Consider the following 57,671-nt stretch of genomic DNA (forward strand, 5'->3'; position numbering starts at 1 on the left):
CGGGTCTGGCGGCGTTTACTGGAAAACTCACTGTCGGCAAAAGTCAGTTGCTGGCTCATCCGGTTACTCATTCTGGGTTCAGGTTACAACACGATGATCTCACATCTCGGACTTATTCGCACCTTCCCTAACTCTTCTAAAGTTGTAACAATATCATTTTCATCTTTATGATCATCTTCTTCGAGAGGCTGTGTTTCGATTGGAGGTTCGATGGGGGTTGGAGCAATACCAGTAATAGCTGATTTAAGCCTCTCATTAACTTGATCATTTATGTACTGGCTTGCGGCCTTTTTCGTAAGATTTAGAAAAGATTCTCTTACTTTTTGGGTTAGCATCCCGTCATAAACTCTGGATGCAAAGAATTTAACGAAGTCGTCCTCAGGATTGTTAAGTTGTGAATGTAGTATTCTTTTAATCTGACTGACGTATTTCAATTCTCCAGCAGCATTAATAATTGACTCAAGATCAAATGATGATTTTGTCAATTTTTTTAATTCAGGGACAACATTTTCATCAATATCAAGTAGGTCGACTTCCAAAAATGGTTTCTCATCCATCTTATTAGGTGCATCAAGATCGGTATAAAATCTATATATTTGCCCGTTTGTTAAGATTGATATCCGTGCGTTTGTAACGTGAAAGTATCTAAAAAGCTGCGATGCATGGTTTATATTTAACGGCTCACCAATTTTTTTACATTCAATAAGTATCTGTACATCATTGTTTTTCATTATTGCATAGTCAATTTTCTCGCCCTTTTTAGTGCCTATATCACATACAAATTCGGGTGTGACTTCAGAGGGATCAAAAACATCGTAACCTAAAACATTATGAATAAAAGGCATCACAAACGCAGTTTTTGTTGCTTCTTCGGTATTGATTACTTCAATTTGTTGTCTGATTTTAGTAGATAATGCATTTAATCTTTCTGTAAATTCCATTGGATACCCTTATTTTTCTACTGTGTGTCTTGATGGAATAGCATTAAAATGCATGTCATTCAATGCTAGCCAGAATTAATTAGCAGCAAAAAAATATTTCCGAGGTTTAGATCACAGACTCGTTAAACTGAAAACAGATAAATAAGGCCGATGCTGTCGAGATTATTAAGTATATTATATATATCGTTATGTTTTATTTTTCTTGTTTATGCTTTATTTCCACCAGGTCCACATTGCCTCTTCTCCACGATTTGCCCAACTCCGGTAGGCCTTTTCAAACAAACGTGGCTAACACCCGCCGTCTGGAAACGGCGGTACTGTAAAAAGCATATCAACTCCGGCCGATCACTGGCCGTAATAGGCATTCACCCCATGCTTGCGCAGATAGTGCTTGTCGAGCAGCTCCTGCTGCATAACCGGAAGCTGTGGCGCGAGCTGGCGAGAGAACAGGCCCATATAGGCGCACTCTTCCAGCACCACGGCATTGTGAACCGCATCGGCCGCGTCTTTACCCCAGGCGAACGGGCCGTGGGAGTGGACCAGCACCGCCGGGATCTGCATCGGGCTGAGATCGCGCTCCTCGAAAGTTTTGATGATCACTTCACCCGTCTGGTATTCGTATTCCCCGGCAATTTCTGCCGAGGTCATCAGGCGCGTGCAGGGAATGGTTCCGTAGAAATAGTCCGCGTGTGTGGTACCCCAGGCCGGTAAATCCAGCCCCGCCTGGGACCAGATAGTGGCGTGTCGCGAATGGGTATGCACGATGCCGCCAATCTCCGGGTAACGACGATACAGCGCAAGATGGGTAGGCGTGTCTGAAGAGGGTTTTTTATTACCCTCGACGACCTGACCCGTGGCGATATCCACCACCACCATATCCTCCGCCGTCATCACGTCGTATTCCACACCGGACGGTTTAATGATCATCATGCCGCTTTCGCGGTCAACCGCGCTGACGTTGCCCCAGGTAAAGGTCACCAGCTGGTGGGCGGGCAACGCCAGGTTTGCTGCCAGTACCTCGGCTTTAAGTTCGTCTAGCATGTCATGCCTCCTTCCTGCATACGGGCTTCAATCCAGCGGCGCGCCTGGATAATCTCCAGCACCGGCTCTTTTGCTTTTTCGGTCCACATTTCAATCAGAAATGCGCCGCGATAGTTCAGTTGATGCAGCGTGTTAAACACGCCAACGAAATCGACGCAGCCCTCGCCAAACGGCACGTCGCGGAACTGTCCGGGGCTTTGTGCGGTGACGGGTTGGGTATCTTTCAGGTGAATAGCCGCAATGCGGTCAATGCCCAGCGTCAGCTCGGCGGTGACGTCGTTACCCCACGCGCTCAGGTTGCCAACGTCCGGATAAACGCTGAACCACGGTGAGGCGAGCATGTCGTCCCACTTTTTCCATTTGCTGATGGAGTTCATAAACGCGGTGTCCATGATCTCCACCGCCAGCATCACCTGTGCGGCGGCGGCCTGATCCACGGCCCACGCCAGCCCGTCGGCAAAGCGCTGTTGCGTCCCCTCGTCATGCGCTTCGTAATAGACGTCATACCCGGCAAGCTGGATGGTGCGAATGCCTAAATCACGCGCCAGCCTGATGGCTTTGCTCATGATCTCACGGGCGCGTTCGCGCACGGTTTCATCGCGGCTGCCAAACGGGAAGCGACGGTGTGCAGACAAGCACATAGAGGGGATCGCCACGCCGGTTTCCAGCATCGCTTCCACCAGAGAGGCGCGCTGCGTGGTGCTCCAGTCGAGGCGTGATAATCGCTCATCGGTTTCATCGACAGACATCTCGACAAAATCGAACCCGCAGCTTTTCGCCAGTACCAGCCGCTCGGGCCAGGAGAGATCTTTTGGCAGCGCTTTTTCGTAAATACCTAACGGATGCTGACGCATGATTACGCTCCCCAGATGTCGCGAATGTGCGAATGGAATGCCTGTGCCACCTGCGGCGGATTGGCGGCGCCTGCCAGCGCGCGTCCGGCAATAAAGGCTTTGACGTTGATTTGCTTAAACAGCGGCAGGTCGGCGGGGGTGATACCGCCGGTAATAGAAAGCTGCAAACCGATATCGGAGAGCGCTTTCATTTTTACGAGATCCTCCTCACCCCACTGCTGGCCGCTCGCCTGTGCGTCACGTCCGCGGTGATAAATGGCCTGCTTCACGCCGATGCGATGCCATGCGCGAGCATCGTCCAGCGTCCAGTGACCAAAGAGCTCCATCTGGATTTCTCCCCCGCGGCGCAGGGCCACCTCGTGGCCGCGTTCAACGGTGGCCAGCGGGGCGGCGCAGATGATGGTCATCCAGTTTGCACCCGCGCCAAATGCCTGCTCTGCCAGGGTTTCTCCGGCATCGGCCACTTTCCAGTCCGCAACGATGATTTTATCCGGGCACTGCTCGCGCAGGGCGCGCACGGCGTTTAGCCCTTCGGTCAGGCACAAAATGGTGCCCGCTTCGACGATATCAACGTGATCGGCAAGCAACGCGACATCACGCTGCGCGGCCTGAAGAGAGGTATGGTCGAGCGCCAGCTGCAGTAATGGTCGGCTCATAGGTTGTTCTCCTTAACTCGGGCGTGATAGCCCTGTAGTGCTGAAATCAGTAGCTGATAGCGCTGATACTTGCGCTGATAGGCCTCATGGGCGCGCATGTCAGGCTCAATGACACGAATGTCGTGTCGGAGGGCGCATTGCGCCGCATGGAAATCGGGATACACGCCGGTGCCGACCAGGGCGGCCAGGGCGGCGCCGGAACAGCCGGTCTCTTCCAATTGCGGCAGTTCAATCGCCAGTCCGCTGACGTCCGCGAGCATTTGCATCCATACGTCCGAATGGGTTGGGCCACCCGTCACGCGCAGGGCATGTACGTGGGTAAAGCGCTCGAGCATGCGGTTGAGGTGGGTCATGTGGCAGAACACCACGCCCTCATAAACCGCCTGCAGCAGGTGCGCGCGTGTGTGTAGCGCCTGCATTCCGTAGAAACCGCTGGTCATCTCCAGCCCGGCGTTGCTGCCATAGAGGAACGGCAGGAAATACACATCGCTTTCGGCTTTCGGCAGGCTGGCGACGGCGTGGTTGATCTCGCTGAACGACATGTCGCCCCACTGCGCGGTGAGCCACTCAAGGTTGCCGGACGAGGTCGGGCAGGCTTCGTGAACGATGTACTGCTGCGGATGCACGTAGCGGCCATAAACGTAGGGGAAGGGTTCGTTGCTGCGAAGCGCACTGGCGATCCCGCTGGTGACGGCCCAGGTCCCCATCACGGCGTTAAGCGTGTGCTCGTCCTGCAGTCCGGCGCAGAGCGCGGTGGAAACCACATCAAACAGTCCCCCCACGACGGGCGTGCCCGCCGCAAGACCGGTCAGGGTGGCTGCCTGAGCGGTGATTTCCCCGCAGATTTCTGCTGAACCGACAATCGGCGGTAGGGCGCCGTCAATCTCGCTGATCCCGAGCCAGCGCGTAAGCTGCGGGTCATACTGCCCGGTATTCATGTTGTAGAGATTGGACTCGGAGATGTTGCTCTCTTCACCGCCCTTCATGCCGGTCAGGCACCAGCGCAGATAGTCGTGCGCCATCATCACGCAGCCAATTTGCTGATACCGCTGCGGCTCGTTCTCTTTGACCCAGCGCAGAAGCGAGGCCGGATGCCCGGTCCACAGCGTCTGGCGCGTATGCGGGTAGAGTTTTTCGGGAATGCCGTCCTGCTGCCAGCGCTGCACAATCTCCAGTGCCCGGCGATCGGAGGAGAGGATGGCGTTGCCCAACGGTTGGTCTTGTTTATCGAGCAGAAACAGCCCCTTACCCTGCGCAGAAATGCCGACCCCATTGATCTGGTTGCCGTTTACGCCTGCATTCTTGAGCAACGCGGCGATGGTGGCGTGGCAGTGCTGCCAGAGCTGATGCATATCCCGCTCGGCGTAGCCCGCTCGCGGGCTGAGCGTGGCAACGGAGCGGCGTTCGATACAAACTTCTTTGCCCTGGCGGGTGTATAAACCGGCTTTTAGATAAGTACCGCCACAATCGATACCCAGCCAGAAGGGCTCTTTTTCACTCATCTTCATCTCGCTTAATTGCCGGGTGGCGCTTCGCTTACCCGGCCTACTGTTCGGTTTTCTCCCTCTCCCCGTGGGAGAGGGCTGTGGTGGGGGCATCAGGCCGCACGCTTATGGGGATTTACCGTGGGATTGGGCTCTGCCCCGGCATCGCATTTCGCCGGCAACAGCAGGGCCAGCAGCGACGCCAGCGCGAGTGAAACGGCCAGGCAGTAGACGCCTGCATCTTTGCTGTACAGGGTGATCAGCACGCCAACGGCATACGGGCCGCAGAAGCCACCGAGGTTACCCAGGGCGTTGATCACGCCGCGCGCGCCACCTGCCATTTCGGCGCTAAACAGTCTTGCCGGTATCGTCCAGAACACCCCCGCGGCGGATTGCAGGAAGAAACCACAGCCCACCAGTGCGGCATAGGCCAGCCAGATGTTTGCTTTCACGGCAACGGAGAGGAACATGCAGAGCGCGAAGCCAATCAACGGCAGGGAGACAAACAGCTTGCGCTTGCCGGTGCGGTCAGAAAGCGAGGAGAACAGGAACATGCCCGCAATGGCGCCGATGTAGGGCAGGATGGCGAGCATCCCCACCTGACCAATGCTGGTGTGCGTCAGCTCCTTCAGAATGGTCGGCAACCAGAGGGTGTAACCGTAAATCCCGGTCTGATAGAAGAAATTCAGGGCGATCAGCTGCCACATGGTTTTGTCAGACAGCACCGCGCTGAGCGAGGCATTTTTCACCTCTTTTCCGGCGATGGCCTGCTGTTCAGCCGCCAGCGTTTGTACCAGATAGTTTTTCTCGGCCGCTGAGATCCAGCGGGCTTCCTGCGGACGGTCGTACACGGTGAACGCCCACAGCACCAGCACAACGACGGACATCAGACCTTCAATGATGAACAGCCAGCGCCAGTCAAGTGCGGTAATAATCCATCCCGACAGCGGGGCGGTGATTATCCCGGCGATGGGTACGAACATGATCACAATTGCGTTGGCGCGACCGCGTTCGGCATCCGGGAACCAGTTGCTGATCATGGTGAGCACAACGGGTAGCATCCCGCCTTCCGCCACGCCGAGTAAGAAGCGCAGCACCAGCAGCTGGTACTGATTCGTCACGAGACCCGTGAGCACCGAGATCACCGCCCAGGCGACCAGTGACCAGCCGATAAATTTCTTGCCGCTACCGTGCACCGCAATCTTGCCGCCGGGTACCTGCAGGAACAGATAGCCGATAAAAAATATGCCGCCCGCGAGGCCTGCCATGGTGGCGGTAATACCTAATTCTTCGTCCATACCTCCCGGCATTGCAAACGCGATATTCACGCGGTCCATATATGAAATAATACAGGCGATAAGAATAGGAGGAATGATTCTTAGCCAGCGCTGGCGCGGAATGTCCGTATGTAGAGCATGAGTAGAAATATTCATAGTTAATCTCTCAGTAGGTAACCGGAATAAACTTTTCTTATTGTTATTGCGTTGCTTTATTCATTGCGCTGATACCGTCGCGCAAAATGGCGATGCGATGGCTGACATCAGCATTAGCATTTATTTCCAGTAATTTAATACCGGAGAATTTCAACGTTGCGGCGCTCGCCGCAGTAAAGAGTGCTTTTGCACGTTCAGTGGACATCAAACTATCGGCACAGAAGGAAGAAAATGGCGCGTGCAGATCCTGCCATTCACCGTACTCGCCGCTGGTGGTCGTACCCGAGAACATCAAGGCCCCCAGTTTCCCGGCATTAAGCGCGGCCTGAACGTGGTCAAGCGGAAGGGTGGTGTTACGGCCTTCGATGGCCGACCGCGCCCAGTTGATGCAGACGCTGATATCCGTGTCTTTCACCACCTCCAGCACCTGCTCTAAGGGCAGGAAGCCTTTACGGGGTGCGACGCCGGTCATGGCATCGCAGTGTTCCAGCACCAGGTCGCAGCCCCAGTCCCAGCTTGTTATTTCACGGACGGAGCGGGAAAACGCGTCGGTGGCTTGTTCGACCGAGGCATTGCCCGCCTGCGGGGCCGCCTGCATCTCAAGAGCAATCACTTTCCCCGGGAAGCGGGTATTCACGGCGTTAATTTTTTTGTGCAAATGTCGGTAAAAGTCCACGCACGCTTTACGCTGCGCGTCGTCAGCCGAGGCCAGGCCAAATGCGCCGTTGATGCCGCGGCGCCGCATGGTTTCCATAACTGCCGTGACCACGATTTGCCAGTCCCCCGGGGTATGGCGGAACAGCCATTCGTCACCAAGGGGATGAAGATTTTCAAGGCAAGGCTGTTCCAGCCCGCGAATATTCGGCGTGTCGGAAAGTTCCCGCCAGAAGGTTTGTTCTTCTTGTTCCCCTTTCTGGTGAAACGAGGGTGCGCAGGGGTACGCACCAATAATAAAACCGGTATTAGTCATTTCGCGTTCCTGTATTTATACCCGTCATACTTCAAGTTGCATGTGCGTTGGCTGCGCTCGTTCACCCCAGTCACTTACTTATGTAAGCTCCTGGGAATTCACTCTCTTGCCGCCTTCCTGCAACTCGAATTATTTAGGGTATATCAGAAAATTAATCTAATTCGCTGATTGCCACTTTCACCACAATCTTACGAATTGTGGTTTCCTTGTTTTTAATACAGGCAGGACGGTGCATATCCTGCGGAAAAAATATGGCATAGCTGCCGGGTATCATTTCGATAAACGACTCATTTTCACTGTTGTGATAAAAAATAATATCGCGCTGTTCCAGCAATGATTCGCTTATTTCGTTATTACCAGTATCAATCGCGATACCGATTTTCTCTTCACCCCAGGCCAGGAATTGGATATCCAGATAGCGGCGATGCACTTCCGGGCGATTCTCGTGCAGATCCTTTGTTGTCAGGTCGAGAACCTGGGCAAAAATGTTGCGACCTTCAATTTCTACTACGCCTGGCTCCAGGGTGGTGAAATCCGTCGTGCGCAGAAAATGAAGGGCTTTTTCAATCGCCCGCGGCAGGCGACACGGATTTGGCTGGGAAATATGTCCGAATATCATGGCCCACTCCTTACAGAGACTGGATTTTCGCCCACACGCTGTCGTCAACCGTGATGCCGTTGCGGCGGTTCTCTTCAAGCAAACGGGTAAATTCATGCCCTGGCAGACGGATGGCGACATTCTCATCTGCGCGTTCGGCAGTGGTGATGAAGTCCATAATGCGCTGCAGTTTGGCATCGCGGGTTGGGCCATCGATCAGGCGATCCACCTCAATGGCGATGAAGATCTGCGATACGCCGTACTCGTCGCTGTTGTCCTGGGTCACTTCCGCGACGGAAGATCCGTTTGAGAGCAGGGTGGCGATCATATCGAGCACGATGGATAAGCCGGACCCTTTCCAGTAGCCCATGGGCAGAATACGGCGGTTTTTCTCGATCACGCCCGGCTCTCTGGTGAGGTGACCTTCGTCGTCAAAGCCGCCATCTACCGGCAACACGCGCCCGGCCAGGCGGTTCACCTCCAGCATGCCGTAGGAGAACATCGACATCGACATGTCGACCATGGTGATCGGGGTCGACGGAATGGCAACGATCAGCGGGTTTGTGCCGATGCAGCACTCTTTTGATCCCCACGCGGGCATCACGGCAATCGAGTTGGTCCAGCAAATGCCGATATAGCCCTTCTCCGCCGCCTGCCAGCCGTAGCTGCCGCCGCGCATCCAGTGGTTCGCGTTACGCAGTGCCACCAGACCAATGCCGTGATCGGACGCCAGCTCGGTGGCGCGATCCATCATCTTCTTCGCCGTCAGGTTGCCAATGGAGCGCTGCGCATCCCACTGTTCGATGGCGCCTAATGTCATCACCCGTTTGGGCTGGGCGTCAGGAATGATATCCCCTGCATCAAGCTGCTGAATAAAACGCGGGAAACGGTTTACACCATGCGAATAGACGCCGGATTCCGTGGTGCGGGCAAACATCTCGGCGCAGGCGTCTGCGGTTTCCGCTTTCACGCCGCGGTCGAGCAGAACCCGATTGAACGCCGCTTTCAACTCTTCGAAAGTCACTTTCATCCCTGTTCTCCTGTTCTTTTAAGGGCAAGTGTGAGTGCTTTTTTATCGCTAAATTCCACTATGCGAAATCTGATTTCAAATATAGCGATCAAATTTTGTCAGATCAACGACATTCATGTTTTTCAAAATCGATTAAAATCAATTGGTTGTTTTTTTTCTGTTGAGATCGTGAACTGACCCACACTTTGCGCTACCATCAGGACGCGCTAAACAGGAGCCATGTAATGAGCATGAAAGAGAGCGAAATGACGCAAGAGAAAGAGAGGCCAGCAGGCAGCCAGAGCTTGTTTCGCGGCCTGATGCTGATTGAGATCCTCAGCAACTATCCGAACGGGTGTCCGCTTGCACATTTATCGGAACTGGCGGGGCTGAATAAGAGCACCGTGCACCGCTTGCTGCAGGGGCTACAGTCGTGCGGGTACGTGACCCCGGCACCCGCCGCGGGCAGCTATCGCCTGACCACCAAATTTATCGCCGTCGGGCAAAAGGCGCTGTCGTCGCTGAATATCATTCACGTGGCCGCTCCGCACCTCGAAGCGCTGAACATTGCGACCGGCGAGACGGTGAACTTCTCCAGCCGGGAAGACGACCACGCGATCCTGATTTACAAGCTCGAACCGACAACCGGTATGCTGCGCACGCGCGCCTATATCGGCCAGCATATGCCGCTCTACTGCTCTGCGATGGGCAAGATTTACATGGCGTTTGGCCATCAAGATTACGTGGCGAGCTACTGGGAAAGCCATCAGGAACAGATCCAACCTTTGACGCGCAACACCATCACTGAACTGAGCGCCATGTATGATGAGCTGGCGGAAATTCGCGATCGCAGCATGGCGATGGACAAAGAAGAGAACGAGCTGGGCGTCTCCTGTATTGCCGTGCCGGTGTTTGATATTCACGGCCGCGTTCCGTATGCGATCTCTATCTCGCTATCGACGTCGCGCATGAAGCAGGTGGGCGAGAAGAACCTGCTCAAGCCGCTGCGCGAAACGGCAGAGGCTATCTCAAAAGAGCTGGGTTTTAACGTACGCGAGGCGTAACAGATGAACCGATTTATCATGGCGGATGCGGAAAAATGCATCGGGTGCCGCACCTGTGAAGTGGCCTGTGCGGTCGCGCATCAGGATGACTTCACCGCAGAGGCTTTTACCTCTCGCCTGCGGGTGGTAAAGGGGGATGCCTACACTACGGCGGTGGGTTGCCATCAGTGCGAGGACGCCCCCTGTGCCAATGTCTGCCCAACCCATGCCATCAGCCTTACGGCAGGCGCCTGGCTTGTTGAGCAGACGCGCTGTATTGGCTGTAAAAGCTGCATGGTCGCCTGTCCGTTTGGGGCGATGCAGCTACGGCTGGTGGGAAGCAGGGCACAAGCGCTGAAATGTGATTTATGTGTGCAGCGCGAAGGCGGACCGGCCTGCGTGGAGGCCTGTCCAACCCACGCGCTGCGCTGCGTTGATCCTGCCAGTATTCGGGCTGAAAGGCTTACTGCATTTTATTGAAATTCCACGTAAACGTCAGGCTGTAGCGCCAGTCTCTGTTGCGACTGTCTGTCGGAACATCCCCGACGGGTCTTGCCGCCTCAACCGTGATGCTATAGTGGCGGGTATCGCCTACCATCACGCCAGCCGCCACTGACCCGAGCCGCTGATGAGGCAAGCCGGAGGTGTTAAACCAGGTTTGCGCGGTATCGGCCAGGATGTAGGGCTGGATTGTGGCAAGCCATGTGCTCTCTTTTCGCATCTGGATATAGCGCAGTTCTACCTGCCCGCCATAGCCGTAATCACCGCTTGCTTCGCTGTCCTGGTATCCACGGCCAAACCGCTGGGCACCGAAGCTAACGCGTTCGGGTTCTGGCAACGTGTTATTTGACCAGTCCCCCTCCCAGGACGTTGATAGCCGCCACTTATCGGCAAACAGCCAGGCTGCGTCCAGATAGCTTTTCGTGAGCGTAAAATTAATATCGGGCCTGGGGGCCGAGACGATATCGGCTCCCATCGCATCAATACCCTGACGCACGTTGAGTCGGCCGCTGAGGCTGGCGGTTGTGAACTGATGTGCACCGTTGATGCCCACTTCCAGCGCGGGATAACGCGCGTGCTGGTTGACGGAGTCCAGGCTATAGGTTTTGCCCAGCAGTCTGGCCTGCAGGGCATAATCATCCTGGCGGTCGGTGTAATCAAAACCGCTGGTCAGATTAATTTGTGATTTTTGCGTCAGCAGCAGGGGGTAGCCAAACGTCACGCCGCCGTTGTATTGCGTTGTTTTTTGCTTCGAATCGACGCTGATATTATTCGGCAAAGAGAGCAGGGGCGAAAAATCTCGCGGATCTTCACGGTAATAGCTGCCTTTTAGCTGCATCGTCAGCCCTTCATCGTTTAAAAACTGCTGCCAGTTCAGGCCGACATAATTTTTTCGCGTGTTGCTATCTAACGGTACAAGCGTGGCCACGCCAAGCTGATCGCCATAGCTTGTCATGTTGCTGAGCGTGCCGTTCAGCATCATTAAATCTTGCCCTTTACGGGTATCGATGGTGGAAGCGATATTCCAGCTCCGCTCCTGATTACCGGTGATTTGCATCGCCGCTGCGCCATAGATATTGGTTGGCAGCTGCGCGTTAGCCGTAACCGGAACGTTCGGGGTGCGCGTCATCAGCTGGCTGTAGCGATCGAACGTATCCTGAGACAGCGGTTTTTCCGCCATGATTTTTTCGGACAAACGTTTAAGACGTTCGGCGATGTGCGGGTTATTACTGGTGATGTCGCTATGAGCGACATAGCCTTCAACCAGAACAATTTTAATATTGCCCTGCTGGAAATTATTATCGGGCAGCCAGGCATAAGAGAGTGGAAAACCGTCGGCCTTATAGCGTTCCGTAATATCGTTTACCAGCCCCGTAAGCGTTTTTAGCGGCACGGTTTTTCCAGCGTAAGGCCTGAAGGGCTGAAGTAATTCCTTCAAGGGATAACGCGTGCCGCCAATAAACTGAATGTGATGAATGGTAATAGGCGTTTCAGGCGTCAGCGTTGACTTCGGTTTTTCTATTTTGACGTTCGGCTGCGGCGCGGCCTCAGTCTGTTCGGGGGCAACGTTACGAGAAACTTGCGCCGGGTTATCGGGGTTAATAATAGAGGGCAGAGTATCGGCGCGGGCCATGCTCAGCACAACCAGCCCCGTCAGCGAAAAAAGGAAGTGGTGTTTCATCGCGCTATCCCTGTTCGTCATCCCCGGTTGGGGTAAATGTCGCTGAATAAAGCGCCCCTGAACCAGGGGCGCAGACAGGCAGTAAAAGGATTACTGTTTTGGCGTCAGTAGGCTCGAGGTTAACGTGTTGAGCCCGTTAATCGGGTTTGTCGTAGATGTGTTTTGGGTTGTGCCTGCATTGGCCGTTACACCCGCAGTCAGCGTATTGAGGGTGGTATTGACCGTTGTGCTCAGGCTATTGTTCGTGGCTGTCACATTGGCATCGGCCGTCAGAGATCCTGTGCCGCTGCCTCCGGTGGTTGATGTGGGTTTCACTAGCGTACCGCTATCCGTGACCGTCTGGCCGACATTTTGAACGACCTGACCGACACCGCTAAGCCCGCTATTGCTGCTGCTAATGTTGGTCCCCACGCCGCTGACGGTGCCACCCACCTGGGTCAGCAGACCGTTAACCGGTGTGCCGAGACCCGTTGTGGTGCCTACGGTTTGCGTCACGCCTTGTACTCCGCCCAGCGTCTTGTTAGCCAGGGTCGTGGTATCGGTTGTTACCTGAGTGACAGCAGGGCTGCTTACCGTGTTGGTGAGACCCGTGCCGGTGTTACTGACCAGTTGCCCGGTACTGTTGACCACGCTGCCCGTCAGGCCGGTTACGCCGCTGACCGGGGTTCCGGAAGTGGAACTCGCCAGGCCCGTGCCTACCGTTGAAACGGTATTGCCGAGGGAGGTGACCGACGTGGTCACGCCTTTAACCGTGGTACCCACACCGTTCGGGTTGTTTGGATCGCCAACGCCAGTCGTAACGCCTGTCCCCACGGTGGACACGGCACTGCCAACGCCGCTGACGGTGGTTGAGACGGTTGACGTGACGGGATTATTTGTCGGAAGCTGGCTTCCGAGGCTATCCACAGTGGATCCGACGCTGGTCACGGTTTTACCGGCATCACCCAGTATCGTATTTACGCCTGCGGTAGTGGTTCCTCCACTGCCTCCTGAGCCTGAGCCTGAGCCTGAGCCTGAGCCTGAGCCTGAGCCTGAACCTGATCCCGACCCTGAACCAGAACCCGTTCCGCCGCCAGCGCCTGTCCCGGTACCTGAACCCGTTCCGGTGCCCGATCCGTTGCTGCCCGAACCGCCATTGCTCGCGGTTGTGCCACTTCCATCATCTGAGCCGCTGCTGCTTCCCGTCGCAGGGTTATTTTTGGCCGTTGAGTGAGATCCGCCACCGCTTCCACTACAGGCAGAAAGAGAGAACGCGAGCAGTACCGCAACAGCAATAGCGCTGATGCGACTAACATTATTAGGTAGCATATGAATACTCCACGCAAAAGAACGCCGAGCGGCGTATTAGTGAGTATATGCAGTATTTTTAAATATGCATGAAAGCGACTCAGGAAGGTATTTTGCTGCGTTGAAGAGGGTTATTTAAAATAACAATAAGTTAGCATATTTAATTTTTTCTTAATTATTGAGAGGGTGGTTAGCGAGCCTAAATTAAAGGAATATTCCTAAGAAAACTCAATGGGAATGATAAATGAAGCGCTACAGGATATATCCTTAATATAAGATTCAGATCACGGAAAAATAAGGCTCTTCATTTGAAGAGCCTTATTTTTAACAATTGCCTTCTTGCCAGGCTTTTTCGATCTCTTCGGCGAGAATTTTAACACCCGCTTCGATTTTTTCCGGGTCGGGGACGTAGTTCATGCGCATGCACTGATGGGTATGCGGCCATGGCTTATCCAGACCCGGGAAGAAATAATCGCCCGGCACCATCAGCACGCCGCGCTTTTTCAGGCGCTGGTAAAGCAGTTCGGTGGAGATAGGTAAATCCTTAAACCACAGCCACAGGAAAATCGCCCCTTCCGGTTTGTGGATAAGGCAGCGTTCTTCCGGCAAATAGCGACGAAGTGTCGCGATCGTCTCCTGAACGCGCTGGTAGTAGAAAGGCTTGATCACGTCATTCGACAGACGCAGCAGGTCCTTGCGTTTGATCATCTCGCACATCATCGCCGGGCCAATGCCGCCCGGAGAAAGGCTGATAATGCCGTTCATATTGGTGATGGCGGTGATGATTTTCTCATTGGCGATGATGATTCCGCAGCGGCTGCCCGGCAGACCCAGCTTAGAGAGGCTCATGCACAGGACAATGTTCGGGTTCCACAGCGGACGTGCTTCGCTGAAGATGATGCCCGGGAACGGCACGCCGTAGGCGTTATCGATCACCAGCGGAATACCGTGCTGATTGGCCAGCGCATCCAGCTTCATCAGTTCGTCATCGGTGATCACGTTGCCCGTTGGGTTAGTCGGGCGCGATACGCAGATCATGCCCGTCTCTTCGCCAATATGCAGGTGTTCAAAATCGACGTGATATTTGAACTGGCCTTCCGGCAGCAGCTCGATGTTCGGGCGCGCAGAGACGAACAGATCCTCTTCCAGGCCGGAATCGGCATAGCCGATATACTCCGGCGCCAGCGGGAACAGCACTTTTTTGGTGGTGCCGTCCGCGCGACGTCCTGCGAACAGGTTAAACAAGTAGAAAAACGCGCTCTGGCTGCCGTTTGTCAGTGCAATATTCTGTGGTTCGATATCCCAGCCCAGCTCGTCACGCAGCATTTCGGCGAGGAGTGCCAGCAGCTCGGTTTTCCCCTGCGGGCCGTCGTAATTGCAAAGCGCATCGGTTGCTTTGCCGCTTTCCAGCATCTGAGCGAGCAGGGTCTGGAAATAGGTATTCATCTCCGGGATTTGAGCCGGGTTTCCGCCGCCGAGCATGATTGCGCCCGGTGTGCGCAGCCCGTCGTTGAGGTCCTCCATCAGGCGAGTAATGCCTGAATGGCGGGTAAATTTGTCGCCGAAAAGTGAAAACGTCATAGCAGGTGATCTGTCGAGCTTATTTTGAAAGTGGGTAACCATAACGCTAGCACCGTGTTGGTGCAAATCGGGTGGTGTGGTCGGATTTGTGGTTTTATAGGGCGGGAGTGGATTTGTGTAGTGAATAGTTCTGGAGCTTCTCCCCTCTCCCCATGGGGAGAGGGTTAGGGTGAGGGGTATGATCTACTGATTCCCCGCCCAGACGACCATCACCTTATCGCCATCATGTTCACGTACGAATCCATACCCCTCTTTCAGCGACAGCGTGGTTTGCTTGCCTTCACCAATCGCCGGGTGGCGGGCGCGGAACTGACCCAGCGTTTGCCAGTGGGCGACGGTTAAGGCCTGCTTGCCCGTGACGTCCTGCCAGTTCATATCCGAGCGGGTGCCCTGCAGCGGGTCGGAGCCTGTCGGCCCGAACGGACGCTCGGACTCATCCCCGTAATAGATTTGCACGCTGCCTGGTGCCAGCAGGAGCAGCTCCGCCGCGCGCTGGCCCCCTTCGCGGAACAGACGCGTATCGTGTGATGAGAGGTAGCTCAGCACATTGAAGCTTTGCAGCTTCTCCGCCATCTGCTGCCAGGTGAGATCCATATCGGCCAGGCAATTTACCGCTTTCGCCGCCTGCTCCTGATAATCAAAGTTGATCATCGCGTCGAAGCCGTGGCGGTAATAATCGCTCTGCATCACTCCGTGACCCCAGGATTCGCCGGTCATCCAGAACGGTGCGTTGTCGAGCTTTTTGTCCGGGTGAGCGCCTTTCCAGGCGGCCAGCGCCTGGCTTGCCTGGTCTTTCAGCTGCTGCCAGGCCGCAAGCTCAACGTGCTTCGCGGTATCCACGCGGAAACCGTCGATGCCGTAGTCACGTACCCACTGGCTGAGCCAGTGGGTCAGGTAATCGCGCGGGGTATAGCCCGGAATAGCTTTCGCGTGGGTATCGGGTTTGTGTTGGTAGAAATTGGGTAGCCCGGAAGGGGCGGTGGATTCCGTTTTCAGGTCGGGCAGAAACGCCAGCGACATCGTTAAATCATCGAAGCCGGGGTTGTCGTAATCACCGATGTCGGTGCGGATCCACTTTTTACCCCACCATTTTTCCCATGCGGCTTTGTCGCTGAAGTTGATGTAGTCATTGAAGCTATGCCAGGTCTGGCCTGCGCCAGGCTTCCAGTCCGTCCAGTGGTCTCCCAGCGTCTTTTTCAGCTCATCACCCTGCAGGTACAGGGCGCCGAACTGATACGCCTGCATGTCCGCAAGCGTCGCGTAGCCCGTGTGGTTCATGACGATATCAAACAGGATGCGAATGCCGCGCTTATGCGCTTCATCAACAAGCTGACGCAGGTCATCCCCGGTGCCCATGTTGGCGTCGAGCGTTGTCCAGTCCTGGGTGTAGTAGCCGTGGTAGGCATAATGCGGGAAATCACCTTTGGTGCCGCCGCCTACCCAGCCGTGGATCTGCTCAAGCGGGGAGCTTATCCAGAGCGCATTCACCCCCAGCTGCTGCAGGTAATCGAGCTTGCTGGTCAGTCCCTTGAGATCCCCGCCGTGGAACGTACCAATCTCCTGCATGCCGTCTTTGTGGCGGCCGTAGCTGTTGTCGTTGCTCGGGTCACCATTCACATAGCGGTCAGTCAGTACAAAATAGACGGTGGCGTTTTGCCAGCTAAACGGCGCAGGCTTGTCGGTTTCGGCGCGCTCAAGCAGCAGCAGGCCGTTACTGTTGGCGGCTGGCTGCAGGGTGATTTTTCCACCTTGTACGGTCACCGTCTGTTTACTGTAGAAATCGCGCACGACGGAGCCTTCCGGGAAGGTATGGCTGACGTCCAGCGTCAGCGGCTTACCGTCCCACTTCGGGCACTGGCGGATAACGTTGGCCACCGGCTGTTCTGTCGCGCTCTGAACCGCCAGCAGCAGCGTGGGCGTGCCGGAGCGTGTATCGATTCGCATCTGGTATTCACCGTCGCGGAAAAGGCGCCACTGCGGCGGTGTACCGTCACAGGGCTTGAGCGACAGCATCTCATTGAGTTTTATCGCGCCTGTGGGCTGCCAGCACGTCTTGTCAAAACTGAGCGTAAGAGGACGCGTACCCTTCGCAAGCTTTGCCTGGCTGGTGAAAATCCCGGTGCCTTCGGCGCGAAATGCGTCAAACCCCGGCGATGACCAGTCGGCATGTGCCAGTGCGGGTAACATCAGAAAGGCTATTGCGGTGCGTTTCATTCCAGGTTCCTGTCGCGGCATTTTTGACCAGTTTGCCAGCAGGCGGGCGGGAAAAACTCATCCCCTGTCGCTTTCTGCCAGGAGGATGCGTGAGGATGAGTGATCTTGCGCAAAATTAGGCAGTTATCTGCGATAACGCACACATTTTTCCAGAAATGATGTTTTTATGAGCAAGTTTCAGGTGACATAGTTTCGGAATTGGACTATTTCTATACGTGCTCTTGAAGTCTATTTTTGATATGATTTGAGATTCCGCTCTCAAATTTGTGAAAAAAATAAGGTGTTGGGATGATTACATCCGACCAGGAGACCTAATGATATCGACTCCCATTCGACGATATGGGGCTGCGATACTCATGTTACTCACCACGGCATTTTCGGGTGGGGTGCTTGCGAAGACGCACACGGATACAACGAGTAAGAAAGCCCACGTAATAAAGACGACAAGTAGTAAGGTTAGCAGTAAACAAGAGTATTCTCGCAATAGTGCAAAGAGTAGTTCACTTCCTGATTTGCGAAAATACCCTTCCGGAACACCAAGGAAAAAAGCGTTTCTCCGGACGGTAATGCCTTACATCACGAGTCAAAATGCCGCGATTACTGCGGATCGTAACTGGCTGATTTCCAAACAGTACGATAGCCGCTGGTCGCCATCCGAGCGCGCGCGTCTGAAAGATATCACGAAGCGCTACAAGCTGAGCTGGAACGGGAACACGCGTCGTGTGCCGTGGAATGCTCTCCTTGAGCGTGTGGATATCATCCCGGGCAGCATGGTTGCGACCATGGCTGCAGCCGAAAGCGGCTGGGGAACGTCTAAGCTTGCGCGTAATAACAACAACCTTTTCGGCATGAAATGCGTGAAAGGTCGTTGTACGAATGCGCCTGGCAAGGTGAAAGGCTATTCGCAGTTTGAATCCGTGAAGGATTCCGTGAACGCCTATGTGGTGAATCTGAACACGCACCCGGCCTACTCATCGTTCCGTAAATCACGCGCTCAGCTGCGTAAAGCGGACCAGGAAGTGACGGCCAGTACGATGATCCACAAGCTGAAAGGGTATTCGACGAAGGGACAGAGCTATAACAACTATCTCTTCGCCATGTACCAGGATAACCAGCGCTTAATCGCCGCGCATATGTAATCTCAAAAAACGCCTTCCACTGGAAGGCGTTTTCTTTTCTATATCAGCACCTCGCTGTGGCGATCCCGATACTCCTTCGGCGTGGTGTCATACTCTTTGCGGAACACCGAGTAGAAATATTGCAGCGACGGGTAACCGCACATCTGCGAGATTTCGTTGATCGACAGCGACGTGGAGATGAGCAGGCTGCGTGCTTTCTCCAGCTTTTCAGCATGGATGACGGCATGAATGGTTTCGCCCACCTCTTCTTTAAAACGCTTCTCCAGATTCGAACGCGAAATGCCTACCGAATCCAGCACCTGATCGACCTTAATCCCTTTGCAGGCGTGGTTGCGAATATAGTGCATGGCCTGAATGACGGCCGGGTCGCTTAAGGAGCGATAATCGGTCGAGCGACGTTCCACGACGCGAACCGGTGGCACCAGCAGGCGCTGAAGCGGCAGAGATTCTTTATCCAGCAGACGGTGCAGCAGCTTCGCCGCCTGATAGCCCATTTGACGCGTGCCCTGAGCCACGGAAGAGAGCGCCACGCGGGACAGATAGCGGGTAAGCTCTTCGTTATCAATGCCAATCACGCACAGCTTTTCGGGCACCGGAATGTGTAAGTGTTCGCAGACCTGCAGCACGTGGCGGGCGCGGGCGTCCGTTACGGCAATAATCCCGGTTTGCGGCGGCAGCGTTTGCAGCCAGTCAGCGAGACGGTTCTGCGCGTGCTGCCAGTTTTCCGGGGCGGTTTCCAGCCCCTGATAGACCACGCCGCGATACTTCTCCTGCGCGACCAGCTGGCAAAATGCGTGTTCACGCTCAACGGCCCAGCGCTTGCCGCTGGTGGCGGGTAAACCATAAAACGCGAAGCGGTGGACGCCTTTCTCTTTTAAATGGAGAAACGCGGCTTCGACCAGGGCATGGTTATCGGTGGCAATATAGTGAACCGGCGGATAGTGTTCGGGCGAGTGGTAGGAGCCGCCGACGCCCACGATCGGCACGTCGACGTCGGTCAGCAGCTGCTCAATGACGGGGTCGTCATAGTCGGCGATGACGCCATCGCCCAGCCAGTCTTTAATGTTCTCCAGACGGGTGCGGAAATCTTCTTCAATAAAAATATCCCATTCGGATTGCGACGCCTGCAAATATTCACCCACGCCTTCTACCACCTGACGGTCATAGGCTTTGTTGGCATTGAATAACAACGTAATGCGGTGACGCTTTTCAAACATGGCTCACTTCCCAATTAAGTCACAATACCGTTATCAGGCCCGTCGCTTGGTGGCCGAGTCCATCCAGACTGCCAGTAAAAGAATGGCTCCCTTGACGATATACTGCCAAAACGTCGGGACGTCCATCATACTCATCCCGTTATCCAACGACGCCATGATAAATGCCCCCATGACTGCGCCCGCGACGCTACCGATACCCCCTGCGAGGCTGGTACCGCCAATAACGCAGGCGGCGATAGCATCCAGCTCGGCGATATTACCGGCGGAGGGTGAACCCGCCCCCAGACGCGAGCTGAGGATCAGCCCGGCGATGGCGACCATCAGGCCGTTAATGGCGAAGACCGCGAGTTTGGTGCGTTCGACGTTAATCCCCGACAAACGGGCAGCCTCAAGGTTGCCGCCGATGGCATAAATACGGCGGCCAAACGCGGTGCGCGTCGCCATAAACATGCCGCCCAGCAGCAAAAGCGCCAGCAGCAGCACCGGCGTCGGAACGCCGCGATAGTCGTTAAGAAGCCAGATGGCGCCCAGCACAATGACCGCCGTCAGCGCCTGACGTCCCACCACCGAGGTTGATGCTGGCGACGCCAGCCCCAGCGCCTGACGGCGCATGCGTCCACGCCACTGCCACGCGACAAACGCCAGCAACCCCGCCACGCCGATGGTAAAGCCCACGCCATCCGGGAGATAGCTTTGACCAATCTGCGACATGGCCGCGCTGGTCGGGGAGACGGTGGTACCGTTGGTGATGCCGATTAAGATCCCGCGGAAGGCCAGCATCCCCGCCAGGGTGACAATGAACGACGGCACTTTACGGTAGGCTACCCACCAGCCGTTCCAGGCCCCCAGAACCAGACCCAGCACCAGCGTGACCGCCACGGTCAGCGGCAGCGGCCAGCCGAGCCAGACGTCAAAAATGGCCGCCACGCCGCCGAGGAGCCCCATCATCGAGCCGACCGACAGATCGATTTCCGCGGAGATAATCACGAACACCATGCCCACGGCCAGAATGCCGGTGATGGCGGTCTGGCGGAGCAGGTTGGAGACGTTACGCGCGCTCAGGTATGAGCCATCGGTCATCCAGGTAAAGAAGAGCATGATGACGATAATGGCCGCGATCATCACGAACACCTGCAGGTTCAGCGCTTTTAGCCCTGCGAACGCACCGGGCGTCGGAACGGCGACTTTGATATCAGACGGATTGCTTTTCGACATGACGTTCGCTCCTTAAAGCGGCTTCCATCACCTGCTCCTGCGTCAGGTTCTGGTTAATCAGGTTGGCTTTCAGTTTTCCCTCGTGCATAACCAGCACACGGTCGCTCAGGCCGAGCACTTCGGGTAACTCAGACGAAATAACAATGACGGCAATCCCTTGCTGTACAAGCTGATTAATCAGTTTGTAGATTTCATATTTGGCGCCGATATCAATCCCGCGCGTCGGCTCATCAAGGATTAATATGCGTGGATTGAGCAGCAGGCAGCGCGCCAGAATCGCCTTCTGCTGGTTGCCGCCGCTCAGGCGGCCAATGGCCAGTTCCGGTGAGGAGGTTTTGACCTTCAGACGGGCAAGCGACTGGAGGATGCACTGCTGCTCGGCGGCATCGTCCAGGCTGCTCAGCGCGCCGGAGAAGCGATCGAGTGCCGCAAGCGTAATGTTTTTCCCCACGGCCATGACCGGCACGATGCCGTCCTTTTTGCGGTCTTCCGGCACCATAGCAATGCCGTGGGCAATCGCCTGCTGGCAGTTGTCGATTTTCACCGGCTGGCCGTCGATATAAATCGTGCCCTCCCAGGGCCCCGGCCATACGCCAAACAGACACTGTACGGCCTCCGTGCGCCCGGCGCCGACTAACCCGGCAATACCGAGAATTTCGCCGCTGTGCAGAGAAAACGAGACGTTATTGACGCGCTTGATGTGGCGGTTAACGGGGTGCCACGCGGTCAGATTTTCCACGCGCAACACTTCATCACCTTTGGTGTGAGGCTCATTCGGGTAGAGCGCCGTCAGCTCGCGCCCCACCATCATGGTGATGATGTCATCTTCGTTCATGCCCGCGGCTTCACGCGTGCCGATGTGTTGCCCATCGCGGATCACGCAGATGGTGTCCGAAATGGCTTTAACCTCGTTCAGCTTGTGCGAAATGTAGATACAGGCGATGCCGTGGTTTTGCAGATCGCGGATGATATTGAGCAGAACCGCGGTTTCCTGTTCGGTGAGCGAGGCCGTTGGCTCATCGAGGATCAGCAGCCTGACCTGCTTATTGAGCGCTTTAGCGATTTCAACCAGCTGCTGTTGCCCCAGGCCCAGGTCGCCCACGCGGGTATCCGGTGAAATGTGGAGGCTCACCTGCGCCAGCAGCTTTTCACAGCGGAGCGTCATGGTGTCGTAATCCAGCACGCCGTGGCGGGAGATTTCGGCTCCGAGGAAAATGTTCTCCAGCACGGTGAGATGCTTCACCAGCGCCAGTTCCTGGTGGATGATGGCGATACCTTTGCGTTCGGTATCGCGAATGTGAGTTGCCTGGATCACTTCGCCGGCAAAGACGATTTCGCCTTCGTAGCTGCCGTGCGGGTAGATCCCACACAGCACTTTCATCAGCGTTGACTTGCCTGAACCGTTCTCGCCACACAGCGAAACCACTTCGCCGGGATTCAACCGGAGACTGACGTTGTCGACGGCTTTCACCGTGCCGAAGCGCTTGGTGATGCTTTTCATTTCAAGTAAATAAGGCATAACTGCTCCACATAACCCGAGGAAAGAACAGTGCAACGTGATGCGCCCCCGCAGAGCAGGGGCCGCGCCGGATTACAGTTCGCTCTTCTTGTGGAAACCGTCTTTAATAACGGTGGCGTCAATGTTCTCTTTATTGACTTCAATTGGCGTGAGCAGGCGAGCCGGAACGTCTTTCAGGCCGTTATTCAGCGTTGCATCTGCTTTAGGTTGCTTACCGTTGCCCAGCTCAACGGCAATTTCCGCCGCCGTATTGGCAAGCTCAGTAATCGGTTTGTAGACCGTCATGGTCTGAGTTCCTGCAATAATGCGTTTTACGCCCGCCAGGTCGGCATCCTGACCAGAAATCGCGACTTTACCGGCCAGCCCCTGGGCGCTCAGGGCCTGAATCGCACCGCCTGCGGTGGCATCGTTGGAGGCCACAACCGCGTCAATTTTGTTGTTGTTGGCCGTCAGCGCGTTTTCCATAATCTTCAGGGCGTTTTCGGGTAACCATCCGTCGGCCCACTGATCGCCAACCACTTTTATTTTCCCGTTATCGATGTACGGCTTAAGGACCTTCATTTGCCCTTCGCGGAACAGCTTGGCGTTGTTATCTACCGGCGAGCCGCCCATCAGGAAATAATTGCCCTGAGGGACTTTGTCGATCAGGCTTTGTGCCTGTAATTCGCCGACTTTTTCATTGTCGAACGAAATATAATAATCAATGTCCGCATTATTAATCATGCGGTCATAGGCCAGCACTTTTATGCCTTCTTGTTTGGCTTCTTTCACTACGTTACTTAATACCTGGCCGTTATAGGGGATAATGACCAGCACATCGACGCCGCGGTTAATCATATTCTCGATCTGCGACATTTGTGTTTCTTCGTTGCCGTTAGCCGACTGGACAAACACGTTTGCGCCGAGTGATTCCGCTTTTTTCACAAAAATATCGCGATCTTTTTGCCAGCGCTCCAGACGCAGGTCGTCAATCGCCATGCCAATTTTGACCTCCTTGGCATGCCCTGCAAAGCTTGCAAGGAGGAGCGTAGTGCAGAGCGTTAGGGTCAGGTTCTTTATCTTCATAATTATTAGGCCTTTTTGTAGAGGTATGTGTTGCTGAGATAAAAGAAACATTCACTGCTGGGACGCAGCAAATTTTTAACGCGGAAAGGCAGGCTGGCAATTACAGATTTTTATCTTCTCATTATGATATTTGGTTTATTTCTGAATTTATGACCGCGATCGGATTTTAAAATACGTAACGTCTTAATTACATTTGATTCTGGAATCCGCGCCGAAAAATAGTTCGTCTGCGCATTATTTTGCGAGCCAGCGCACAGTTGTGCATTCTCTCAATAGCAGTGTGAAATAACGTAATTGAGCAACCCAAAATGTCTATTCACTATTACTCCTGTATCAACGACTCGCCGCATACCCTGATTATGGAGCTCAATATGCAAGCTTATTTCGACCAACTCGATCGTGTTCGTTACGAAGGCCCGAAAACGACCAATCCTTTAGCATTTCGTCACTACAACCCGGATGAGCTGGTGCTGGGTAAGCGCATGGAAGATCATCTGCGCTTTGCCGCCTGTTACTGGCATACCTTCTGCTGGAACGGCGCCGATATGTTCGGCGTGGGCTCCTTTGACCGCCCGTGGCAGCAGCCGGGTGAGGCCATCGAACTGGCAAAGCGCAAAGCCGATGTGGCGTTTGAGTTCTTCCACAAGCTGAACGTGCCGTACTACTGCTTCCATGATGTTGACGTGTCGCCGGAAGGGGCGTCGCTGAAAGAGTACCTGAACAACTTTGCGCAGATGGTGGATGTACTGGCGGCAAAACAGCAGGAAAGCGGCGTGAAGCTGCTGTGGGGCACGGCAAACTGCTTCACTAACCCACGCTACGGCGCAGGTGCGGCAACCAACCCGGATCCGGAAGTGTTTAGCTGGGCGGCCACGCAGGTGGTGACGGCAATGAATGCCACGCATCAGCTGGGCGGCGAAAACTATGTCCTGTGGGGAGGCCGTGAAGGCTATGAAACCCTGCTCAACACCGACCTGCGTCAGGAGCGCGAGCAGATTGGCCGCTTTATGCAGATGGTTGTCGACCACAAGCACAAAATCGGCTTCCGCGGCACGCTGTTGATTGAGCCAAAACCGCAGGAACCGACGAAGCACCAGTATGACTACGACGTGGCGACGGTGTATGGCTTCCTGAAGCAGTTCGGTCTGGAAAAAGAGATCAAAGTGAACATTGAAGCCAACCACGCCACGCTGGCGGGCCACTCTTTCCACCACGAGATCGCGTCGGCGATTGCGCTGGGTATCTTCGGCTCGGTCGATGCGAACCGCGGCGACCCGCAGCTGGGCTGGGATACCGACCAGTTCCCGAACAGCGTGGAAGAGAATGCGCTGGTGATGTACGAGATCGTCAAAGCGGGCGGCTTCACTACCGGCGGCCTGAACTTTGACGCCAAGGTGCGTCGCCAGAGCACCGACAAATACGATCTGTTCTACGGCCACATTGGCGCGATGGACACCATGGCGCTGGCGCTGAAGGTAGCGGCACGTATGATTGAAGACGGCGAGCTCGATAAACGCGTGGCGAAGCGTTACAGCGGCTGGAACAGTGAGCTGGGCCAGCAAATTTTGAAAGGTCAGTTATCGCTTGCGGAGATCGCGAAGTACGCTGAACACCATCAGCTGGCGCCGCAGCACCAGAGCGGGCACCAGGAGCTGCTGGAAAATCTGGTCAATCACTACCTGTTCGATAAATAACGGCATCCAGCTTGTAGGCCCGGTAAGCGCAGCGCCACCGGGCATTTTCACTTAAGGAATCCACTATATGTATATCGGGATCGATCTGGGCACATCGGGTGTGAAAGCCATCCTGTTAAGCGAGCAGGGCGACGTGTTAGCAACGCAGACTGAAAAGCTGCAGGTTTCACGTCCGCATCCGCTGTGGTCGGAACAGGACCCGGAGCAGTGGTGGCAGGCAACGGATCGTGCAATCAAGGCGTTAGGTGAACAGCATTCTCTGCGTGACGTGAAAGCGCTGGGGATTGCCGGGCAAATGCACGGTGCAACCTTGCTGGACAGCGAGCATCGCGTGTTGCGTCCTGCGATCCTCTGGAATGACGGCCGCTGTGCAGAAGAGTGTGCGCTTCTTGAGGCGCGTGTGCCTTCGTCTCGTGACATTACCGGCAACCTGATGATGCCCGGCTTTACCGCGCCTAAGCTTCTGTGGGTGCAGCGACACGAGCCGGAGATTTTCCGGCAGGTGGCGAAAGTCCTGCTGCCGAAAGACTATCTGCGCTTTCGCATGACGGGCGATTTCGCCTCCGACATGTCTGATGCCGCCGGCACGATGTGGCTCGACGTGGCGAAACGCGACTGGAGCGAGGCGATGCTGGATGCCTGCCATTTGACCCGTGAACACATGCCTGCGCTGTTCGAAGGTAGCGAGGTAACAGGCACACTGCTGCCAGACGTTGCGGAACGCTGGAATATGCCTGCCGTACCGGTGGTTGCCGGGGGCGGTGACAATGCCGCAGGGGCCGTGGGCGTCGGCATGGTTGAGGCAGGGCAGGCGATGCTGTCGCTGGGAACCTCTGGCGTCTATTTTGCCGTCAGCGACGGCTATCGCAGCAATCCCGAAAGCGCGGTGCACAGTTTCTGTCATGCGCTGCCTGGAAAATGGCATTTGATGTCGATGATGCTGAGTGCAGCGTCGTGCCTGGACTGGGCGGCGAAGCTGACCGGGATGGCCGATGTTCCTGCGTTGATTGCCGCAGCACAGCAGGCGGATGAAAATGCTGGTACCGTCTGGTTTTTACCGTATCTGTCCGGCGAGCGTACGCCACACAACAACCCTGAAGCGAAAGGGGTGTTCTTTGGCTTAACCCATCAGCATGGTCCGGCAGAACTGGCGCGTGCGGTTCTCGAAGGCGTCGGATATGCGCTGGCTGACGGAATGGACGTGGTTCACGACTGCGGCCTGAAACCCGCAAGCGTCACCCTGATTGGCGGCGGTGCGCGAAGCCCTTACTGGCGACAAATGCTGTCGAACATCAGCGGCTTGCAGCTGGATTTCCGCACCGGTGGCGATGTTGGCCCCGCGCTCGGCGCCGCGCGTCTGGCGCAGATTGCTATGAACCCGGAAAAACCGCTTTCACAACTGCTGCCGCAGCTTACGCTTGAACAGGCACATTTGCCTGACGCGGCGCGCCATGCGCGGTACGCGGAAAGGCGCGACGTGTTCCGCAAAATCTACCAGCAGCTGCTGCCGCTGATGACGTAAATTCGCTTGTCCGGGAGAGGCACGAGGATGTCCTTTTTTGGTCTGTGCGTGCCTTCCTTTCCTTGCCAGTATGGTGTCACACCCACTGGCGAGGAGAACCATCATGTCACGCATTGCACTCATCAACATTGATACTCAGCAGTCCTTCCATCACCGCAATTACTGGCAGGAGGATGACATTCCCGCTTTTCAGCAGGCGATGCTGGGGCTGATTGAAGGCTGCCAGGCGCGCGGTATTCCGGTCGTTGATATTTTTCATGTGGATGAAGACGGCCCATTTACGCTGGAAAGCGGCTATGTCAAACCGATGGCCTTTTTGCGTCATCAGCCGGATGTGGTTTTCCAGAAACACGTCCATAATGCCTTCACGGATACCGGGCTCGATCGCTGGCTGCGCGAGCGTGATATCAATAGTGTGATTATCTGCGGCATTCGCACGGAGCAATGCTGTGAAACCACCGCCCGGGTGGCATCCGATCTGGGTTATGCTGTGACCTTTGTGAGCGAGGCAACGCTGACGTTCCCCATGACGTACAAGGGCATTACCCTTAGCGCAGCGGACATTCGCCACCGTACCGAAACGGTACTGTCCGGGCGTTTTGCCGACATTAAAACGGTAGCGGAGACGCTGGAGTCACTGTAATGCCCATCGACGTCTGGTTCGTGATGTTGCCCGGGGTGCTGTCATTAGATATGACGGGCCCGGCAGAAACCTTTGTGCTGGCTGGCGACGCGTTTCGTCTGCATTACATTGGCCCGCAACCTGACGTGCCGACGTCGATAGGTCTGACGATGAGCGGCATTCAGCCGCTGCCGGAACGTCTTCCCGAGGGGAGCCTGCTGGTATTGCCCGGCGTGAGTGACTCCCGCTCTCAGTTTTCGACGCCGCAGGCGTTACGGATACAGCACTGGCTGATGCGCCTGCAGCCGATTATTCAGCGCCAGGATATCACGGTGATGTGCGTCTGTTCTGGCGCGCTGCTGGCGGCGAAATCGGGCCTGCTGAATAACAAACAGTGTACAACTCACCATGAGGTTATCAGCCGTTTACGCACCGCGGCCCCTACGGCGACGATTAAAGAAAACCGCATCTTTGTGCAGGACGAGAACATCTGGACCAGCGCGGGGATCACGTCGGGCATCGACCTGGCGCTGCATATGATTAACCGCCTGTGCGGCCCCGAAAAGGCGCTGAATGTGGCGCGCGAGATGGTGGTGTGGTTCCGCCGATCTGGTGACGATCCCCAGCTCTCCCCGTGGCTACGCTACCGCAATCATCTTCATCCGGCGATTCATCGGGCGCAGGATGCGCTCACCGCCGAGCCGCAAAAAACGTGGAACTTGCCTGATATCGCCGCGCTGGCGCACGTCAGCCCGCGCCATCTCACCCGGCTTTTCCAGACACATTTAGGGATTAGCGTCCGCGATTATCTGGAGCAGCTGCGTCTGGCGGTGGCGGAACAGTGGCTATTGCAGGGGCGCGGCGTGGAGCAGGCTTCCCTGGCGGCAGGGTTTTCCTCCCCGCGCCAGTACCATCGCGCCCGGCAGCGAAGCGTTAGCTGACGAAGCGGCGAACGTCTATTTTTTGCAGCAGCATCGACAGCAGCAGGCTGATCGCCAGGGTCGCAGCAAAAATCCAGATGATATCCAGCACCGGCCAGGTTTTAAGCTCGATGCCTCGTGTCCGAAGCGCGTGGATCACCAGCGCGTGAAAACCGTAAATCCCGAGAGAGTGTCGTGAAATGACGCTCAGTACGGGAAGGGGACGCGCATTCAGGGTGTTTTTAACGAGCGTGAGCAGCGATACGGCACAGATAAAGACCATCGGGCCGCAGTACAGATACCAGGTATCGGCAAAATTACCGCGCCACTGCAGCTCATGCAGCGTCCCGCGTGAAATCACCGCCACGCCGGCGATAAACAGTGCCCCGCAGAGCCAGTTCAGACCGCGTTTTTGCGTGTCCATCATCCCGATGGCGCGCCCCAGCATGCCGTAAAGCACGTAATAGAAGGTATCGCCGTTGATATAGAGGTTCACCGGCAGCCACTCAAATCCGTCGATTTTCTGCGAGACCGTATTCGGGTTGGCGACAATACCAATCACCACCATCAGGGCCAGAAGCATTTTCCCGCTGACGTTTTTCACCTGAATGAGCGGAGAGACCAGATAGATCACGATAATGGCGAAGAAGAACCACAGGTGGTAGAACACCGGTTTTTGCAGCAAATATTTGAGGGATAACCCGGCGTTAATGGAGGTGAACAGGGTGATATAGAGCAGGGCAACGGCGCTGTAGAACCCCAGGCAGGCCGCGATGCGGATGAAGTGCCGCGGCTGCGCGCTGCGTTCACCAAAAAAGAGAAAGCCAGAAATCATAAAGAACAGCGGCACGCTGACGCGCGACGCAGAGTTGAGAATATTGGCGATATCCCAGTTAACGGGGCTGATGCTGTGGGCGTTCGTGACGTACCAGGTCGTCGTGTGGATCATGACCACCATCAGACACGCTATTCCTCGCAGGTTATCAATCCAGTTAATTTTTGACGGCATCAGTTCCTCGTATTCCCTGTAAAGTGAATGTGACTCCCATTGTCCAAAAGTCTTCGTTTGGAAAATTCTGAGTTTTATTCGCAGGCTTGCCGGGAGACCGCGAGATTCGCAGAATGGCTGACCATAATCTATAAACGTGTTGATACTAAAAATAACAGCCACTGACCAGGACGGTAATAAAAATGATGATGAAGCGTGTGGCATCACTCTTTCTGCTTTTCATGCTGGCAGGATGCAGTGCGCCACAAGAAGCACCAGTGCAAAAAGCCCAGCAGGGCAAAATGAGCCCGGAACGTTCACTGAATATGGAGTCACTCTGCAAGGACCAGGCCGCACGCCGCTATAACTCGGACGTGCAGAAAATCAACGTCACCGGGTTTGAGCGCTTTCAGGGCAGCTATGAGCTCAAGGGCTATACGGCGCGTAAAGAAGGCTTTGTCTGCTCGTTTGATGCGGACGGCCAGTTTTTACACCTCTCCATGCGCTAGCCTGCTCGCATAATCAACAGCCAGACGCCGTCAGCGCCCTGGCGTGAATGCTTATTTCCCAATTTTCCCTAAACAACCCCGTTTCGTACTGTATATCTTGCAGCCAGCGGGTATACTGGTCCCTTCCATTTAAAACCACACGTATCCAGCACGAAATACTATGCAAAAGTTTGATACCAAGACCTTCCAGGGCCTGATCCTGACCTTACAGGATTACTGGGCTCGTCAGGGCTGTACCATTGTTCAACCTTTGGACATGGAAGTCGGCGCCGGCACTTCACACCCGATGACCAGCCTGCGCGCGTTGGGGCCAGAGCCAATGGCGACCGCGTATGTGCAGCCTTCCCGTCGTCCGACCGATGGTCGTTACGGTGAGAACCCGAACCGTCTGCAGCATTACTATCAGTTCCAGGTGGTGATTAAGCCATCACCCGACAACATTCAGGAACTGTACCTCGGGTCGCTGAAAGAGCTGGGTATGGATCCGACCATTCACGACATTCGTTTCGTGGAAGATAACTGGGAAAACCCAACGCTGGGTGCCTGGGGTCTGGGTTGGGAAGTGTGGCTGAACGGCATGGAAGTGACCCAGTTCACTTACTTCCAGCAGGTTGGCGGTCTGGAATGTAAGCCGATCACCGGTGAGATCACCTACGGTCTGGAACGTCTGGCGATGTACATTCAGGGCGTAGACAGCGTTTACGACCTGGTCTGGAGCGACGGCCCGCTGGGTAAAACCACCTACGGCGACGTGTTCCATCAGAACGAAGTGGAGCAATCCACCTATAACTTCGAATACGCGGACGTGGACTTCCTGTTCACCTGCTTCGAGCAGTATGAGAAAGAAGCGCAGCAGCTGCTGGCGCTGGAGACTCCGCTGCCGCTGCCTGCCTACGAGCGTATTCTGAAGGCCGCCCACAGCTTCAACCTGCTGGACGCCCGCAAAGCGATCTCCGTGACTGAACGTCAGCGCTACATTCTGCGTATTCGTACCCTGACCAAAGCCGTTGCAGAAGCTTACTATGCGTCCCGTGAAGCCCTTGGCTTCCCGATGTGCAACCGAAACAAATAAGAGGCGGCCATGTCTGAGAAAACTTTCCTGGTGGAAATTGGCACCGAAGAGCTGCCACCAAAAGCCCTGCGCAGCCTGGCTGAATCTTTTGCTGCGAACGTGACTGCCGAGCTGGATAACGCTGGCCTGGCGCACGGTAAAATTGAGTGGTTTGCTGCTCCGCGTCGTCTGGCGCTGAAAGTGGCAAACCTGGCGGCGTCTCAGCCGGATCGCGAAGTCGAAAAACGTGGCCCGGCGATTGCCCAGGCGTTTGACGCGGAAGGCAAGCCGAGCAAAGCGGCGGAAGGCTGGGCGCGCGGCTGCGGCATCACCGTCGATCAGGCCGAGCGTCTGACCACCGATAAAGGTGAGTGGCTGCTGTATCGTGCCCATGTGAAAGGCGAAAGCGCGGAAGCGCTGCTGCCGGACATGATTGCCACGTCTCTGGCGAAGCTGCCCATTCCTAAGCTGATGCGCTGGGGCGCGTCCGACGTGCACTTCGTGCGTCCGGTTCACACCGTGACCCTGCTGCTGGGCGACACCGTTATTCCGGCGACCATTTTGGGCGTGGCGTCCGATCGCGTGATTCGCGGCCACCGCTTTATGGGCGAGCCTGAGTTCACCATCGACAATGCCGACCAGTATCCGCAAATCCTGCTGGAGCGCGGCAAGGTCATTGCTGACTACGAACAGCGTAAAGCCAAAATCAAAGCGGACGCGGAAGACGCGGCGCGTAAGATTGGCGGTAAAGCCGATCTGAGCGACAGCCTGCTGGAAGAAGTGACCTCGCTGGTGGAATGGCCGGTTGTGCTGACCGCGAAGTTCGAAGAGAAATTCCTGGCCGTTCCGGCTGAAGCGCTGGTGTACACCATGAAGGGTGACCAGAAGTACTTCCCTGTCTATGCCAACGACGGCAAGCTGCTGCCAAACTTCATTTTCGTGGCGAACATCGAATCGAAAGATCCGAGCCAGATTATCTCCGGTAACGAGAAGGTCGTGCGCCCACGTCTGGCGGATGCCGAGTTCTTCTTCAACACCGACCGTAAAAAGCGCCTGGAAGATCATCTTCCACGCCTGCAGACCGTACTGTTCCAGCAGCAGCTGGGTACGCTGCGCGACAAGACCGACCGTATTGCGGAGCTGTCCGGCTGGATCGCTCGTGAAATCGGTGCCGACGTTAACCACGCGACCCGCGCAGGCCTGCTCTCCAAGTGTGACCTGATGACCAACATGGTGTTCGAATTTACCGACACCCAGGGCGTGATGGGCATGCACTACGCGCGTCACGATGGCGAAGCGGAAGACGTGGCGGTTGCCCTGAACGAGCAGTATCAGCCGCGCTTTGCGGGTGACGAACTGCCGTCCAACCCGGTAGCTTGTGCTGTCGCAATTGCCGATAAGATGGACACCCTGGCGGGTATCTTCGGTATCGGCCAGCATCCGAAAGGCGACAAAGACCCGTTTGCGCTGCGTCGTGCTGCGCTCGGCGTGCTGCGTATCATCGTTGAGAAGAACCTGAACCTGGATCTGCAGACCCTGACCGAAGAAGCGGTGCGTCTGTACGGCGATAAGCTGACCAATGCCAACGTTGTGGATGACGTGATCGACTTTATGCTCGGTCGTTTCCGCGCCTGGTATCAGGATGAAGGTTACACCGTCGACACCATTCAGGCGGTGCTGGCGCGTCGTCCGACCCGTCCGGCTGATTTCGATGCGCGTATGAAGGCGGTTTCTCACTTCCGTACGCTGGAAGCGGCATCTGCTCTGGCGGCGGCCAACAAGCGTGTCTCCAACATCCTGGCGAAGTCCGACGAGACGCTGAACGAGCGCGTGAACGCCGCGACGCTGAAAGAGCCGGAAGAGATCGCCCTGGCGATGCAGGTTGTGGTGCTGCGCGACAAGCTCGAGCCGGTCTTCGCGGAAGGTCGCTACCAGGAAGCGCTGGTGGAGCTGGCCGAGCTGCGTGACGTCATCGACGCCTTCTTCGAGAAAGTGATGGTAAACGTAGAAGATAAAGAGCTGCGTATTAACCGTCTCTCTATGCTCGAGAAACTGCGTGAGCTGTTCCTGCGCGTGGCGGATATTTCGCTGCTGCAGTAATGTGCCCGTTGTGACAAATGCTAAAAACCCGCTTCGGCGGGTTTTTTTATAGTGTGTTGCTGAAAATTTAACCTTGAAATGGTCAACACATTCCCGCTATCCTTATCCCCGTTAACTTTCTCGCGCTGGAGTGCCCCCCAAAAATGAACAAACACGACTGATGAATTTCGATCCTTGCTAAACGCCATCGCGTCGGCAGGGGATGTTTTGATTTCATTCAGGAGTGCTTATGGCTCATTTTGCGCAGTCCCCTTCTTTTATTTTGCATCAGGTCACCTGTCAGTTTCCGACGGGCGATACCCTTTTTGGTCCGCTGAATCTCACGCTGGAACCCTCCCTGTGCGCGCTGGTTGGCCGCAACGGCAGCGGAAAAACGCGTCTGCTGCGTCTGCTGGCGGGGCTGGACGAACCGGCTACCGGTCATATTGAACGCTTTGGCTCGCATGCCTGGGTGGCGCAGCAGCATGTTATTTCTTCGCAGACGACGCTGGCTGAACTTCTCGGGTATGACGCGATTTTTACTGCGCGAAAGCGCATTGACAGCGGCGATTACCAGCCTGACGATCTGGCGTTGCTCGACGGCTACTGGGATATCGCCGAACGTCTGAGCGAAGCGTTTATCAATGCGACGCTCCCACCGTTTGAGCCTGATAAGCCCGCCATAGAACTCAGCGGCGGCGAGCGCATCCGCGCCCTGCTGTGCGGGGCGTTTACGGCGGGCGCGGACTTTCTTCTGCTGGACGAACCGACTAACCATCTGGATCGACAAGGCCGGGCGTGGTTCTACGACCAGTTGAGTCGGTATCAGGGCGGCGTGCTGGTGGCCTCTCATGACCGCGAACTTCTGGAGCAGGTGCCGCGTATTCTTGAGCTGAGCGCCTCGGGTCTGCGCAGCTACGGCGGAAATTATGCGGATTATCAAGCCCAGCGCGATGCCGAACAGCAGGCTGCCCGCGCGGCGCTGGAACATGCGGCAACCGAGCGCAAACGCACCCGCGCGCGCATGCAAAAAGAGCATGATGACAGCCAGCGGCGGTCGGCAAAGACGTTACGCACCGTCGATACCCTGAATATCGCGTCGTTTGAGCGGGTCAAATATAAAGGCGCGGCAAAGGAACGTATCGGCACCTGGAAAAAACAGCACAGCGAGCAAAATGAAGCGCTGAACGCCGCGGTAAACAAGGCGCGTGAGCGGGTTGAAGACGATAATCCGGTGATGTTCACCCTGCCGGGAAGTCAGGTCCCGGAGGGCAAACAGCTACTGGTGCTGGAGGATCTGGTGCTGCAGCATGTACCTGTTCCTCCACTCAACTGGCGGATGGACGGACCGATGCGCGTGGCGTTAAAGGGGCCGAACGGCTGCGGGAAGTCGACGCTGTTAAAAACCCTCCTCGGCGAGATGGCTCCCCGTTCGGGTAGCTGTAAAGTGTCCGTCAGCTGCGCTTATCTCGACCAGCATCTCTCCCGGTTCGATCTCTCGCAGTCGGTCATGACGCATCTCAATTTGAGTCATACCCCTCTGGAAGAGGGGGTATTGCGAACCCGTTTAGCGCAGCTTCAACTGGGGGCTGACAAAGTGATGCTCCCATTGGCGACGCTCAGCGGCGGTGAGCGTCTTAAGGCTGCCCTGGCCTGCGTGCTGTGGCGCGCGGAGGCCACGCAGCTTCTGCTGCTGGATGAACCGACCAACCATCTGGATCTGGCTTCAGTCCAGGCCATTGAAGCGGCGCTGGCCGGTTTCCCTGGGGCACTGCTGGTGGTATCACACGATGAGGCGTTTTTAAGCGGCTTAACGTTAACGCATGAGCTGGTGTGGGAAGAGGCGGGGTGGCGTTGTGATAGCCTGTAAAACGCAAGCCCCCGCAAAGGCGGGGGCATTCAATCTTCACTACGCGATCTGCTTGCTGAGTGCAGGGTTGGCCTGAATCAGGCGCATCAGCCGTAACTCGGTTGGGGTGGGTTTCTCACGTTTTGACTCCCACTCCTGCACCATAGCCACGCTGACACCCATCGCTCTGGCGAATTCTTCGGTTTTCAGTCCTGTCCCTTTGCGCAATTGCTCATATTCTGTAAAGGGATTGGATTTTTGTTGCAGGGTAATCGTCTGCGGTACATCTTTAAAAATGATCTGTTCCAGGCTGCTCAGCAGCTCAAACTCAGGATCTTTATATTCCATTGAGGACTCCTCTTAAATCTCACATCGTGATCAAGAACATCAGAGAGCCAGTTAAGAATAGTCCCTAATACCAACCCAGGATCGTCACGGGTGTGATTAATCGTGCGGTAACGATCGCTGTATCCGATTCAGCAATATGGAGAGTTATGCTAATTCCCTGATTAGTCATATGTCGGCTTCGCCAGGTATTTTTTTGTAAATGGTAAGAAATAAATCGGCAATAGCCGTTTTGCATGAAAAGAGTATCTTGCAAGGCTGACCTGGACTATCCTTGTCAGCGTCGGGCACGCGTGTGCCGGTGTGCGCTTTTTTGGGTGAAAGGAGTAATAAAATGGCGACAGGAAAGTCCTGCTCTCGCTGGTTTGCGCCTATTGCGGCGTTGTTGATGGTTGTTAGCCTGAGTGGGTGTTTTGATAAAGAAGGCGATCAGCGCAAAGCGTTTATCGATTTTCTGCAGAATACAGTGATGCGCAGCGGCGAGCGGTTGCCAACGCTGACTGCGGATCAGAAAAAACAGTTTGGCCCCTTTGTGTCCGATTACGCCATTCTTTATGGTTATTCACAGCAGGTGAGCCAGGCGATGGACTCCGGTATCCGCCCGGTAGTGGATAGCGTGAACGCCATCCGCGTTCCACAGGATTATATGACGCAGCGTGAACCATTGCGCCAGTCCAACGGTGCGCTTGGCGTGCTGAGCCAGCAGCTGCAGAATGCGAAAATGCAGGCTGACGCGTCACGTTCTGCGCTGAAGCAGGGCGACGATCTCAAACCGGTCTTCGACAAAGTGTATGAGAAAGTGGTGACCAAACCGTCAGAAGCACTGCAGCCGTTGATTCCGGCCGCGCAAATCTTCACGCAGCAGCTGGTCCAGGTGGGCGACTTTATTGCCCAGCAGAATACGCAGGTAAGCTTTGTTGCCAACGGTATTCAGTTCCCAACCTCCCAGCAGGCAAGCCAGTACAATACGCTGATTGGGCCGCTGGCCTCCCAGCATCAGGCCTTCAGCCAGGCCTGGAGTGCCGCAGTCGCTGCCACAGAATAAACCGAAAAAACCCCGCTTCTGGCGGGGTTTTTTTATGCGTTGCGAAAATAACGCTTGTCATTCCTCTACCACATCGGTATAACTATTCCCGTCGGTTTGTTACACAGACCTAAAGCAGTTTAGTAAAGCAGTCCAGATTGTTATCCATAGATACCCTTCGTAGTGACCCTTCCTTCATCGCTTAAAAATCTGTAACGCAATCCATCAAGCCGGAAGGCACAATATATTTGTTAATAAGGTAATTTCTATGTCTGCTAAAATGACTGGTCTGGTAAAATGGTTCAACGCTGATAAAGGTTTCGGCTTCATCACTCCTGACGATGGCTCTAAAGACGTGTTCGTACACTTCTCTGCTATCCAGAACGATGGCTACAAATCTCTGGACGAAGGTCAGAAAGTGTCCTTCACCATCGAAAGCGGCGCTAAAGGCCCAGCAGCTGGTAACGTTGTAAGCCTGTAAGCTTCCAACCCAGTAGCAAAGAATTTAAAAACCCGCCTTCTGGCGGGTTTTTTCGTTTCTATCGTTGCACCTGCGGGTTCACGCAGTTTCTCTCCACCTTTCCGCTAAGGGCGGCAATAAGGTTATCGACCGCGGTGGCCGCCATGTTGTAGCGCGTCTCATGGGTGGCTGAGCCGATGTGGGGCAGGGCAACCACGTTAGGCATTGTCAGCAGCGGGGAGTCCACCGGCAGCGGCTCCTGCTCAAACACGTCCAGACCTGCTGCATGGATCTCACCGTTTTTCAGGGCCTCAATCAGCGCCTTCTCATCCACCACCGGGCCACGACCCGCGTTGATGAAAATGGCGGACGCCTTCATTTTTTCAAACGCCTCTTTACCGATCAGATGACGGGTTTCATCCGTTAGCGGCAGCACCAGGCAGACAAAATCGGCTTCCTGCAGCAGGGCATCCAGCTCGCAGTAGCGGGCGTTGAAGCGTTCTTCGGCTTCACTGTGATGGCGACGCGCGTTATACAGAATCGGCATGTTAAAACCAAAATGCGCGCGCTGCGCCAGCGCCAGCCCGATACGCCCCATACCGACAATGCCCAGCGTTTTGCCGTGAACATCCACGCCGAACCAGTCCGGACCAATGCTTTTTGTCCATTCGCCCGCTTTGACGCGCTCAGCCACTTCCACCACGCGACGGGCCGTGGTGAGCATGAGCGCCATCAGCGTATCGGCCACGGTTTCCGTCAGAGCATGCGGGGTATGCATCAGCAGGATCTTGCGGGCGTTAAGCGCATCCACGTCGAAGTTGTCGTAACCCACGGAAACGGTTGAGGTAGCACGAAGCTTCGGCATTTTCTCCAGCAGGGCGACATCCACTTTTTCGCTTGAACCCAGCAGGCCTTCCGCGCTCGCGAACGCGTCGGCGTGCTGTGCCACGGTTTCCGGGCGCAGGTTCTTCACCTGCGTGACGGTGAAGTGCTCTTCAAGGCGTTTCTGCAGATCTTCCGGCAGGGTTTTATACAAAATGACGGACGGCTTCATGCTAATCTCCGTTGATTTTTTAAGGATTCAGGCGTGGCGAGCGCCGACAGGGTGTTGTTGATTATTAGCAGGCTTAACAATCAGAGTAAGCCATACCGAGGCGAAAAGCGCCACCCCCATAAAGATGTACGATGCGGATGGGCTGCCGGTGGCACCGTTCAGGTAACCGACGAACCAGGAGCCGCAGAACGAACCCAGTGCACCCATACTGTTAATCAGCGCCATCGCACCCCCCGCCACGTTACGCGGCAGCATCTCGGGGATGATGGCAAAGAACGGTCCGTAAGGGGCGTACATGGCCGCACCGGCAACCACCAGCAGTGTATAAGAGACCCAGAAGTGGTTTGCGCCCACGGCCCAGGAGCCAATAAAGGCGAAGGCGGCAATCAGCAGCAGCGGCCAGACAAACAGCTTGCGGTTCTGCAGCTTGTCCGACGCCCAGGAAACGATAATCATCGCGATGGTTGCCGCCAGATACGGTACGGATGACAGCCAGCCTACTTCGACCATGCCGAGGTTTTCACCGCCGCTGCGGATAATGGACGGCAGCCACAGCACAAAGCCGTACACGCCAATGCTCCAGGTAAAGTACTGCGCGCAGAGCAGGATCACGTTACGCGAGCGGAAGGCTTCACCATAGTTACGCACCGCCTTCAGGCCTTGCTGTTCTTTGTCCAGCTGCGCCTGCAGCGCCGCTTTTTCGTCTTCGGAAAGCCATTTCGCCTGGGCTGGTTTATCTTTCACCAGCACCCACCAGCAGAAGGCCCAGATAATTGCCGGTACCCCTTCAATGATAAACATCTCGCGCCAGCCGAAGGACTGGATCAGGTAGCCGGACACCACCGACATCCACAGTACCGTGACCGGGTTACCGAGGATCAGGAAGGTATTCGCGCGCGAGCGCTCAGATTTGGTAAACCAGTTGCTGATGTAGATCAGCATCGCGGGCATAACCGCCGCCTCAACGACGCCGAGGATAAAGCGAATGGCGGCCAGGGCAGGAATATTGTTCACCATGCCGGTCAGCGACGCGCAGGCGCCCCACAGGATCAGACAGATGAAGATCAGCTTACGCACGCTGCGGCGTTCCGCATAGATCGCGCCGGGGATCTGGAAGAAGAAGTAGCCCAGGAAGAAAAGGGCACCCAGCAGGGAGGAGATCCCTTTGGTGATCCCGAGGTCCTCGGTGATCCCTGCGGCGGACGCGAAGCTGAAGTTGGCACGGTCAAGGTACGCCAGGCTGTACGTGATAAACACGATTGGCATGATGTACCACCAGCGTTTTACTGCATTGGTCGAACTGTTCATAGGCTTGCCTCTGTTGTTGAGGTTGTTACCGCCGTTGTCTGTAGGGTACACGGTGGCTTAATTATCTGGTACGGCTTGCTGCCTCACCCTGGCCCTCTCCCATAGGGAGAGGGAATTTAAACGCCGAGCTGTGCTCGCGTTGGTAATCCTTCGCTGTCGCCCTGCACCTGAATGGCCAGCGAGCCAATCTTGTTGCCTCGCGCGACGGCCTGCGGCAGCGTTTTACCTTCCAGCAGGGCGCTAATCACGCCCACGGCAAAGCCGTCACCTGCGCCGACGGTGTCGACGACGTTCTCGACCTTCACTGCCGCGACCGCGCCCTGCTCGCCGTTGGCCGTTTTAAACCACGCGCCATCGGCACCGGTCTTCAGCACCACCGCTTTTACCCCTTTATTCAGGTAGAAGTCGGCGATGCCTTCCGGCGTGCTTTCGCCGGTCAGAATCATCCCTTCTTTCAGGCCTGGCAGAACCCAGTCCGCCCGGAACGCCAGACGGTTCAGTTTCTCCACCATTTCCGCTTCGCTTTTCCACAGCACCGGACGCAGGTTGGGGTCGAACGATAGGGTTTTCCCCTGGGCTTTCATGGTGGTCGCGGCATGATCCAGCAGCTCATACGAGCTGGCAGACAGCGCGGCCGCCACGCCGCTCAGATGAAGATGGCGCGCGGAGGCAAAGTAATCGGCGTGGTAATCCGCGACAGAGAGGCGGCTTGCAGCCGAGCCTTTGCGGAAATACTCCACGATGGGATCGGTTCCATTTTCGACCTTGGATTTAAGCTGAAAGCCGGTAGGGAAGCGTCCGTCGAGGGTGACCCCTGCAGCATCAATCCCCTCTTTTTTCAGCGAATCGAGAACGAAATGGCCAAAGCTGTCATCCCCCACGCGGCTGACCCAGCCCACGTTCAGGCCGAGACGCGCCAGGCCGGTCGCGACGTTGAGCTCAGCGCCTGCGACGCGTTTGATAAAGTGCTCCACCGCACTCAGCTCGCCCGTTTCGGTGGCGACAAACATGGCCATGGCCTCGCCGATCGTGATGACATCCAGCGTCTTGTGCATGGTTTACTCCTCGCGCAGCAGGTTGACGTAATGGCGGGTAACGGCGGTTAAATCCGCCCCTTCCAGCGGGAATTCGATACCGCGCGGGGCATCGGCAGGCAGCTGGCCGAGCAGATCCAGCCAGCGCGCATCGGCGCGGTCCGGTGCGACGGCGCGGAAGTTATCTTTATGCGGAACGGCGGCCTTCACGTGGATATAGCTCACCGCAGGGGCCAGGTGACGCGCGGCCTCTTCAGGGGAGTCGCCCACCCACAGCCAGTTCCCCATATCGAAGGTCAGCGTGACGGGGAGCGCCATTTCCCGACAGGCGGCCTGGAAGCGCTGCATGGGCGCGAGCTGTCCGCAGTCGGTCTGATCGTTCTCCACGACCAGCGCCATGCCGCTGGTATTCAGCAGCGTACGCAGGGCGTCCAGAGGTTGCGCGTCGCGGAAATGGCCCAGGGACACCTTCAGCCAAAGTGCGTTCAGGGTGTTGGCTTCAGAAAGATAGCGGGGCAGGTCCGGGTTGAGGGTGCCGTCGGGCATAAACAGGGCGGCGGGTGCGGAGTAGCACGCCAGCAGACCCAGCAGCTCAATGGATTCGCCCAGCGCAGGCAGCGCCAGCAGCTCTTCGCTGTTGAACAGTTCCCGGCGGATCTCCACGCCGTCTGCCCCCGCGCCAGCAATAACGGGGAGCATCGCCCGTTGACCGCCCGCCTGTCGCACCTGTTCCGCACCGTACGCGGCGGTGACCACCATAATTTTCCTGCCCATCTTCGGACTCCATCGCAACATATCAATACTATTACGCTAGATGGAACCGGTTCCAAAGAAAAGGTCAGGATGTTGAATTTATGATCGCTATCACAAGGGAAATTTAACGCGCGGTGGAGCCACGAACGATCAGCTCGCCGGAGAAGACCTGCTCGCGAACGGCATCGCTGGTGCCTTCAATACGACGAACGACTTGTTCAACAGCAGCATAGCCAATCTGCCAGGTGGGCTGTTTGAGGGTAGTAATGCCGACGCCAGCCAGCTCCGCCCACTCCAGTTCATCAAACCCCAGCAGACCGATGTCGCTGCCCCAGTGCAGGCCAATGCGCTTGAGCGAGCGGGCAACCTGCAGCGTCAGCGCCCCGTTGGCGGAGATAACCGCTTTGCGCATCCCACGATGGCGCGTATGGAACTGACGCAGGGTGTTGTCAAGCTGCCCGGCTTCGTGAAGCGGCGTTTCGGCATTTTCGGCGATCACGCCGGGATAACGCTCCAGCGTGGCGCGAAATGCGCTCAGGCGTTCACGTCGGGTGTTGACCATCCCCAGCGGTTCACTCAGAAACAGAATGGCCTCGAAGCCCTGTTCAATCAGATGTTCGGTGGCGGTCGTGGCGGCCTGGGTGTTATCCAGCCCGACCACGTCGCAGGCAAATTCCGGGATTTTACGGTCGATGAGGACCATGGGCAGGGAGGATTGCTGCAGGCGATTTAAGCCTTCTTCACGCATGCCTACCGCGTTGACCACAATCCCTTCCACCTGATAGCTGCGCAGCAGGTCGAGATAATGCAGCTCCTGGTCGACTTCGTTGTTGGTATTACAGACCAGCGGCGTAAAGCCTTTCTCGCGACAGGCGGCTTCGATACCGCTGAGCACGTTCACGGAGTAGGGGTTGGTGATATCGGCGATGATCAGCCCGATAAGGCGGGTGCGGCCACGTTTGAGCCCGCGCGCCATGAGGCTGGGACGGTAGTCGAGATCGGCAATGGCCTGTTCAATACGCGCCAGCAACGCATCGGACAGCAGGTGTTTCTCGCCGTTAAGGTAGCGCGAAATGCTGGTTTTGCCGGTTTTGGCGGCTTTCGCCACGTCGCTGATGGTGGCCCGGGCTGGTTTGCTCATCGCTGATTTCCCTGAATTTAGTGAGAATACCTTAGCGGGAAAATCGGACGAATCAAGTAATTTGCCCGGTGGCGCTGCGCTTACCGGAGGTTGCGGCCTGATGCCCTCACCCCAACCCTCTCCCACGGGAGAGGGAGCAAACACTAAAAACGGCAACGGGGTTGCCGTTTTGCTTTTACCTACTAAATTGGGCTTAACGTAATCTCTACGCGGCGGTTCTGCGCTTTGCCTTCCGCCGTGCTGTTGCTGGCGATAGGGTTGGCAGGGCCCATGCCGCTGGTGCGGATGCGGTTTGCTTCAACGCCCTGGGTAATCAGCGAGCTGGCCACGGAATCGGCGCGCTGCTGGGACAGACGCATGTTCAGATCCTGGCTGCCGGTGCTGTCGGTGTAGCCAATCACGTTCACGGCGGTCTTGTTGTACTCTTTCAGCACCATCGCCACGCCGGTAAGGGTGTTCGCACCCGCGGGTTTCAGCGTTGCGCTGCTGCTGTCGAAGGTGACGTTGTTCGGCATGTTCAGGATGATGTTATCGCCGCTGCGCGTCACGCTCACGCCGGTTCCCTTCATTTTGTCGCGCAGTTTTGCTTCCTGCACGTCCATGTAATAACCGACGCCGCCGCCCAGGGCCGCGCCCGCCGCTGCGCCAATCAGCGCGCCTTTGCCGCGGTCTTTCTTGGAGGAGGAGAGCGCCCCAACGCCTGCGCCGACCAGCGAGCCGATACCCGCGCCAATGCCGGATTTACCCGCTTCGCGCTCACCGGTGTAAGGGTTGGTTGTGCAGCCAGAAACAGCCAGTGCACCGCTCACCAGAGCGGCAATAACGAGTACGCGTTTTTTCATCTTCTTTCCTTAATCCTTTTTATTCTTTGCCACGGCGAACGTGGCAGTTGATTATGACGTCCAGATACGGAGAAAATTCCGGGTATAACTCTGAAATTTGTGACAAACCATAAACGGTCTCAGCAAGAAGGCCGTAAAACCTGCACGCAACCAGGAGCGCACGCTTGAGCACCTCAACGAAAACCATTCTGACCGCCGCCCACTGGGGGCCGATGCTGGTCGAAACCGATGGCGAAAATGTTCTGTCGTCTCGCGGAGCATTGCCAACACAACATCCCAACTCTTTACAGACCGTCGTTCGCGATCAGGTGCACAGCAAAACACGCGTGCGCTGGCCGATGGTGCGTAAAGGTTTTCTCGCCTCACCTGACAAGCCGCAGGGCATTCGCGGTCAGGATGAGTTTGTTCGCGTGAGCTGGGATGACGCGCTGGCGCTGATCCACACCCAGCACAAGCGCATTCGCGACAGTTACGGTCCGTCGTCCATTTTCGCCGGGTCCTACGGCTGGCGCTCTAACGGGGTGCTGCACAAGGCGTCGACGCTGCTGCAGCGCTATATGAGCCTGGCGGGCGGCTATACCGGTCATCTGGGGGATTACTCCACCGGTGCAGCGCAGGCGATCATGCCGTACGTCGTGGGCGGGAACGAGGTGTACCAGCAGCAGACCAGCTGGCCGCTGGTGCTGGAACATACCGACGTGGTGGTGCTGTGGAGCGCTAACCCTCTTAACACGCTGAAAATTGCCTGGAATGCCAGCGACGAGCAGGGCATTGGCTATTTCGACGCGCTGCGCAAAAGCGGCAAGCGCATCATCTGCATTGACCCGATGCGCTCTGAAACCCTGGATTTCTTCGGCGACAGCGCCGAGTGGATTGCCCCGCATATGGGCACTGACGTGGCGATGATGCTGGGTATCGCTCATACCCTGGTGGAAAACGGCTGGCACGATGTCGAATTCCTGACGCGCTGTACCACCGGCTTCGATAAATTCGCCGACTATCTGACGGGTCGCTCCGATGGGGTGGCGAAAACGGCAGAGTGGGCAGCAGAGATTTGTGGCGTTTCTGCGCAGAAGCTCCGCGAACTGGCGGCGTTATTCCATAAAAACACCACGATGTTGATGTCCGGCTGGGGGATGCAGCGCCAGCAGTTTGGCGAGCAGAAACACTGGATGCTGGTGACCCTTGCTGCGATGCTGGGGCAGATCGGTACGCCGGGCGGCGGTTTTGGTCTCTCCTATCACTTTGCCAATGGCGGTAACCCCACGCGTAAAGCGGCGGTGCTGGCGTCTCTGCAAGGTTCGGTGCAGGGGGGCGTGGACGCCGTGGATAAAATCCCGGTGGCGCGTATTGTTGAAGCCCTGGAAAATCCGGGCGGTTTTTATCAGCACAATGGTCTCGACCGCCACTTCCCGGATATTAAATTTGTCTGGTGGGCGGGCGGGTCGAACTTCACGCACCATCAGGATACCAACCGCCTGATCCGCGCCTGGCAGAAGCCGGAGCTGGTGGTGATTTCAGAGTGCTTCTGGACCGCCTCGGCGAAACACGCTGATATCGTGCTCCCGGCGACCACCTCGTTTGAGCGTAACGATCTCACCATGACCGGCGACTACAGCAATCAGCATATGGTCCCGATGAAGCGCGTGGTGGCCCCGCGCGATGGGGCGCGTGATGATTTCGACGTGTTTGCTGAACTGAGCGAGCGGTGGGAAGCGGGCGGTCGCGCGCGTTTTACCGAGGGAAAAACCGATCTCGAATGGCTGGAAACCTTCTACCAGATTGCCGGGCAGCGCGGCGCGGCGCAGGGCGTGACGCTCCCGCCATTTACTGAGTTCTGGGAGGCGAACCAGATCGTCGAAATGCCGGAGAGCGAACAGAACGCGAAGTTTGTTCGTTTTGCCGATTTCCGCCGCGATCCGGAGAACCACCCGCTGAAAACCGAGAGCGGCAAGATCGTGATCTACAGCGAGCGCATCGCCAGCTTTGGCTATGCTGACTGCCCGCCGCATCCCACGTGGCTCGAGCCGGACGAATGGCACGGCAACGCCCGGCCGGATCAGCTGCAGGTATTATCTGCCCATCCCGCGCACCGTCTGCACAGCCAGCTTAACTATACCTCCCTGCGCGAGCAGTATGCGGTCGCCGGGCGAGAGCCCATCACGCTGAATACCCTTGATGCGCAAGCGCGCGGGATTGCGGACGGCGACGTGGTGCGCGTCTGGAACGCGCGTGGACAAGTGCTGGCAGGGGCGGTGGTGAGCGACGGGATTAAGCCGGGCGTGATCTGCATTCATCAGGGCGCATGGCCTGACCTTGAGCTCGCCGAAGGCGGTATCTGTAAAAACGGGGCGGTTAACGTGCTGACCAAAGATCTCCCCAGCTCGAAGCTGGGGAATGGTTGCGCAGGGAACACGGCGCTGGCCTGGGTCGAGAAATATACGGGTCCCGAGCTTACCTTAACGGCGTTTGATCCGCCTGCCAGCTCATGATCCACGTCGGGTGTTGGGTGTCATCCTGCCAGGCGCTGTCTTCAATGCGAAAGCCCTGAGCATGGTAGAAATTCACCGCCCGGACATTTTTCTGATACACCTCCAGGGTTAAGTGCGGGAAGCGCTGTTGAACATGGTTCAGCAGCGCGCGCCCGATGCCTTTCCCGATGCATGACGGCGCCACAAACAGGGCGCCGACAAACTGAGACTGCATCACGCTGATAAATCCGCAAGGTTCGCCGTCCTGCTCCCAGACCCAGGTTTCAGCGGACGGCAGATAAACGTCCCGCACCATGGCCTCATTCTCTTTCCAGTAATTCGGCGCGATGAACGGATGCGCTTCCGTGGTGCTTTCCAGCCACAGGCTCAGCAGCGGCGCGGTATTTTCATTTTGCCATTTGCGGATCATGATGGCCTCCCGGATGACAGAAGCAGCCGGTAACGTGGTCGTTGACCAGGCCACAGGCCTGCATAAAGGCGTAGCAGATGGTGGAGCCGACAAACTTAAAGCCGCGTTTTTTCAGGGCCTTCGAGAGCGCATCCGAGGCCGGAGTGGCGGCCGGAATTTCCGCGAGCGTGGTCGCCTCCGTGACTTGCGGATCGTTATTCACAAACGCCCAGACAAAATCTGAAAATGATTCGCCGTTTTGTTCCATCGCCAGATAAGCGCGTGCGTTACCGATAATGGCCTGGATCTTGCCGCGATGGCGGATGATGCCGGCATCCTGCACCAGTCGCTCGACGTCCTCATCGGTCATCGCGGCGACGGCGACGGGGTCGAACTGGTGGAAAGCGCTGCGGTAATTTTCGCGTTTTTTCAGTACCGTAATCCATGATAACCCCGCCTGCTGGCCCTCCAGGCAGATCATCTCAAAGAGCTTTTTGCCATCCCTTTCCGGCACGCCCCATTCCCGATCGTGATAGTCGATATAAAGCTGATCCTGGCTTACCCAACCGCAACGTTCCATCCGTCATCTCCCTTATTGATACTGATTTCGCAAAAATTTCGTTCTGACTGGCTTGACGTGTTTACTATAAAGACAATAGTTAATACAGGGCCATATGCTCTCTAAGCTCTTCCTGAATAACGACAACTATCGCCGAATTCGGCTCTCTCTGGGGTCGCGTTGAAGATGATAAAAAAAATCAGTGGTCGCCATGCTGTGTCTGGCCTGGTGGGGATTTCAGCCTGCCTGTTTTTTTGTAATACAGCGTCTGCCTGGCAACAGGAATATATCGTTTCAGACGCCCAAAATAATACGGCGGAACGCTATACATGGGACGCGGATCACCAACCGCGCTATGAGGATATTCTCGCGGAGCGTATTCAGTCTTCGAAAAATGCGCCGGGTCTTGCTCTGAATATACCATCTGGCAGCACGACAGAGGGGGCGATGAGCGTAGGCTGGAATTTTCCCGTTTCAGCGCGAATGACCACCGGCCCGGTGGTGGCGTGGCGGTACGACGGCACGGCTCCCATGATGATCAACGAGTTTGGTGATAGCGCGTCGACACAGTCAGTTACGGACCCGCTCTGGCATGCCAGCGTCAGCACGCTGGGGTGGCGCGTTAACACCCAGTACGGCGATCTCCGGCCCTGGGCGCAGATCAGCTATAACCAACAGTTTGGTGAAAACCAGTGGAAATCGCAGTTTGGTATGCCACAAACGCCAGCTCCTGCCCAAAACGGCAGCTGGATGGATGTCACCGTGGGAACGGATATTCCCTTTAATACGCACATGGCGGCCTATGCCTCGCTGGCTCAGGGGGAGCATACCACCACCGGTGAGGAGTTTTTATACACCCTCGGCGTCAGCGCCAATTTCTAGAATTGTTACTTTTTTAAACGTTACGATAACATCTCGAATACAATAACCACGGGCTTTACAGCGATAGCAGATACTAACACGCTGTCGCTTTATTCCCGTGCCAGGTCATTCATTCCCGATTCCAGGCATTTCATTCCGTTCCGCCTGCATTTCATGCCGTTTTACCCCAGGCATATTGAGGTTTTGTTTATCGTTGTCCTCAGCGAATTCCCTCAATTTATCTTGCAGGACAACTGCCATGAACACATCAACCTATAACCGCACGCGCTGGCTCACGCTCTTTGGCACCATCGTCACTCAGTTTGCGCTGGGATCGGTCTATACCTGGAGCCTGTTTAACAGTGCGCTTTCTGACAAACTCGGCGCACCGGTCAGCCAGGTCGCGTTCTCCTTTGGTTTGCTGAGCCTGGGTCTGGCGATTTCATCTTCCGTCGCGGGCAAGCTGCAGGAGCGTTTTGGCGTGAAGCGCGTGACCATGGCGTCCGGCATCCTGCTGGGACTGGGCTTTTTCCTGACCGCGCATTCCAGCAATCTGATGATGCTCTGGCTGAGTGCGGGCGTGCTGGTGGGACTGGCGGACGGCGCGGGCTATCTGCTGACGCTGTCAAACTGCGTGAAGTGGTTCCCGGAACGTAAAGGCTTAATCTCTGCGTTTGCCATTGGTTCTTATGGTTTGGGCAGCCTCGGGTTCAAATTTATCGATGCCCATCTGCTGGCGTCCGTCGGCCTCGAAAAAACCTTCATGATCTGGGGCGCAATCGTGCTGGTGATGATTCTGTTCGGCGCCACGCTGATGAAGGATGCGCCGCAGCAGGAAGTGAAATCCGTGAATGGCGTGGTGGAGAATGATTTCACTCTCGCGCAGTCGATGCGTAAACCGCAGTACTGGATGCTGGCGGTGATGTTCCTGACGGCCTGCATGAGCGGCCTGTATGTCATCGGCGTGGCGAAAGATATCGCGCAGGGGATGGTGAAACTGGATGCAGCCACGGCGGCCAACGCGGTGACCGTGATCTCCATTGCTAACCTCTCCGGTCGTCTGGTCCTCGGTATTCTGTCCGACAAAATCGCCCGCATCCGCGTGATTACGATTGGGCAGGTGGTTTCGCTGGTCGGTATGGCGGCGCTGCTGTTCGCTCCGCTGAATGAAGCCACCTTCTTCGCGGCAATTGCCTGCGTGGCCTTTAACTTCGGCGGCACCATTACCGTCTTCCCGTCACTGGTGAGCGAGTTCTTTGGCCTGAACAATCTGGCGAAAAACTACGGCGTGATCTATCTGGGCTTCGGGATCGGTAGTATCTGTGGCTCGCTGATTGCTTCCCTGTTCGGCGGGTTCTACGTAACCTTCTGCGTGATATTTGCCTTGCTGATTATCTCCCTGGCGCTGTCAACCACGATTCGCCAGCCGCAATGTGAAGTTTTTAAAGAAGTTCATGCATAATCGCGACGAGAAAGGCCGGTAATCCGGCCTTTTTATTTTCTTAACCTGGAAATAAAGCGATTTTGTCTGTTTTTGGATTTGCTTTTTTGTAAATAACTGTACTGATCACACTCTCTGCTGCCACTTTTCCGCTTCCCTGTGGTCTACTTACCACGCCTGTAGACGTTTCATTGAACGATCCCCTGAGCGTATGTCTAATCTGCCCACTTTTTAATCGAGGTGGGCGGCGGTACTGTCCCTTTTTCCGGGTAGCTTGCATGAAATACATTAAATCGATGGCGCAACAAAAGCTCTGCTTTTTGCTGGCGTTGTACATCGGCCTGTTTATGAACGGCGCAGTTTTTTTCCGTCGGTTTGACGGTTACGCGCATGATTTTACCGTCTGGAAAGGAATTGCAGCGGTTGTCGAATTGGTCGCTGCGGTACTGGTCACCTTCTTTTTATTCCGTATTCTTACCCTGTTTGGCCGTCGCGTGTGGCGAGTGCTGGCAACGTTTATCGTGCTGTGCTCGGCGGGTGCCAGCTATTACATGACTTTTATGAACGTGGTGATTGGCTACGGCATTATTGCCTCGGTGATGACCACGGATATCGACCTCTCTAAAGAGGTTGTGGGGCTGCACTTTATCCTCTGGCTGGTAGCGGTCAGCGCCTTGCCGCTGCTGCTCATCTGGAGCAACCGCTGCCGCTATACCCTTGTTCACCAGATCCGCACGCCAGGAAAGCGATTCAGAAGCGTCGCCGTGGTGCTGCTGGCGGGCCTGATGGTCTGGGGGCCGATTCGTCTGCTGGAGGTGAAGCAGAAGAATGATGAGCGTACCTCCGGCGTGGATATGCCGAGCTACGGTGGCGTGGTTGCCAACTCTTATTTACCGTCTAACTGGATCTCCGCGCTGGGGCTGTATGCGTGGGCGCAGGTGGATGAGTCCTCGGATAATAAGTCGCTGATAAACCCGGCGAAGAAGTTTACCTATGTGGCGCCAAAGGATATCGACGATACCTACGTCGTCTTTATTATCGGAGAGACCACACGCTGGGATCATATGGGCATTCTCGGCTATAACCGTGATACCACGCCTAAACTGGCGCAGGAAAAGAACCTGATTGCCTATCGTGGCTATTCCTGTGATACCGCCACCAAGCTTTCCCTGCGCTGCATGTTTGTACGCGAGGGCGGGGCGAGCGATAACCCGCAGCGTACGCTAAAAGAGCAAAACGTCTTCTCGGTGCTGCATCAGCTTGGGTTTACCTCCGACCTCTATGCGATGCAGAGTGAGATGTGGTTCTACAGCAACACCATGGCGCAAAACATCTCCTACCGCGAGCAGATTGGCGCAGAGGCGCGCAACCGTGGCAAACTTGTCGATGACATGTTGCTGATTGATGAGATGAAACTCTCACTCAACGGGAACCCTGATGGTAAGCATATGATCATCCTTCATACCAAAGGGTCGCACTTTAACTACACACAGCGCTACCCGCGCAGCTTTGCCAAATGGACGCCGGAGTGCGTCGGAGTGGATAAAGACTGCACCAAAGCCCAGTTGATTAACTCTTATGACAACTCCGTGATGTATGTGGATCACTTTATTGATTCGGTGATTGACCAGGTTCGCGATAAGAAGGCTATTGTCTTCTATGCGGCGGACCACGGTGAATCTATCAATGAGTTCGAGCATCTGCACGGTACGCCACGCAAGATGGCACCACCGGAGCAGTTCCGCGTGCCAATGATGGTGTGGATGTCCGATAAGTATCTGGAAGACCCGGAGAAAGCGAAGATGTTTGCCCATCTGAAGAAAGAGGCGGAAATGAAGGTGCCGCGTCGTCACGTTGAGCTGTACGACACCATTATGGGTTGTCTCGGCTACACCTCACCGAACGGTGGGATTAACGAAAACAACAACTGGTGTAAACTCCCTGATAACAGCGCAAAAGCCGCGCAGTAGCTGCTTTGGCGAGAATATCGCCAGTTGAATGGCTTTTTGAAAATAAGGGATTGACGGGGGCGCACCTCAGCAGTAAGATGCGCTCCGCATTCGGCGAGTAGCGCAGCTTGGTAGCGCAACTGGTTTGGGACCAGTGGGTCGGAGGTTCGAATCCTCTCTCGCCGACCACATTCTGAAAAGGGCTAACCGTAAGGTTAGCCCTTTTTGCATTATGGCCTTAGCTCTTCAGAGTAATCAAAACGCCCCTTACGCCCGCTTCTCCCTGCCTGTTAACGATTTTGTGACATAATCCATTGTATTTTTTTATATATAGATTGATCTTTTTTCGCGTTGCTTATGGATAACCTCAGCATTTTTCGCTGTGCGTTTTAACGTTCGCGGTATTTAGTGCTCAGATAATCACCATTCTGCAAGAAAATTTACCCATTCTGAATAAAAGTTAATCACTGATTGTTGCGAAATATGAAGATAGTTGTGCTGCAACATAGCGAGTAGCATAAATTTCCCTGCTGAAAACTGACGCTCATGGTTTTTTTAATCTTTGTTTGCGGTTTCTCACACTCAGCGTAAATCCCCGTCACCTGTATTGACGTTTTCACATTCTGTTGACAGATTGTAGGGCATGAGGGGCATTTCAGGGACGATCTGCGCTGCAACTCAAACGCTCTTCTGAAAGGATTCTCCATCCCTTTAACGCCTTCGGGCACCTCCGACCGGACCGGGTAAAAAATAAATAAAGGTCTGGCGGCGTAACACAACAAAGCAAAACATCACATTGGAGCAGAATAATGAGTATTTCCTTGAAGAAGTCAGGGATGCTGAAGCTTGGTCTGAGCCTGGTGGCTATGACCGTGGCAGCAAGCGTACAGGCAAAAACCCTGGTTTACTGTTCTGAAGGCTCGCCGGAAGGCTTTAACCCACAGCTCTTTACCTCTGGTACGACTTACGACGCAAGCTCTGTACCGATCTATAACCGTCTGGTTGAATTCAAAACCGGCACCACGGAAGTGATTCCGGGTCTGGCCGAGAAGTGGGACGTCAGCGAAGACGGTAAAACCTACACCTTCCACCTGCGCAAGGGCGTGAAGTGGCAGGACAGCAAAGAATTCAAACCAACGCGCGACTTTAACGCCGACGACGTTGTGTTCTCCTTCGACCGTCAGAAAAACGCTCAGAACCCGTACCACAAAGTCTCTGGCGGCAGCTATGAATACTTCGAAGGGATGGGTCTGCCGGATCTGATCTCTGAAGTGAAAAAAGTGGACGATAATACCGTTCAGTTCGTGCTGACGCGTCCGGAAGCACCGTTCCTGGCTGACCTGGCCATGGACTTCGCCTCAATTCTGTCCAAAGAGTACGCGGACAACATGCTGAAAGCCGGTACGCCGGAAAAAGTCGACCTGAACCCAATCGGTACCGGTCCATTCCAGCTGCTGCAGTACCAGAAAGACTCCCGTATTCTGTATAAAGCATTCGAAGGCTACTGGGGCACCAAGCCGAAGATTGATCGTCTGGTCTTCTCCATTACGCCTGATGCGTCAGTACGTTATGCAAAACTGCAGAAAAACGAATGCCAGGTGATGCCATACCCGAACCCGGCTGACATCGCCCGCATGAAGCAGGATAAGAACATCAACCTGCTGGAGCAGGCTGGCCTGAACGTGGGCTATCTCTCCTTCAACACCGAGAAGAAACCGTTTGATGACGTGAAAGTGCGTCAGGCGCTGACCTACGCGGTGAACAAAGAAGCGATCATCAAGGCGGTTTACCAGGGCGCTGGCGTTGCAGCCAAAAACCTGATCCCACCAACCATGTGGGGCTATAACGACGACGTTAAAGACTACTCCTACGATCCTGAGAAAGCGAAAGCGCTGCTGAAAGAAGCGGGCCAGGATAAAGGCTTCACCGTTGAGCTGTGGGCGATGCCGGTACAGCGTCCGTACAACCCGAACGCACGCCGTATGGCAGAAATGGTTCAGGCTGACTGGGCGAAGATTGGCGTACAGGCCAAGATTGTGACCTACGAGTGGGGCGAGTACCTGAAGCGCGCCAAAGCGGGTGAGCACCAGGCAGTGATGATGGGCTGGACCGGTGACAACGGGGATCCGGACAACTTCTTCGCTACCCTGTTCAGCTGTGCTGCAGCGAAAGACGGTTCTAACTACTCTCGCTGGTGCTACAAGCCGTTTGAAGACCTGATCCAGCCGGCGCGTGCGACCGACGATCACAACAAACGTATTGAACTGTACAAGCAGGCGCAGGTTGTTATGCACGATCAGGCTCCGGCGCTGATTGTTGCTCACTCCACCGTGTACGAGCCAGTGCGTAAAGAAGTGAAAGGCTACGTGGTTGATCCACTGGGCAAACACCACTTCGAAAACGTATCGGTTGAATAATTAAAAGCAACGCCAGGCGGCGCTGCGCTTGCACTGGCCTACGGTATGTAGGCCGGGTAAGCGTAGCGCCACCCGGCAGCAGTGCTTAATTCTCTCTCTGAAAGGAGAGGGGATAAGATTTGTGAGCAATACAGACGTCACGCCACTGGTCGTGCGTCATCAGAGAGAATCCGGGTTATGTTGCAGTTCATCCTCCGACGTCTGGGACTTGTTATCCCCACGTTTATCGGTATCACCCTTCTCACTTTTGCCTTCGTCCATATGATCCCCGGCGACCCGGTAATGATTATGGCGGGCGAGCGTGGTATTTCCCCTGAGCGCCATGCACAGCTGCTGGCTGAACTCGGCCTCGATAAGCCAATGTGGCAGCAGTATCTCCACTATATCTGGGGCGTGCTGCACGGTGATTTAGGGATTTCACTGAAAAGCCGTCTTCCGGTGTGGGACGAGTTCGTGCCGCGTTTTAAAGCGACGCTGGAGCTTGGCGTCTGCGCCATGATTTTCGCCACCGCGGTGGGTATTCCTGTCGGGGTACTGGCTGCCGTTAAGCGTGGCTCTATTTTTGACCACACCGCTGTGGGCCTGGCGCTGACCGGCTACTCCATGCCTATCTTCTGGTGGGGCATGATGCTGATCATGCTGGTCTCGGTGCAGCTTAACCTGACACCGGTCTCCGGGCGCGTCAGCGATATGGTCTTCCTGGATGACTCCAACCCGCTCACTGGCTTTATGCTGATTGATACGGCTATCTGGGGCGAAGAGGGCAACTTCATGGATGCCGTCGCGCATATGATCCTGCCTGCCATGGTGCTGGGCACCATTCCTCTGGCGGTGATCGTGCGTATGACCCGTTCATCGATGCTGGAAGTGCTGGGTGAGGATTATATCCGCACCGCGCGCGCCAAGGGCCTGACGCGTATGCGCGTTATCATCGTCCATGCGCTGCGTAACGCCATGCTGCCGGTGGTGACCGTTATCGGTCTCCAGGTGGGGACATTGCTGGCGGGGGCGATCCTGACCGAAACCATCTTCTCCTGGCCGGGCCTGGGTCGCTGGCTGATTGACGCGCTGCAACGCCGTGACTATCCGGTGGTGCAGGGCGGTGTGCTGCTGGTCGCGACGATGATTATCCTCGTCAACCTGCTGGTCGATTTGCTGTACGGCGTGGTGAACCCGCGTATTCGTCATAAGAAGTAAGGGGCCATCATGTCACAGGTTTCTGAAAACAAAGTTGTTGCTGCACCGGTTCCGATGACGCCGATGCAGGAGTTCTGGCACTACTTCAAGCGCAACAAAGGCGCGGTGGTGGGGCTGGTGTATGTCGCTATCATGATCCTGATTGCGGTGTTTGCGAACGTCCTCGCGCCGTATAACCCGGCGGATCAGTTCCGCGATGCGCTGCTCGCCCCGCCTGCCTGGCAGGATGGCGGTAGCCTGGCGCACCTGCTGGGGACCGATGATGTGGGCCGCGATGTGCTGTCGCGTCTGATGTACGGTGCGCGCTTGTCGCTGCTGGTCGGCTGCCTGGTGGTGGTGTTATCCCTGATTATGGGGATCGTACTGGGTCTGGTTGCCGGCTACTTCGGCGGTATCGTTGATAACATCATCATGCGTATCGTCGACATCATGCTGGCGCTGCCAAGCCTGCTGCTGGCCCTGGTGCTGGTGGCGATCTTCGGTCCGTCGATCGGTAACGCCGCCCTGGCGCTGACGTTCGTGGCGCTTCCTCACTACGTGCGTTTAACCCGTGCGGCGGTGCTGGTGGAAGTGAACCGCGATTACGTCACCGCCTCTCGCGTGGCGGGTGCCGGTGCGATGCGCCAGATGTTCGTCAATATCTTCCCTAACTGCCTTGCGCCGCTGATCGTTCAGGCGTCGCTCGGTTTCTCTAACGCCATTCTTGATATGGCCGCTCTTGGCTTCCTGGGCATGGGTGCGCAGCCGCCAACACCGGAGTGGGGCACCATGCTCTCCGACGTGTTGCAGTTCGCACAAAGCGCCTGGTGGGTTGTCACCTTCCCGGGTCTGGCAATCCTGCTGACGGTGCTGGCATTTAACCTGATGGGTGATGGCCTGCGTGATGCGCTTGATCCCAAACTGAAGCAGTAAGAGGCACGAGATGGCGTTATTAAATGTAGATAAATTATCGGTGCACTTCGGCGATGAAGGCACCCCGTTTCGCGCCGTGGACCGCATCAGCTACAGCGTAAATCAGGGCGAAGTGGTTGGCATTGTCGGGGAGTCCGGTTCCGGTAAGTCAGTGAGCTCGCTGGCGATCATGGGGCTGATTGATTACCCGGGCCGCGTGATGGCGGAAAACCTGCAGTTCAACGGTCAGGACCTGAAGCGCATTTCTGAGAAACAGCGCCGCCAGCTGGTGGGCGCGGAAGTGGCGATGATTTTCCAGGATCCGATGACCAGCCTGAACCCGTGCTACACCGTCGGTTTCCAGATTATGGAAGCAATCAAGGTGCACCAGGGCGGGAATAAGAAAACGCGTCGTCAGCGGGCGATCGATCTGCTGAACCAGGTGGGCATTCCTGACCCGGCATCGCGTCTGGACGTTTACCCGCACCAGCTTTCAGGCGGGATGAGCCAGCGCGTGATGATCGCCATGGCGATTGCCTGTCGGCCAAAGCTGCTGATTGCCGATGAACCGACGACGGCGCTGGATGTGACCATCCAGGCGCAAATCATCGAGCTGCTGCTGGAGCTGCAGCAGAAAGAGAACATGGCGCTGGTGCTGATTACGCACGATCTGGCGCTGGTGGCTGAAGCTGCGCACAAAATCATCGTGATGTATGCCGGCCAGGTGGTCGAGACCGGAAATTCACACGATATCTTCCGCGCGCCGCGTCACCCGTATACCCAGGCGCTTTTACGCGCGCTGCCGGAGTTTGCTCAGGATAAAGCGCGTCTGGCGTCGCTGCCGGGTGTGGTGCCGGGCAAATATGACCGTCCGCAGGGCTGTCTACTCAATCCGCGCTGTCCGTATGCGACGGACAAATGCCGGGCGGAAGAACCAGAGCTGAACCAGCTGGCTGACGGTCGTCAGTCGAAATGCCACTACCCACTCGATGATGCCGGGAGGCCAACACTATGAGTACGCAACAGGCCACCACGCAACAGCCGCTGTTGCAGGCCATCGACCTGAAAAAATATTACCCGGTGAAGAAGGGGCTGTTTGCCCCTGAACGCCTGGTGAAAGCGCTGGACGGCGTCTCCTTTAACCTCGAACGCGGTAAAACGCTGGCGGTGGTGGGGGAGTCCGGCTGCGGGAAATCCACGCTGGGCCGTCTGCTGACGATGATTGAAGTGCCGACTGGCGGCGAGCTCTATTATCAGGGGCAGGATCTGCTCAAGCACGACCCGCAGGCGCAGAAGCTGCGTCGCCAGAAAATCCAGATTGTGTTCCAGAACCCGTACGGTTCGCTGAACCCGCGTAAAAAGGTGGGGCAGATTCTGGAAGAGCCGCTGCTGATCAACAGTAATCTGAGCAAAGAGCAGCGCCGTGAAAAAGCGCTGGCGATGATGGCGAAGGTCGGCCTCAAAACCGAGCACTATGACCGCTACCCGCACATGTTCTCCGGTGGCCAGCGTCAGCGTATCGCCATCGCACGCGGGCTGATGCTTGACCCGGACGTGGTGATTGCCGATGAGCCGGTGTCGGCGCTTGACGTCTCCGTGCGGGCGCAGGTGCTGAACCTGATGATGGATCTCCAGCAGGAGCTGGGGCTCTCCTACGTGTTCATCTCCCACGACCTGTCGGTGGTGGAGCATATTGCCGATGAAGTGATGGTGATGTACCTGGGGCGCTGCGTGGAGAAGGGGACCAAAGACCAGATCTTTAATAACCCTCGTCACCCTTATACCCAGGCGCTGCTGTCTGCGACGCCGCGTCTGAACCCGGACGATCGTCGTGAGCGTATTAAGCTGACGGGTGAACTGCCAAGCCCGCTGAATCCGCCTCCGGGATGTGCATTCAACGCCCGCTGCAGTCGCCGCTTTGGCCCGTGCACCCAGCTCCAGCCGCAGCTGAAGGAGTATGGTGGTCAACTGGTGGCCTGCTTCGCGGTCGATCAGGATGAAAATGGCGAGAAGCCACACGCATAACGAAAAAAACCGGCGCTAAGCCGGTTTTTTTATGTCTGCTTTATTATTTCCGCAGGCGAATCTGGTCGACGGCGTGCTTCTCGCTCTTGGTGAGGATCAGGCTCGCACGCTCGCGCGTCGGCAGGATGTTCTCTTTAAGATTCACATAGTTGATCTCATTCCACAGCCCCGTCGCCACATTGATCGCTTCTTCTTCAGAAAGCTGAGCATAGTGGTGGAAATAGGAATCCGGATCGGTGAATGCCCCTTCGCGGAACTTCAGGAAGCGGTTGATGTACCAGTTCTGCAGCAGGTCTTCCGGCGCATCGACATAAATAGAGAAATCGACGAAATCCGAGACAAAGACGTGATGCGGATCGTGAGGATAGTCCATGCCGCTTTGCAGCACGTTGAGACCTTCCAGAATGAGAATATCCGGCTGGACCACCGTCTTATCCCCACCCGGGATGCGATCGTAGATCAGGTGCGAATAGACCGGCGCCGTCACGTGAGGCACGCCGGATTTCAGATCGGAGACAAATTTCACCAGACGGTGCATATCATAAGAGAGCGGGAAGCCTTTCTTCTTCATCAGCCCGCGTTCTTTTAATACTTCGTTCGGATGCAGGAAGCCGTCGGTCGTGATCAGCTCCACGCTGCGGTGTTCCGGCCAGCGGCTCAACAGTGCCTGCAGGACGCGTGCGGTGGTGCTTTTACCCACGGCCACGCTGCCTGCGATACTAATGATATAAGGAATGCGTTGACCGTTCGTCCCGAGAAACTGCTCCAGCACCGCCTGACGACGCAGGTTCGAGCTGATATAGAAGTT

General features: G+C 55.9%; 50 protein-coding genes, 1 tRNA gene and 1 pseudogene (1 of these 52 running past the window's edge). 23 read left to right on the forward strand and 29 right to left on the reverse strand.

Annotated features, from left to right (window positions below):
* Window positions 1-226 precede the first annotated feature (226 nt).
* The 9 genes and pseudogenes from ACOTXT_RS14005 to yiaK form a co-directional block, all read right to left on the reverse strand.
* Window positions 227-941: pseudogene (locus ACOTXT_RS14005) on the reverse strand (type I restriction endonuclease); the annotation flags it as partial.
* 345 nt (window positions 942-1,286) lie between these two features.
* The gene (araD, locus tag ACOTXT_RS14010) at window positions 1,287-1,982 is read right to left on the reverse strand and encodes an L-ribulose-5-phosphate 4-epimerase (protein ID WP_063930159.1); all 696 of its coding nucleotides are present in this window, start codon (window positions 1,980-1,982) and stop codon (window positions 1,287-1,289) included.
* Window positions 1,976-2,836, reverse strand: coding sequence for an L-ribulose-5-phosphate 3-epimerase (locus ACOTXT_RS14015; RefSeq protein ID WP_021242445.1), 861 nt, complete (start codon window positions 2,834-2,836; stop codon window positions 1,976-1,978). Before ACOTXT_RS14015 ends, araD begins: the two co-directional genes overlap by 7 nt.
* A gap of 2 nt (window positions 2,837-2,838) precedes the next feature.
* Entirely contained in the window at window positions 2,839-3,492 is a 654-nt protein-coding gene (gene ulaD / locus ACOTXT_RS14020; RefSeq protein ID WP_063930158.1) for a 3-keto-L-gulonate-6-phosphate decarboxylase UlaD, read from the reverse strand.
* A complete protein-coding gene (locus ACOTXT_RS14025) occupies window positions 3,489-4,994 on the reverse strand; it encodes an FGGY-family carbohydrate kinase (RefSeq protein WP_421625327.1) in 1,506 nt (501 codons plus the stop codon). Before ACOTXT_RS14025 ends, ulaD begins: the two co-directional genes overlap by 4 nt.
* Before the next feature lie 95 nt (window positions 4,995-5,089).
* Complete coding sequence (locus ACOTXT_RS14030; protein ID WP_333165670.1) at window positions 5,090-6,409, reverse strand: MFS transporter; 1,320 nt, start codon at window positions 6,407-6,409, stop codon at window positions 5,090-5,092.
* A 43-nt stretch (window positions 6,410-6,452) separates the two neighbouring features.
* Window positions 6,453-7,379: a DUF4862 family protein gene (locus ACOTXT_RS14035; RefSeq protein ID WP_023294827.1), complete on the reverse strand. Its 927-nt coding sequence runs from the start codon at window positions 7,377-7,379 to the stop codon at window positions 6,453-6,455.
* 151 nt (window positions 7,380-7,530) lie between these two features.
* Window positions 7,531-7,998: a YhcH/YjgK/YiaL family protein gene (locus ACOTXT_RS14040; RefSeq protein WP_046091965.1), complete on the reverse strand. Its 468-nt coding sequence runs from the start codon at window positions 7,996-7,998 to the stop codon at window positions 7,531-7,533.
* A gap of 10 nt (window positions 7,999-8,008) precedes the next feature.
* A complete protein-coding gene (gene yiaK / locus ACOTXT_RS14045) occupies window positions 8,009-9,007 on the reverse strand; it encodes a 3-dehydro-L-gulonate 2-dehydrogenase (protein ID WP_333165674.1) in 999 nt (332 codons plus the stop codon).
* A 224-nt stretch (window positions 9,008-9,231) separates the two neighbouring features.
* Here yiaK and yiaJ point away from each other — a divergent pair, with 224 nt between their 5' ends.
* Together yiaJ and ACOTXT_RS14055 are read left to right on the forward strand one after the other, a co-directional pair.
* Window positions 9,232-10,050, forward strand: coding sequence for an IclR family transcriptional regulator YiaJ (gene yiaJ, locus ACOTXT_RS14050; RefSeq protein ID WP_021242452.1), 819 nt, complete (start codon window positions 9,232-9,234; stop codon window positions 10,048-10,050).
* Window positions 10,051-10,053: 3 nt separating this feature from the next.
* Complete coding sequence (locus ACOTXT_RS14055; RefSeq protein ID WP_055321684.1) at window positions 10,054-10,509, forward strand: 4Fe-4S dicluster domain-containing protein; 456 nt, start codon at window positions 10,054-10,056, stop codon at window positions 10,507-10,509.
* Here the strand turns inward: ACOTXT_RS14055 and ACOTXT_RS14060 are convergent.
* The 5 genes from ACOTXT_RS14060 to ACOTXT_RS14080 form a co-directional block, all read right to left on the reverse strand.
* On the reverse strand, window positions 10,493-12,211 hold the full coding sequence (locus tag ACOTXT_RS14060) for a ShlB/FhaC/HecB family hemolysin secretion/activation protein (protein WP_023294829.1): 1,719 nt from the start codon (window positions 12,209-12,211) through the stop codon (window positions 10,493-10,495). The two genes, ACOTXT_RS14055 and ACOTXT_RS14060, sit on opposite strands and share 17 nt — an antisense overlap.
* A 90-nt stretch (window positions 12,212-12,301) precedes the next feature.
* Window positions 12,302-13,138, reverse strand: coding sequence for a collagen-like triple helix repeat-containing protein (locus tag ACOTXT_RS14065; RefSeq protein WP_223861891.1), 837 nt, complete (start codon window positions 13,136-13,138; stop codon window positions 12,302-12,304).
* A gap of 29 nt (window positions 13,139-13,167) precedes the next feature.
* The gene (locus tag ACOTXT_RS14070) at window positions 13,168-13,506 is read right to left on the reverse strand and encodes a hypothetical protein (protein ID WP_248199239.1); all 339 of its coding nucleotides are present in this window, start codon (window positions 13,504-13,506) and stop codon (window positions 13,168-13,170) included.
* A gap of 316 nt (window positions 13,507-13,822) precedes the next feature.
* Window positions 13,823-15,079 carry a valine--pyruvate transaminase gene (gene avtA / locus ACOTXT_RS14075; protein ID WP_023294831.1) on the reverse strand — a complete coding sequence of 419 codons (1,257 nt, stop codon included), beginning with the start codon at window positions 15,077-15,079 and terminating at the stop codon, window positions 13,823-13,825.
* 183 nt (window positions 15,080-15,262) lie between these two features.
* Window positions 15,263-17,293 carry an alpha-amylase gene (locus ACOTXT_RS14080; protein WP_023294832.1) on the reverse strand — a complete coding sequence of 677 codons (2,031 nt, stop codon included), beginning with the start codon at window positions 17,291-17,293 and terminating at the stop codon, window positions 15,263-15,265.
* Window positions 17,294-17,607: 314 nt separating this feature from the next.
* Here ACOTXT_RS14080 and ACOTXT_RS14085 point away from each other — a divergent pair, with 314 nt between their 5' ends.
* On the forward strand, window positions 17,608-18,432 hold the full coding sequence (locus tag ACOTXT_RS14085; RefSeq protein ID WP_021242459.1) for a protein bax: 825 nt from the start codon (window positions 17,608-17,610) through the stop codon (window positions 18,430-18,432).
* A 38-nt stretch (window positions 18,433-18,470) separates the two neighbouring features.
* Here the strand turns inward: ACOTXT_RS14085 and xylR are convergent, their stop codons facing one another.
* The 4 genes from xylR to xylF form a co-directional block, all read right to left on the reverse strand.
* Complete coding sequence (gene xylR / locus ACOTXT_RS14090; RefSeq protein ID WP_021242460.1) at window positions 18,471-19,649, reverse strand: D-xylose utilization transcriptional activator XylR; 1,179 nt, start codon at window positions 19,647-19,649, stop codon at window positions 18,471-18,473.
* A gap of 33 nt (window positions 19,650-19,682) precedes the next feature.
* A complete protein-coding gene (gene xylH / locus ACOTXT_RS14095; RefSeq protein ID WP_008502744.1) occupies window positions 19,683-20,864 on the reverse strand; it encodes a xylose ABC transporter permease XylH in 1,182 nt (393 codons plus the stop codon).
* Complete coding sequence (locus ACOTXT_RS14100; protein WP_055321686.1) at window positions 20,842-22,383, reverse strand: xylose ABC transporter ATP-binding protein; 1,542 nt, start codon at window positions 22,381-22,383, stop codon at window positions 20,842-20,844. The genes xylH and ACOTXT_RS14100 overlap by 23 nt, the downstream gene beginning before the upstream one ends.
* 72 nt (window positions 22,384-22,455) lie before the next feature.
* Entirely contained in the window at window positions 22,456-23,448 is a 993-nt protein-coding gene (gene xylF / locus ACOTXT_RS14105) for a D-xylose ABC transporter substrate-binding protein (RefSeq protein ID WP_008502746.1), read from the reverse strand.
* A gap of 371 nt (window positions 23,449-23,819) precedes the next feature.
* Here xylF and xylA point away from each other — a divergent pair, with 371 nt between their 5' ends.
* From xylA to ACOTXT_RS14125, 4 genes are all read left to right on the forward strand, one after another.
* On the forward strand, window positions 23,820-25,142 hold the full coding sequence (gene xylA / locus ACOTXT_RS14110) for a xylose isomerase (RefSeq protein WP_095428923.1): 1,323 nt from the start codon (window positions 23,820-23,822) through the stop codon (window positions 25,140-25,142).
* A gap of 67 nt (window positions 25,143-25,209) precedes the next feature.
* Window positions 25,210-26,664, forward strand: a complete 1,455-nt coding sequence (gene xylB, locus ACOTXT_RS14115; RefSeq protein ID WP_421625328.1) for a xylulokinase — start codon at window positions 25,210-25,212, stop codon at window positions 26,662-26,664.
* A gap of 103 nt (window positions 26,665-26,767) precedes the next feature.
* On the forward strand, window positions 26,768-27,307 hold the full coding sequence (locus ACOTXT_RS14120) for an isochorismatase family protein (RefSeq protein WP_008502749.1): 540 nt from the start codon (window positions 26,768-26,770) through the stop codon (window positions 27,305-27,307).
* Window positions 27,307-28,227, forward strand: coding sequence for a GlxA family transcriptional regulator (locus ACOTXT_RS14125; RefSeq protein WP_063930157.1), 921 nt, complete (start codon window positions 27,307-27,309; stop codon window positions 28,225-28,227). The genes ACOTXT_RS14120 and ACOTXT_RS14125 overlap by 1 nt, the downstream gene beginning before the upstream one ends.
* On the opposite strand, the gene ACOTXT_RS14130 is transcribed toward ACOTXT_RS14125, so the two are convergent.
* Window positions 28,220-29,215, reverse strand: a complete 996-nt coding sequence (locus ACOTXT_RS14130; RefSeq protein ID WP_023345230.1) for an acyltransferase — start codon at window positions 29,213-29,215, stop codon at window positions 28,220-28,222. The two genes, ACOTXT_RS14125 and ACOTXT_RS14130, sit on opposite strands and share 8 nt — an antisense overlap.
* A gap of 182 nt (window positions 29,216-29,397) precedes the next feature.
* Between ACOTXT_RS14130 and ACOTXT_RS14135 the strand changes: the two genes are divergently transcribed.
* The 4 genes from ACOTXT_RS14135 (at window position 29,398) to ACOTXT_RS14150 (ending at window position 34,703) form a co-directional block, all read left to right on the forward strand.
* A complete protein-coding gene (locus ACOTXT_RS14135; RefSeq protein ID WP_023294837.1) occupies window positions 29,398-29,703 on the forward strand; it encodes a YsaB family lipoprotein in 306 nt (101 codons plus the stop codon).
* Between the two features lie 160 nt (window positions 29,704-29,863).
* Window positions 29,864-30,775 (forward strand): glycine--tRNA ligase subunit alpha, encoded by a 912-nt coding sequence (gene glyQ / locus ACOTXT_RS14140; RefSeq protein ID WP_003860141.1) that lies wholly within the window; start codon window positions 29,864-29,866, stop codon window positions 30,773-30,775.
* 9 nt (window positions 30,776-30,784) lie between these two features.
* Entirely contained in the window at window positions 30,785-32,854 is a 2,070-nt protein-coding gene (gene glyS / locus ACOTXT_RS14145) for a glycine--tRNA ligase subunit beta (protein ID WP_008502753.1), read from the forward strand.
* 229 nt (window positions 32,855-33,083) lie between these two features.
* Window positions 33,084-34,703: an ABC-F family ATP-binding cassette domain-containing protein gene (locus ACOTXT_RS14150; RefSeq protein ID WP_055321689.1), complete on the forward strand. Its 1,620-nt coding sequence runs from the start codon at window positions 33,084-33,086 to the stop codon at window positions 34,701-34,703.
* 39 nt (window positions 34,704-34,742) lie between these two features.
* Here ACOTXT_RS14150 and ACOTXT_RS14155 read toward each other — a convergent pair whose 3' ends face one another.
* Entirely contained in the window at window positions 34,743-35,030 is a 288-nt protein-coding gene (locus tag ACOTXT_RS14155) for an HTH-type transcriptional regulator (RefSeq protein WP_008502755.1), read from the reverse strand.
* 331 nt (window positions 35,031-35,361) lie between these two features.
* On the opposite strand from ACOTXT_RS14155, the gene ACOTXT_RS14160 reads away from it, so the two are divergent.
* Window positions 35,362-36,072 (forward strand): DUF3053 domain-containing protein, encoded by a 711-nt coding sequence (locus ACOTXT_RS14160; protein WP_008502756.1) that lies wholly within the window; start codon window positions 35,362-35,364, stop codon window positions 36,070-36,072.
* A 247-nt stretch (window positions 36,073-36,319) separates the two neighbouring features.
* Window positions 36,320-36,532 carry a transcription antiterminator/RNA stability regulator CspE gene (cspE, locus tag ACOTXT_RS14165; RefSeq protein WP_003860775.1) on the forward strand — a complete coding sequence of 71 codons (213 nt, stop codon included), beginning with the start codon at window positions 36,320-36,322 and terminating at the stop codon, window positions 36,530-36,532.
* A gap of 58 nt (window positions 36,533-36,590) precedes the next feature.
* Here the strand turns inward: cspE and ghrB are convergent, their stop codons facing one another.
* From ghrB to ACOTXT_RS14195, 6 genes are all read right to left on the reverse strand, one after another.
* Entirely contained in the window at window positions 36,591-37,565 is a 975-nt protein-coding gene (gene ghrB, locus ACOTXT_RS14170; protein ID WP_023345234.1) for a glyoxylate/hydroxypyruvate reductase GhrB, read from the reverse strand.
* Between the two features lie 27 nt (window positions 37,566-37,592).
* Complete coding sequence (locus ACOTXT_RS14175) at window positions 37,593-38,873, reverse strand: MFS transporter (protein ID WP_046091977.1); 1,281 nt, start codon at window positions 38,871-38,873, stop codon at window positions 37,593-37,595.
* Window positions 38,874-38,989: 116 nt separating this feature from the next.
* Complete coding sequence (locus tag ACOTXT_RS14180; RefSeq protein WP_055321690.1) at window positions 38,990-39,928, reverse strand: sugar kinase; 939 nt, start codon at window positions 39,926-39,928, stop codon at window positions 38,990-38,992.
* Between the two features lie 3 nt (window positions 39,929-39,931).
* A complete protein-coding gene (locus ACOTXT_RS14185; RefSeq protein WP_032623049.1) occupies window positions 39,932-40,681 on the reverse strand; it encodes a sugar phosphate isomerase/epimerase family protein in 750 nt (249 codons plus the stop codon).
* 103 nt (window positions 40,682-40,784) lie between these two features.
* Window positions 40,785-41,801, reverse strand: a complete 1,017-nt coding sequence (locus tag ACOTXT_RS14190) for a LacI family DNA-binding transcriptional regulator (RefSeq protein ID WP_008502761.1) — start codon at window positions 41,799-41,801, stop codon at window positions 40,785-40,787.
* Window positions 41,802-41,983: 182 nt separating this feature from the next.
* Window positions 41,984-42,643: an OmpA family lipoprotein gene (locus ACOTXT_RS14195; protein WP_129345854.1), complete on the reverse strand. Its 660-nt coding sequence runs from the start codon at window positions 42,641-42,643 to the stop codon at window positions 41,984-41,986.
* Between the two features lie 212 nt (window positions 42,644-42,855).
* On the opposite strand from ACOTXT_RS14195, the gene ACOTXT_RS14200 reads away from it, so the two are divergent.
* Window positions 42,856-45,135: a molybdopterin guanine dinucleotide-containing S/N-oxide reductase gene (locus ACOTXT_RS14200; RefSeq protein WP_333165691.1), complete on the forward strand. Its 2,280-nt coding sequence runs from the start codon at window positions 42,856-42,858 to the stop codon at window positions 45,133-45,135.
* Here ACOTXT_RS14200 and ACOTXT_RS14205 read toward each other — a convergent pair.
* Window positions 45,098-45,544, reverse strand: a complete 447-nt coding sequence (locus ACOTXT_RS14205; protein ID WP_008502764.1) for an N-acetyltransferase — start codon at window positions 45,542-45,544, stop codon at window positions 45,098-45,100. The genes ACOTXT_RS14200 and ACOTXT_RS14205 overlap by 38 nt on opposite strands.
* On the reverse strand, window positions 45,522-46,103 hold the full coding sequence (gene tag, locus ACOTXT_RS14210; protein WP_023617180.1) for a DNA-3-methyladenine glycosylase I: 582 nt from the start codon (window positions 46,101-46,103) through the stop codon (window positions 45,522-45,524). Before tag ends, ACOTXT_RS14205 begins: the two co-directional genes overlap by 23 nt.
* 165 nt (window positions 46,104-46,268) lie before the next feature.
* Here tag and ACOTXT_RS14215 point away from each other — a divergent pair, with 165 nt between their 5' ends.
* The 9 genes from ACOTXT_RS14215 (at window position 46,269) to dppF (ending at window position 56,863) form a co-directional block, all read left to right on the forward strand.
* Entirely contained in the window at window positions 46,269-46,964 is a 696-nt protein-coding gene (locus ACOTXT_RS14215; RefSeq protein ID WP_333165685.1) for an autotransporter domain-containing protein, read from the forward strand.
* A 238-nt stretch (window positions 46,965-47,202) separates the two neighbouring features.
* Window positions 47,203-48,405, forward strand: a complete 1,203-nt coding sequence (locus ACOTXT_RS14220; RefSeq protein ID WP_333165688.1) for an L-lactate MFS transporter — start codon at window positions 47,203-47,205, stop codon at window positions 48,403-48,405.
* Window positions 48,406-48,662: 257 nt separating this feature from the next.
* Window positions 48,663-50,354 (forward strand): kdo(2)-lipid A phosphoethanolamine 7''-transferase, encoded by a 1,692-nt coding sequence (eptB, locus tag ACOTXT_RS14225; protein WP_421625329.1) that lies wholly within the window; start codon window positions 48,663-48,665, stop codon window positions 50,352-50,354.
* A gap of 91 nt (window positions 50,355-50,445) precedes the next feature.
* Window positions 50,446-50,522, forward strand: a tRNA-Pro gene (locus ACOTXT_RS14230).
* A gap of 620 nt (window positions 50,523-51,142) precedes the next feature.
* On the forward strand, window positions 51,143-52,750 hold the full coding sequence (gene dppA, locus ACOTXT_RS14235) for a dipeptide ABC transporter periplasmic-binding protein DppA (RefSeq protein WP_008502769.1): 1,608 nt from the start codon (window positions 51,143-51,145) through the stop codon (window positions 52,748-52,750).
* Window positions 52,751-52,927: 177 nt separating this feature from the next.
* On the forward strand, window positions 52,928-53,947 hold the full coding sequence (gene dppB, locus ACOTXT_RS14240; protein WP_008502770.1) for a dipeptide ABC transporter permease DppB: 1,020 nt from the start codon (window positions 52,928-52,930) through the stop codon (window positions 53,945-53,947).
* A gap of 9 nt (window positions 53,948-53,956) precedes the next feature.
* The gene (gene dppC / locus ACOTXT_RS14245) at window positions 53,957-54,859 is read left to right on the forward strand and encodes a dipeptide ABC transporter permease DppC (RefSeq protein WP_008502771.1); all 903 of its coding nucleotides are present in this window, start codon (window positions 53,957-53,959) and stop codon (window positions 54,857-54,859) included.
* Window positions 54,860-54,869: 10 nt separating this feature from the next.
* Complete coding sequence (dppD, locus tag ACOTXT_RS14250; RefSeq protein WP_008502772.1) at window positions 54,870-55,853, forward strand: dipeptide ABC transporter ATP-binding protein; 984 nt, start codon at window positions 54,870-54,872, stop codon at window positions 55,851-55,853.
* Window positions 55,850-56,863: a dipeptide ABC transporter ATP-binding subunit DppF gene (dppF, locus tag ACOTXT_RS14255; protein WP_008502773.1), complete on the forward strand. Its 1,014-nt coding sequence runs from the start codon at window positions 55,850-55,852 to the stop codon at window positions 56,861-56,863. Before dppD ends, dppF begins: the two co-directional genes overlap by 4 nt.
* 43 nt (window positions 56,864-56,906) lie before the next feature.
* Here the strand turns inward: dppF and coaA are convergent, their stop codons facing one another.
* On the reverse strand, window positions 56,907-57,671 hold the 3' portion of the coding sequence (gene coaA, locus ACOTXT_RS14260) for a type I pantothenate kinase (RefSeq protein WP_021242480.1). 186 nt of this gene lie beyond the right edge of the window; only the last 765 of its 951 coding nucleotides appear in the window; its start codon lies off the right edge, out of view; it ends in the stop codon at window positions 56,907-56,909.

It is taken from the genome of Enterobacter cloacae complex sp. IR5422, from assembly GCF_049238165.1.
Lineage (GTDB): Bacteria > Pseudomonadota > Gammaproteobacteria > Enterobacterales > Enterobacteriaceae > Enterobacter > Enterobacter roggenkampii.

Bases quoted from the DNA above. Each gene is read 5' to 3' on its own strand.
- araD (WP_063930159.1), bottom strand. From the start codon at position 1,982: ATGCTAGACGAACTTAAAGCCGAGGTACTGGCAGCAAACCTGGCGTTG.
- ACOTXT_RS14015 (WP_021242445.1), bottom strand. From the start codon at position 2,836: ATGCGTCAGCATCCGTTAGGTATTTACGAAAAAGCGCTGCCAAAAGAT.
- ulaD (WP_063930158.1), bottom strand. From the start codon at position 3,492: ATGAGCCGACCATTACTGCAGCTGGCGCTCGACCATACCTCTCTTCAG.
- ACOTXT_RS14025 (WP_421625327.1), bottom strand. From the start codon at position 4,994: ATGAGTGAAAAAGAGCCCTTCTGGCTGGGTATCGATTGTGGCGGTACT.
- ACOTXT_RS14030 (WP_333165670.1), bottom strand. From the start codon at position 6,409: ATGAATATTTCTACTCATGCTCTACATACGGACATTCCGCGCCAGCGC.
- ACOTXT_RS14035 (WP_023294827.1), bottom strand. From the start codon at position 7,379: ATGACTAATACCGGTTTTATTATTGGTGCGTACCCCTGCGCACCCTCG.
- ACOTXT_RS14040 (WP_046091965.1), bottom strand. From the start codon at position 7,998: ATGATATTCGGACATATTTCCCAGCCAAATCCGTGTCGCCTGCCGCGG.
- yiaK (WP_333165674.1), bottom strand. From the start codon at position 9,007: ATGAAAGTGACTTTCGAAGAGTTGAAAGCGGCGTTCAATCGGGTTCTG.
- yiaJ (WP_021242452.1), top strand. From the start codon at position 9,232: ATGAGCATGAAAGAGAGCGAAATGACGCAAGAGAAAGAGAGGCCAGCA.
- ACOTXT_RS14055 (WP_055321684.1), top strand. From the start codon at position 10,054: ATGAACCGATTTATCATGGCGGATGCGGAAAAATGCATCGGGTGCCGC.
- ACOTXT_RS14060 (WP_023294829.1), bottom strand. From the start codon at position 12,211: ATGAAACACCACTTCCTTTTTTCGCTGACGGGGCTGGTTGTGCTGAGC.
- ACOTXT_RS14070 (WP_248199239.1), bottom strand. From the start codon at position 13,506: ATGTTAGTCGCATCAGCGCTATTGCTGTTGCGGTACTGCTCGCGTTCT.
- avtA (WP_023294831.1), bottom strand. From the start codon at position 15,079: ATGACGTTTTCACTTTTCGGCGACAAATTTACCCGCCATTCAGGCATT.
- ACOTXT_RS14080 (WP_023294832.1), bottom strand. From the start codon at position 17,293: ATGAAACGCACCGCAATAGCCTTTCTGATGTTACCCGCACTGGCACAT.
- ACOTXT_RS14085 (WP_021242459.1), top strand. From the start codon at position 17,608: ATGATATCGACTCCCATTCGACGATATGGGGCTGCGATACTCATGTTA.
- xylR (WP_021242460.1), bottom strand. From the start codon at position 19,649: ATGTTTGAAAAGCGTCACCGCATTACGTTGTTATTCAATGCCAACAAA.
- xylH (WP_008502744.1), bottom strand. From the start codon at position 20,864: ATGTCGAAAAGCAATCCGTCTGATATCAAAGTCGCCGTTCCGACGCCC.
- ACOTXT_RS14100 (WP_055321686.1), bottom strand. From the start codon at position 22,383: ATGCCTTATTTACTTGAAATGAAAAGCATCACCAAGCGCTTCGGCACG.
- xylF (WP_008502746.1), bottom strand. From the start codon at position 23,448: ATGAAGATAAAGAACCTGACCCTAACGCTCTGCACTACGCTCCTCCTT.
- xylA (WP_095428923.1), top strand. From the start codon at position 23,820: ATGCAAGCTTATTTCGACCAACTCGATCGTGTTCGTTACGAAGGCCCG.
- xylB (WP_421625328.1), top strand. From the start codon at position 25,210: ATGTATATCGGGATCGATCTGGGCACATCGGGTGTGAAAGCCATCCTG.
- ACOTXT_RS14120 (WP_008502749.1), top strand. From the start codon at position 26,768: ATGTCACGCATTGCACTCATCAACATTGATACTCAGCAGTCCTTCCAT.
- ACOTXT_RS14125 (WP_063930157.1), top strand. From the start codon at position 27,307: ATGCCCATCGACGTCTGGTTCGTGATGTTGCCCGGGGTGCTGTCATTA.
- ACOTXT_RS14130 (WP_023345230.1), bottom strand. From the start codon at position 29,215: ATGCCGTCAAAAATTAACTGGATTGATAACCTGCGAGGAATAGCGTGT.
- ACOTXT_RS14135 (WP_023294837.1), top strand. From the start codon at position 29,398: ATGATGATGAAGCGTGTGGCATCACTCTTTCTGCTTTTCATGCTGGCA.
- glyQ (WP_003860141.1), top strand. From the start codon at position 29,864: ATGCAAAAGTTTGATACCAAGACCTTCCAGGGCCTGATCCTGACCTTA.
- glyS (WP_008502753.1), top strand. From the start codon at position 30,785: ATGTCTGAGAAAACTTTCCTGGTGGAAATTGGCACCGAAGAGCTGCCA.
- ACOTXT_RS14150 (WP_055321689.1), top strand. From the start codon at position 33,084: ATGGCTCATTTTGCGCAGTCCCCTTCTTTTATTTTGCATCAGGTCACC.
- ACOTXT_RS14155 (WP_008502755.1), bottom strand. From the start codon at position 35,030: ATGGAATATAAAGATCCTGAGTTTGAGCTGCTGAGCAGCCTGGAACAG.
- ACOTXT_RS14160 (WP_008502756.1), top strand. From the start codon at position 35,362: ATGGCGACAGGAAAGTCCTGCTCTCGCTGGTTTGCGCCTATTGCGGCG.
- cspE (WP_003860775.1), top strand. From the start codon at position 36,320: ATGTCTGCTAAAATGACTGGTCTGGTAAAATGGTTCAACGCTGATAAA.
- ghrB (WP_023345234.1), bottom strand. From the start codon at position 37,565: ATGAAGCCGTCCGTCATTTTGTATAAAACCCTGCCGGAAGATCTGCAG.
- ACOTXT_RS14175 (WP_046091977.1), bottom strand. From the start codon at position 38,873: ATGAACAGTTCGACCAATGCAGTAAAACGCTGGTGGTACATCATGCCA.
- ACOTXT_RS14180 (WP_055321690.1), bottom strand. From the start codon at position 39,928: ATGCACAAGACGCTGGATGTCATCACGATCGGCGAGGCCATGGCCATG.
- ACOTXT_RS14185 (WP_032623049.1), bottom strand. From the start codon at position 40,681: ATGGGCAGGAAAATTATGGTGGTCACCGCCGCGTACGGTGCGGAACAG.
- ACOTXT_RS14190 (WP_008502761.1), bottom strand. From the start codon at position 41,801: ATGAGCAAACCAGCCCGGGCCACCATCAGCGACGTGGCGAAAGCCGCC.
- ACOTXT_RS14195 (WP_129345854.1), bottom strand. From the start codon at position 42,643: ATGAAAAAACGCGTACTCGTTATTGCCGCTCTGGTGAGCGGTGCACTG.
- ACOTXT_RS14200 (WP_333165691.1), top strand. From the start codon at position 42,856: ATGCTGGTCGAAACCGATGGCGAAAATGTTCTGTCGTCTCGCGGAGCA.
- ACOTXT_RS14205 (WP_008502764.1), bottom strand. From the start codon at position 45,544: ATGATCCGCAAATGGCAAAATGAAAATACCGCGCCGCTGCTGAGCCTG.
- tag (WP_023617180.1), bottom strand. From the start codon at position 46,103: ATGGAACGTTGCGGTTGGGTAAGCCAGGATCAGCTTTATATCGACTAT.
- ACOTXT_RS14215 (WP_333165685.1), top strand. From the start codon at position 46,269: ATGATAAAAAAAATCAGTGGTCGCCATGCTGTGTCTGGCCTGGTGGGG.
- ACOTXT_RS14220 (WP_333165688.1), top strand. From the start codon at position 47,203: ATGAACACATCAACCTATAACCGCACGCGCTGGCTCACGCTCTTTGGC.
- eptB (WP_421625329.1), top strand. From the start codon at position 48,663: ATGAAATACATTAAATCGATGGCGCAACAAAAGCTCTGCTTTTTGCTG.
- dppA (WP_008502769.1), top strand. From the start codon at position 51,143: ATGAGTATTTCCTTGAAGAAGTCAGGGATGCTGAAGCTTGGTCTGAGC.
- dppB (WP_008502770.1), top strand. From the start codon at position 52,928: ATGTTGCAGTTCATCCTCCGACGTCTGGGACTTGTTATCCCCACGTTT.
- dppC (WP_008502771.1), top strand. From the start codon at position 53,957: ATGTCACAGGTTTCTGAAAACAAAGTTGTTGCTGCACCGGTTCCGATG.
- dppD (WP_008502772.1), top strand. From the start codon at position 54,870: ATGGCGTTATTAAATGTAGATAAATTATCGGTGCACTTCGGCGATGAA.
- dppF (WP_008502773.1), top strand. From the start codon at position 55,850: ATGAGTACGCAACAGGCCACCACGCAACAGCCGCTGTTGCAGGCCATC.